50 protein-coding genes (2 of these 50 running past the window's edge) are annotated in these 57225 nt (G+C 61.3%); 27 read left to right on the top strand and 23 right to left on the bottom strand.

Annotated features, from left to right (window positions below; all coding sequences use genetic code 11):
- The 3 genes in view from urtD to VNC39_RS05605 are tightly spaced (at most 18 nt apart) and all read left to right on the top strand, a layout consistent with a single transcriptional unit that may run on beyond the window.
- A protein-coding gene (gene urtD / locus VNC39_RS05615) for an urea ABC transporter ATP-binding protein UrtD (protein ID WP_325397030.1) crosses the window boundary here: on the top strand, positions 1–580 show its 3' portion. The gene continues 176 nt to the left of window position 1, outside the view; only the last 580 of its 756 coding nucleotides appear in the window; its start codon lies off the left edge, out of view; its stop codon occupies positions 578–580.
- A gap of 2 nt (positions 581–582) precedes the next feature.
- The gene (urtE, locus tag VNC39_RS05610; RefSeq protein ID WP_325397028.1) at positions 583–1275 is read left to right on the top strand and encodes an urea ABC transporter ATP-binding subunit UrtE; all 693 of its coding nucleotides are present in this window, start codon (positions 583–585) and stop codon (positions 1273–1275) included.
- Positions 1276–1293: 18 nt separating this feature from the next.
- Positions 1294–2241 (top strand): acetamidase/formamidase family protein, encoded by a 948-nt coding sequence (locus VNC39_RS05605; RefSeq protein WP_325397026.1) that lies wholly within the window; start codon positions 1294–1296, stop codon positions 2239–2241.
- A gap of 89 nt (positions 2242–2330) precedes the next feature.
- On the opposite strand, the gene VNC39_RS05600 is transcribed toward VNC39_RS05605, so the two are convergent.
- The gene (locus tag VNC39_RS05600; RefSeq protein ID WP_325397024.1) at positions 2331–4631 is read right to left on the bottom strand and encodes an acetamidase/formamidase family protein; all 2301 of its coding nucleotides are present in this window, start codon (positions 4629–4631) and stop codon (positions 2331–2333) included.
- A gap of 189 nt (positions 4632–4820) precedes the next feature.
- Positions 4821–5273 (bottom strand): nickel-responsive transcriptional regulator NikR, encoded by a 453-nt coding sequence (gene nikR, locus VNC39_RS05595; RefSeq protein WP_325397022.1) that lies wholly within the window; start codon positions 5271–5273, stop codon positions 4821–4823.
- A gap of 114 nt (positions 5274–5387) precedes the next feature.
- Between nikR and VNC39_RS05590 the strand changes: the two genes are divergently transcribed.
- Complete coding sequence (locus VNC39_RS05590) at positions 5388–6446, top strand: HoxN/HupN/NixA family nickel/cobalt transporter (RefSeq protein WP_325397020.1); 1059 nt, start codon at positions 5388–5390, stop codon at positions 6444–6446.
- A gap of 413 nt (positions 6447–6859) precedes the next feature.
- On the opposite strand, the gene VNC39_RS05585 is transcribed toward VNC39_RS05590, so the two are convergent.
- Both VNC39_RS05585 and VNC39_RS05580 read right to left on the bottom strand, forming a co-directional pair.
- A complete protein-coding gene (locus tag VNC39_RS05585) occupies positions 6860–7168 on the bottom strand; it encodes a hypothetical protein (RefSeq protein ID WP_325397019.1) in 309 nt (102 codons plus the stop codon).
- 606 nt (positions 7169–7774) lie between these two features.
- Positions 7775–7909 carry a hypothetical protein gene (locus tag VNC39_RS05580; protein WP_325397016.1) on the bottom strand — a complete coding sequence of 45 codons (135 nt, stop codon included), beginning with the start codon at positions 7907–7909 and terminating at the stop codon, positions 7775–7777.
- A 235-nt stretch (positions 7910–8144) separates the two neighbouring features.
- On the opposite strand from VNC39_RS05580, the gene VNC39_RS05575 reads away from it, so the two are divergent.
- Complete coding sequence (locus VNC39_RS05575; RefSeq protein WP_325397013.1) at positions 8145–8567, top strand: OsmC family protein; 423 nt, start codon at positions 8145–8147, stop codon at positions 8565–8567.
- A 71-nt stretch (positions 8568–8638) separates the two neighbouring features.
- A complete protein-coding gene (locus VNC39_RS05570; protein WP_325397012.1) occupies positions 8639–8845 on the top strand; it encodes a DUF2007 domain-containing protein in 207 nt (68 codons plus the stop codon).
- Positions 8846–8952: 107 nt separating this feature from the next.
- Here the strand turns inward: VNC39_RS05570 and VNC39_RS05565 are convergent, their stop codons facing one another.
- The 7 genes from VNC39_RS05565 to VNC39_RS05535 form a co-directional block, all read right to left on the bottom strand.
- Positions 8953–9366 (bottom strand): DUF302 domain-containing protein, encoded by a 414-nt coding sequence (locus VNC39_RS05565; RefSeq protein WP_325397010.1) that lies wholly within the window; start codon positions 9364–9366, stop codon positions 8953–8955.
- A gap of 198 nt (positions 9367–9564) precedes the next feature.
- Positions 9565–10794: a c-type cytochrome gene (locus VNC39_RS05560; protein WP_325397008.1), complete on the bottom strand. Its 1230-nt coding sequence runs from the start codon at positions 10792–10794 to the stop codon at positions 9565–9567.
- A 2-nt stretch (positions 10795–10796) separates the two neighbouring features.
- Positions 10797–12962 carry a xanthine dehydrogenase family protein molybdopterin-binding subunit gene (locus VNC39_RS05555; RefSeq protein ID WP_325397006.1) on the bottom strand — a complete coding sequence of 722 codons (2166 nt, stop codon included), beginning with the start codon at positions 12960–12962 and terminating at the stop codon, positions 10797–10799.
- Between the two features lie 11 nt (positions 12963–12973).
- A complete protein-coding gene (locus VNC39_RS05550; RefSeq protein ID WP_325397004.1) occupies positions 12974–13426 on the bottom strand; it encodes a (2Fe-2S)-binding protein in 453 nt (150 codons plus the stop codon).
- Positions 13427–13627: 201 nt separating this feature from the next.
- A complete protein-coding gene (locus tag VNC39_RS05545; RefSeq protein ID WP_325397002.1) occupies positions 13628–14500 on the bottom strand; it encodes an alpha/beta hydrolase in 873 nt (290 codons plus the stop codon).
- A gap of 217 nt (positions 14501–14717) precedes the next feature.
- Positions 14718–15605 (bottom strand): 2OG-Fe(II) oxygenase, encoded by an 888-nt coding sequence (locus tag VNC39_RS05540; RefSeq protein WP_325397001.1) that lies wholly within the window; start codon positions 15603–15605, stop codon positions 14718–14720.
- 222 nt (positions 15606–15827) lie between these two features.
- Complete coding sequence (locus VNC39_RS05535; RefSeq protein WP_325396999.1) at positions 15828–16304, bottom strand: acyltransferase; 477 nt, start codon at positions 16302–16304, stop codon at positions 15828–15830.
- 801 nt (positions 16305–17105) lie between these two features.
- Here VNC39_RS05535 and VNC39_RS05530 point away from each other — a divergent pair.
- From VNC39_RS05530 to VNC39_RS05500, 7 genes are all read left to right on the top strand, one after another.
- Positions 17106–18635 (top strand): exopolysaccharide biosynthesis polyprenyl glycosylphosphotransferase, encoded by a 1530-nt coding sequence (locus VNC39_RS05530; protein ID WP_325396997.1) that lies wholly within the window; start codon positions 17106–17108, stop codon positions 18633–18635.
- Positions 18625–19458 (top strand): WecB/TagA/CpsF family glycosyltransferase, encoded by an 834-nt coding sequence (locus VNC39_RS05525; protein WP_325396995.1) that lies wholly within the window; start codon positions 18625–18627, stop codon positions 19456–19458. Before VNC39_RS05530 ends, VNC39_RS05525 begins: the two co-directional genes overlap by 11 nt.
- A gap of 162 nt (positions 19459–19620) precedes the next feature.
- Positions 19621–21807, top strand: coding sequence for a GumC family protein (locus tag VNC39_RS05520; protein ID WP_325396994.1), 2187 nt, complete (start codon positions 19621–19623; stop codon positions 21805–21807).
- Positions 21808–21811: 4 nt separating this feature from the next.
- Positions 21812–22966: a glycosyltransferase family 4 protein gene (locus VNC39_RS05515; protein WP_325396992.1), complete on the top strand. Its 1155-nt coding sequence runs from the start codon at positions 21812–21814 to the stop codon at positions 22964–22966.
- Positions 22963–24453 carry an oligosaccharide flippase family protein gene (locus VNC39_RS05510; RefSeq protein ID WP_325396990.1) on the top strand — a complete coding sequence of 497 codons (1491 nt, stop codon included), beginning with the start codon at positions 22963–22965 and terminating at the stop codon, positions 24451–24453. The genes VNC39_RS05515 and VNC39_RS05510 overlap by 4 nt, the downstream gene beginning before the upstream one ends.
- An 80-nt stretch (positions 24454–24533) precedes the next feature.
- Positions 24534–25775 carry an outer membrane beta-barrel protein gene (locus VNC39_RS05505; RefSeq protein ID WP_325396988.1) on the top strand — a complete coding sequence of 414 codons (1242 nt, stop codon included), beginning with the start codon at positions 24534–24536 and terminating at the stop codon, positions 25773–25775.
- Positions 25776–25819: 44 nt separating this feature from the next.
- Positions 25820–26434 (top strand): polysaccharide biosynthesis/export family protein, encoded by a 615-nt coding sequence (locus tag VNC39_RS05500; protein WP_325396987.1) that lies wholly within the window; start codon positions 25820–25822, stop codon positions 26432–26434.
- On the opposite strand, the gene VNC39_RS05495 is transcribed toward VNC39_RS05500, so the two are convergent.
- On the bottom strand, positions 26425–27696 hold the full coding sequence (locus VNC39_RS05495) for a polysaccharide polymerase (RefSeq protein WP_325396985.1): 1272 nt from the start codon (positions 27694–27696) through the stop codon (positions 26425–26427). The two genes, VNC39_RS05500 and VNC39_RS05495, sit on opposite strands and share 10 nt — an antisense overlap.
- 385 nt (positions 27697–28081) lie before the next feature.
- Here VNC39_RS05495 and VNC39_RS05490 point away from each other — a divergent pair, with 385 nt between their 5' ends.
- The 6 genes from VNC39_RS05490 (at position 28082) to VNC39_RS05465 (ending at position 35742) form a co-directional block, all read left to right on the top strand.
- Complete coding sequence (locus VNC39_RS05490) at positions 28082–29191, top strand: polysaccharide biosynthesis protein GumK (RefSeq protein WP_325396983.1); 1110 nt, start codon at positions 28082–28084, stop codon at positions 29189–29191.
- Between the two features lie 42 nt (positions 29192–29233).
- Entirely contained in the window at positions 29234–30364 is a 1131-nt protein-coding gene (locus VNC39_RS05485; protein WP_325396981.1) for a glycosyltransferase, read from the top strand.
- On the top strand, positions 30361–31566 hold the full coding sequence (locus tag VNC39_RS05480) for a glycosyltransferase (protein ID WP_325396979.1): 1206 nt from the start codon (positions 30361–30363) through the stop codon (positions 31564–31566). The genes VNC39_RS05485 and VNC39_RS05480 overlap by 4 nt, the downstream gene beginning before the upstream one ends.
- Positions 31563–32531 carry a glycosyltransferase family 2 protein gene (locus VNC39_RS05475; RefSeq protein ID WP_325396977.1) on the top strand — a complete coding sequence of 323 codons (969 nt, stop codon included), beginning with the start codon at positions 31563–31565 and terminating at the stop codon, positions 32529–32531. Before VNC39_RS05480 ends, VNC39_RS05475 begins: the two co-directional genes overlap by 4 nt.
- 28 nt (positions 32532–32559) lie before the next feature.
- Entirely contained in the window at positions 32560–33882 is a 1323-nt protein-coding gene (locus VNC39_RS05470) for a glycoside hydrolase family 5 protein (protein ID WP_325396975.1), read from the top strand.
- A 546-nt stretch (positions 33883–34428) separates the two neighbouring features.
- Positions 34429–35742, top strand: a complete 1314-nt coding sequence (locus VNC39_RS05465; RefSeq protein WP_325396973.1) for a PQQ-dependent sugar dehydrogenase — start codon at positions 34429–34431, stop codon at positions 35740–35742.
- An 86-nt stretch (positions 35743–35828) separates the two neighbouring features.
- Here VNC39_RS05465 and VNC39_RS05460 read toward each other — a convergent pair whose 3' ends face one another.
- From VNC39_RS05460 to VNC39_RS05440, 5 genes are read right to left on the bottom strand one after another with little or no spacing between them, the layout of a single operon-like run.
- A complete protein-coding gene (locus VNC39_RS05460; protein ID WP_325396971.1) occupies positions 35829–36560 on the bottom strand; it encodes a sulfite exporter TauE/SafE family protein in 732 nt (243 codons plus the stop codon).
- Between the two features lie 48 nt (positions 36561–36608).
- Entirely contained in the window at positions 36609–37499 is an 891-nt protein-coding gene (locus VNC39_RS05455) for a CobW family GTP-binding protein (RefSeq protein ID WP_325396969.1), read from the bottom strand.
- Complete coding sequence (locus VNC39_RS05450) at positions 37496–39130, bottom strand: amidohydrolase (RefSeq protein WP_325396967.1); 1635 nt, start codon at positions 39128–39130, stop codon at positions 37496–37498. The genes VNC39_RS05455 and VNC39_RS05450 overlap by 4 nt, the downstream gene beginning before the upstream one ends.
- A 21-nt stretch (positions 39131–39151) precedes the next feature.
- Positions 39152–40537, bottom strand: coding sequence for an NAD(P)/FAD-dependent oxidoreductase (locus VNC39_RS05445; protein WP_325396965.1), 1386 nt, complete (start codon positions 40535–40537; stop codon positions 39152–39154).
- 23 nt (positions 40538–40560) lie between these two features.
- Positions 40561–40947 carry a nuclear transport factor 2 family protein gene (locus tag VNC39_RS05440; RefSeq protein WP_325396963.1) on the bottom strand — a complete coding sequence of 129 codons (387 nt, stop codon included), beginning with the start codon at positions 40945–40947 and terminating at the stop codon, positions 40561–40563.
- Positions 40948–41235: 288 nt separating this feature from the next.
- Here VNC39_RS05440 and VNC39_RS05435 point away from each other — a divergent pair, with 288 nt between their 5' ends.
- Positions 41236–42660, top strand: coding sequence for a PLP-dependent aminotransferase family protein (locus tag VNC39_RS05435; RefSeq protein ID WP_325396961.1), 1425 nt, complete (start codon positions 41236–41238; stop codon positions 42658–42660).
- Positions 42661–42698: 38 nt separating this feature from the next.
- Here the strand turns inward: VNC39_RS05435 and VNC39_RS05430 are convergent, their stop codons facing one another.
- The 3 genes from VNC39_RS05430 to VNC39_RS05420 all read right to left on the bottom strand — a co-directional run bounded on the left by VNC39_RS05430 (position 42699) and on the right by VNC39_RS05420 (position 45366).
- A complete protein-coding gene (locus VNC39_RS05430; RefSeq protein WP_325396959.1) occupies positions 42699–44120 on the bottom strand; it encodes a sodium:solute symporter family protein in 1422 nt (473 codons plus the stop codon).
- A gap of 10 nt (positions 44121–44130) precedes the next feature.
- Positions 44131–44316: a DUF3311 domain-containing protein gene (locus tag VNC39_RS05425; RefSeq protein WP_325396957.1), complete on the bottom strand. Its 186-nt coding sequence runs from the start codon at positions 44314–44316 to the stop codon at positions 44131–44133.
- Between the two features lie 282 nt (positions 44317–44598).
- Positions 44599–45366: an aldolase gene (locus tag VNC39_RS05420; RefSeq protein ID WP_325396955.1), complete on the bottom strand. Its 768-nt coding sequence runs from the start codon at positions 45364–45366 to the stop codon at positions 44599–44601.
- A gap of 261 nt (positions 45367–45627) precedes the next feature.
- Between VNC39_RS05420 and VNC39_RS05415 the strand changes: the two genes are divergently transcribed.
- Positions 45628–46962 carry an MFS transporter gene (locus VNC39_RS05415; RefSeq protein WP_325396953.1) on the top strand — a complete coding sequence of 445 codons (1335 nt, stop codon included), beginning with the start codon at positions 45628–45630 and terminating at the stop codon, positions 46960–46962.
- A 13-nt stretch (positions 46963–46975) separates the two neighbouring features.
- A complete protein-coding gene (locus VNC39_RS05410; protein ID WP_325396951.1) occupies positions 46976–47887 on the top strand; it encodes a LysR substrate-binding domain-containing protein in 912 nt (303 codons plus the stop codon).
- Positions 47888–48000: 113 nt separating this feature from the next.
- On the opposite strand, the gene VNC39_RS05405 is transcribed toward VNC39_RS05410, so the two are convergent.
- From VNC39_RS05405 to VNC39_RS05395, 3 genes are all read right to left on the bottom strand, one after another.
- Positions 48001–48822, bottom strand: coding sequence for a class II aldolase/adducin family protein (locus VNC39_RS05405; RefSeq protein ID WP_325396949.1), 822 nt, complete (start codon positions 48820–48822; stop codon positions 48001–48003).
- A 164-nt stretch (positions 48823–48986) separates the two neighbouring features.
- Positions 48987–49940, bottom strand: coding sequence for an ornithine cyclodeaminase family protein (locus VNC39_RS05400; protein ID WP_325396948.1), 954 nt, complete (start codon positions 49938–49940; stop codon positions 48987–48989).
- A 116-nt stretch (positions 49941–50056) separates the two neighbouring features.
- On the bottom strand, positions 50057–50989 hold the full coding sequence (locus VNC39_RS05395) for a LysR family transcriptional regulator (RefSeq protein ID WP_325396946.1): 933 nt from the start codon (positions 50987–50989) through the stop codon (positions 50057–50059).
- A 202-nt stretch (positions 50990–51191) separates the two neighbouring features.
- Between VNC39_RS05395 and VNC39_RS05390 the strand changes: the two genes are divergently transcribed.
- The 5 genes from VNC39_RS05390 to VNC39_RS05370 all read left to right on the top strand — a co-directional run.
- The gene (locus VNC39_RS05390; protein WP_325396944.1) at positions 51192–52538 is read left to right on the top strand and encodes an MFS transporter; all 1347 of its coding nucleotides are present in this window, start codon (positions 51192–51194) and stop codon (positions 52536–52538) included.
- 38 nt (positions 52539–52576) lie between these two features.
- Entirely contained in the window at positions 52577–54124 is a 1548-nt protein-coding gene (locus VNC39_RS05385) for a M81 family metallopeptidase (RefSeq protein ID WP_325396942.1), read from the top strand.
- A complete protein-coding gene (locus VNC39_RS05380; RefSeq protein WP_325396940.1) occupies positions 54121–55278 on the top strand; it encodes a DSD1 family PLP-dependent enzyme in 1158 nt (385 codons plus the stop codon). The genes VNC39_RS05385 and VNC39_RS05380 overlap by 4 nt, the downstream gene beginning before the upstream one ends.
- Before the next feature lie 38 nt (positions 55279–55316).
- Positions 55317–56474: a galactonate dehydratase gene (gene dgoD, locus VNC39_RS05375; protein WP_325396938.1), complete on the top strand. Its 1158-nt coding sequence runs from the start codon at positions 55317–55319 to the stop codon at positions 56472–56474.
- A gap of 80 nt (positions 56475–56554) precedes the next feature.
- Positions 56555–57225, top strand: the start of a protein-coding gene (locus VNC39_RS05370) for an L-serine ammonia-lyase (RefSeq protein ID WP_325396936.1). The gene runs 700 nt beyond the window's last position; 671 of the gene's 1371 nt are visible here — the first part of the coding sequence; its start codon is at positions 56555–56557; the stop codon falls past the right edge of the window.

Below are 57225 nucleotides of genomic sequence, written 5' to 3'. Positions count from 1 at the left end.
GGCGCGTTCCGGCTCGGTGCTGCTGGATGAAAAGCTCGAGCTGACGCGGCTCAGCGAGGTGCAGCTGGCACTTGCCGGCATCGGCCGCAAATTCCAGAAGCCGAGCGTGTTCGAGGCGCTGACGGTGGCGGAAAATCTTGACCTCGCCTTCCGCCGCGCCGACAGGTCACTGCTGAACGAGGTGTTTTCGCGCAGCGATCGCGCCCGCAGCGATGCCGTGGACGGCATTCTGCAGATCATCGGGCTCGGCACGCAGCGCCACGCGCGCGCAGGCATTCTCTCCCATGGCCAGAAGCAATGGCTGGAGATCGGCATGGTGCTGGTGCGCCAGCCGAAAGTGGTGCTGCTCGACGAGCCGGTGGCGGGCATGAGTGACGAGGAGACCGAACAGACGGCGAAGCTCGTGCGCAGCCTGCGCAGCCCGGAACGCGCCATCATCGTTGTCGAGCACGACATGGACTTTGTCGAGCAGATCGCCGACCTCGTGACCGTGCTGGACCAGGGCGCCACGCTGTTCGAGGGCGACATGAAGGCGGCGCGGACGGATCCGCGCGTCCTCGACGTTTATATCGGACGCTGAACATGCAGCTTGCCATTGAAAATCTCGACCATCACTACGGCAGCGCCCAGAGCCTGCGCAGCATCTCCTTCGAGATCGGCGACGGGCAGTGCCTCACGCTGCTCGGCCGCAACGGCGCCGGCAAAACCACGATGCTGCGCTGCCTGACCGGGCTGCTGAAGCCGAGCGGCGGCCGCATCACGCTGGACGGCACCGACATCACGGCCTGGCCCTCCTTCCGGCGCTGCCGCGGCGGCATCGGCTATGTGCCGCAGGGGCGCGAGATTTTTTCCGATCTCTCGGTCGGCGAGAATCTGCTGATCAGCTACAAGGCGCATGGCGGCAAGGACTCCGCCGTGCTCGATGAGGTCTGCGAAATGTTTCCGGTGCTGCGCCAGATGTGGCGGCGGCGCGGCGGCGACCTTTCCGGCGGCCAGCAGCAGCAGCTCGCCATCGGCCGCGCGCTGATGGGCCGCCCGCGTTTGCTCGTGCTCGACGAGCCGACCGAAGGCATCCAGCCCAACATCGTGAAAGCCATCGAAGCGGTGATCGCTTCGCTGAAAGGCCGCATCTCGATCCTGCTCGTCGAGCAATATTTCGATTTCGCGCAGACCTTGGCGGACCGCTACGTCGTGCTCAACCGTGGGTCCGTCGTCGCCGCCGGAGCGGGCAAGGACATGGACAAAAACGAGCTCAGCCGCTTTCTCTCGATCTGACACAACAGGGAAGTTTTTATGCCAAAACACCACTACCTGCCGACCACGGTCGACACCGTCGCCTGGGGCTTTTTCGACGCCGCATTAGCGCCGGCGTTGACCATCGAGTCCGGCGATACGGTCACCGTCGACGCCTTGCCGGCGGGCGATGTGAAGGAGCTGCCTTCCGATGCGTCGCGCATCCGCCCGGACCACCGCCTGCTGCTCGACAAAGCCGTGCGCGGCAACGGCCCGCACCCGGTGAATGGCCCGATCTACGTGAACGGCGCCGAGCCCGGCGACGTGCTGCAGATTGACATTCTCGACATCAAGCCGAACCAGGATTGGGGGTTCGTCGCCATCCAGCCGCTGCTCGGCACCTTGCCGGACGAATTCACCGATTACGAGACGGTGATTGTCGACATCGACACCGCCCAGAACGTCGCGCATCTGCCCTGGGGCACCAGCCTGAAGCTGGAGCCGTTCTTCGGCATCCTGGCGGTGGCACCGCCGCCTGCCTGGGGGCGGCATACTTCGATCATACCGCGCGCCTTCGGCGGCAACATGGACAACAAGGCGCTCGTCGCCGGCACCACGCTCTATCTGCCGGTGTTCAACAAGGGCGCGCTGTTTTCGGCCGGCGACGGCCATGGCGTGCAGGGTGACGGCGAAGTCTGCATCACCGCGCTGGAAACCGGCCTGACCGGCACGTTCCGCTTGACCGTGCGCAAGGATCTGAAGCTTGCCGGGCCGTTCGCGGAGAGCCCGACACACCTGATCTCGATCGGCATCGATGAGGACCTCGACGATGCGGCGAAGCAGGCGGTGCGCGAGATGGTGCGCGAACTCTGTGCCCGTACCGATCTCACGCGCAACCAGGCCTATATGCTGTGCAGCCTGGCCGGTGACCTCAAGGTCACGCAGCTGGTGGACGTTAACAAAGGCGTTCACATGATGCTGCCGAAGACGGCTTATAAGGCAAAGTGAAGTGAGGGGCCGCTTTTTTGAAAAAAAAGCGGCGCAAAAAACTTTTGTTTGCGCTGGGCCTGTGGCGCTGAAACGGCACGGGCCCAGAGTTAAGTGCGGAACAACGCTTTCGGAATCGTGGCATGCACGCCGAGATTGCCGTCCACCACCTGGGTGATGCCGAAATCGACCCCGACCGAAAGCAGCGAGATCGCCGCATCCTCGCTTAAACCCCAGCCGGTCATCAGCAGCCGGCGCGCCTTGCGGAAAGCATCGCGCATCGCGGCATCCAGCGACGATTTTTTATACACCTCGCTCAACGCGGCTTCGCCCAGCTCCGCCAGGTAGTTCGGGTGGCTGAATCCCTGCACGATCCAGGCTTCTTCGGTTTCGATCAACGGATAGGTGAGGTCCTTGACCAAGCCGCGCGCCTGGCTGCGCCGGTGCAGTTTCAGTTTGAAGGTGCCGGTGAGCGAGCATTCGATGGCGGTGCCGGAAACTTCGCCGTCGCCTTGCGAGGCGTGCGGGTCGCCGACCGAGAGGAGCGCTCCCGCCACCGCGACCGGCAAATAGAGCCGGCTGCCGGCGCCGAGCCGCCAATTGTCGATATTGCCGCCGAAGGCCGAGGGCGGTGTGGAGTCCAGCAGCCCGCTATAATCGGGCGCCAGGGTGATGATCCCGAAATGCGGCCGTACCGGGATATGGAATCCATTTAACGGGTCGTCGGTTTTCTCGATGGTCCCATGGTCCACGGGCACGCCTGGATAATCGATGGTCGGATGCATCACCCCGTACGGGTCGCGCTGCGGCGTCCAGCGGAAATTATACAGGGCCTGGGCGTATAGGGCCTCGCCATGGCGGACCAGCTCGTACATGGTCACGACCTCGCGTGGCCGCGGCCCGGTGAGCAGGTCCTTGTAATGATAGCCCCACCAGACCGCGCCGTTGCTGCCGAAGCTGCGGCCGGCGAATTCCGGTGCTTGCGAGGGGCGGGGCACGATGTCGAGAATTTCGATTTCCAGCACGTCGCCGGGGACAGCATGTTCGACCGCGATCGGCCCGGTGCAGATATGCACGCCAAAACCTTCCCCGGCCCCGCGCCCATACACGGAGGCGTCCATCGGCCCGGCGCCACGGCGGTCGATGGTTTTGCGCTCCCGGGTCCAGGCCATCGCCTGTTCCGCCGCTTCATCGCCCGCGACCATGCGCGCCCAGTCGTCGGTGGCGTGCTGGGTCAGCGTCTCGATGGTGACGATATCGCCCGAGCGCACCGTGAGGATCGGCGGCAGGGATTTGCTGAAATATCCCCAATGCATGGTCCGCGCGTTCAAAGGGAGGTGGTGATGAACGGCGCCTTCGGGCTGATCCGCATTCGGCGCGCCTAGCGCCTCGTCCCCGTCGCTGCCGGGCGCCGGCGTGGCGGTCTGGCGGCGCAGTGAGGCGGAAATTTTCGGCCGTCCACGCGTGACATCATCGCCCCCAGTTTCAGCGGCGGCAGAATTCTGCTCACGGAACATGCCGGGCGTCATCCCGTATTGTTCGCGGAAAGCCCGGGAAAAATGCGCCGGGTCGGAAAATCCCCAACGGAAACCGATATCCGCGACCAGAAGCTTGCTCTGCTGCGGGTCGAGCAGATCCTGCGCGGTGCGCTGCAGCCGGCGGCGGCGCACATATTGGGCGAAGCTGAGATTCTCGCGCTGAAACAGTTTTTGCACGGCGCGCACCGACATGCCTTCGGATTCGGCGAGCCCGGCGAGGGTCAATTCGGCGTCGGGCAGTCGCGCCTCGATGGTCTGCATCAACCGCTGGAGCGCCGATTTGCGGCGGTCGATGCCGCCGGAGAGCGGCGGTGCCTCGGTGCCGGTGAACGCCGCGATCAGCAGTTCCGACAATGACAGCTCCAGCGGATGCAACCGCGTCGGGTCGAGCGCGCCGATCGTCTCGCCGATGGTTTGCAGAAACCCGGTCAGCACCTGACCCATCCCATGCGTCGCGGTGATGCGGCCGCCGTCGAATTCCATGCGCCGCAGCCGGTCGTCCAGCCGTTCGGCGGGGAGGAAGATCAGCAGCAGGCGGAACGGTTCGGTCAGGGTGACGGTGCCGGGCCTTGCCATGGTGCCGAGGCACAGATCCCGTGCCCGCATCATGGTGCCGTCCGGCGACTCTCCCGCGCCTTCAAGGAGAAAACTCAGCCACACCCCGCGGCTCGCGGCTTCCCAGCTCAGGCTTTGCGGATCGGCATTGATCTGCAGGAAGCGGCCGCCCTGGCGGCTCGTGAGCGCCAAAAAGTCGCCACGCGACGCAGCGCTAGACCCCGAGGAGATGATGCCGCAGCGGCGCAATTCCTCACGCCAGGCGGTGTTGCGCTGTTCCAGCGGATAGGCTTCCGTGTCGAAGCGGTTCAGATCCAAGGCCGCACCGCCTCCTCAAGCCCTTCGGCGATATCATGGGATGTCGGAAACCGACATAATCCGAATATCTTTAGATCCCCAAGGGTCATTGCGCCAGCCGGGGGCGGATGCGTGGCGCGTTTTTATGCGGAATGGCGCTCCGCGCGCGTCTGCCCGGCAATGCGCGAGATCGTCGGCGGCTTGATGACATCATGCACCGCCACGGCGGTGCGTGTGTTCGTGATGGCCATGCTTCTGCTCTTCTCCCGGCGCCGGAATGAGGTGCAGATGTGCGTGTCTAACACCGCGTTGCGCGGTGAGTTGGTCGGCATGGCGCCGCACGGCTTCCACCGATCCTCGCAGAATGGCGACTTCCAGGCAGTCATCCTGGCCGAAATGGACATGTGTGGTGGCGACGTTGAGTTCATGATGCTCATGCTGGGTGTCCACCAGCCGTTGCGGCAGGTCGCGGAGTCCATGGTTATAGACGTAAGCGAGCGTCGCCACGCAAGGGGCCGCGCCGTGGGATAGATGTTCATGCTTGGCCGTTTCGCGCAGCATGTCGCGGATCGCCTCGGAACGGCTGGCATAACCGCGCGCCGCCACCAGGGCGTCAACCTCCGCCAGAAGATCGTCGTCGATGGTAATGGTGATGCGTTCCATAGGCCGACACTGCGGCGGATTCCTGCCCATCGCAAGAGTATGATGAAAGCGTATTTACATCATACATTCCGGTTGATATGTGCAACAATATAGGCAGCGAGCGGGAGAGTTCGTATGCTGTTGGCGTTACGACAAAGCTGGGCCGGCGAAATCGGGCGCCGAGTTGCGGGACTTTACGTGTTTTTAGGGCTTGCCAATATCCTGCTTTGGGTGGCGGCCGTGGCGATGTTCCGCACTCATCCCCTGTTGTTGGGCACATCGCTGCTCGCTTACGGTTTCGGCCTGCGCCATGCCGTGGATGCGGACCATATCGCGGCCATCGATAATGTCACCCGCAAGCTGATGCAGCAGGGACAGCGGCCGGTCACGGTCGGCTTCTTTTTCTCGCTGGGCCATTCGACCATCGTCTTCGCTCTTTCAGCCGCCGTGGCGATCGCCGAAATCGCCGTCAAGGGAAAGTTCGACGCGCTGCAAAGCTGGGGTAGCATTGTCGGCACGCTCGTTTCCGCCTCTTTTCTGTTGGCAATCGCGGTGATGAACCTGCTCATTCTCGCCTCCATCATCGCCACCTTCCGGCGCGTGAAGGCGGGTGGGCCATATTGCGATGAGGACTTGAACATTCTGCTCGCCAAGCGCGGCTTCTTTGGACGTATTTTTCGCGGCCTGTTCAAACTTGTCGACCATAGCTGGCAGATGTATTTTGTCGGGTTCTTGTTCGGTCTGGGCTTCGATACCGCAACGGAGGTCGGGCTGCTTGGCATATCCGCCGCCGCGGCCTCGAAAGGTTTGCCGATCTGGTCGATCATGCTGTTCCCCGCTTTGTTCATGGCCGGCATGGCGCTCATCGACACCACTGATTCCATCCTGATGCTCGGCGCCTATGGCTGGGCCTTCATGAAGCCGATGCGCAAGCTGTTCTATAACATCACCATCACCTTGGTCTCCGTGCTGGTGGCGGTGGTTGTCGGGGCGCTGGAAACGCTGGGCCTGATCCAGGGTGAATATAATCTTTCCGGCTGGTTCTGGGACCCGATCGCGACCCTTAACAGTGACGCCGCCTTTGGCATTTTGGGATACGCGATCATCGGCATTTTCATCCTGGCCTGGTTCGTCTCTGTCTTTGTCTACAAATTCAATCGTTACGACGAGATCGAAGTCGTTCAGGCAGAGTGAGGCGATGTCTCGAAACAGGCGCGCCATTCCGCACGTATTTGTACGCCGCCGGGAAGGGCAACGGCGCTGTCGCGCCGTTCAAAGCCCGGCATATCCTCACCATCAGTTGATCGCACGATTGGTGAAAATGACTCCGCTCCGAAGCGAAGTATGCCCCGATCGCCGCTTGGGCTCGGGTGAACTCATCGTCGTGCCGAACTTCGCCAGGACCGCGGCCGGACCGCGCTCCTGTTCGAGGATCAAAGCGGCGAGCCGCTCGACCGCTGGCTCGGCGCGCCGATGGCGATGGGCCGCTTCCTGAAGCTCGCGCTCGGCCCGTCGGAATTTACGTTCGAGTCGCGCGGAGTTCTCTTGGACGTCAAACTTATGTCGAATGATTGCAGTCCGCCGCCGATCGCAGGCCGAATGCTGAATTAAGGGTGAAAAGTTTCCGTCGCCGGCTCGATACCGCAAATCACGATCGCGCTGCTATCATCGCCGGGGTTCAGGTCTTCGACAACGCACCGGTTGCGTCCGGCATGCATCATCGTTAGTACTTTTGTCATGCTGTCATGGTCAAGGTTCAACTTGAAGGCAAAGGGCACCATTCCTTTTGATGTGCTATCCTGTTGCGCCGTTGTCGCTGTTGAGTCGGATGTGGAGGTGGACTGGGCCAGGGCATATGAGCCACTTGCGAAAGCCAGGATAACGCTGACGATGAGAGGAAATCTCTTGCGAAGCATAGAACGGGTCTCCTGTCGAAATATGGGGAAGACGAAACAGGCAAAAAACATAGAACCCGGCAGCCAGAGATCAGTCTCACAAACGAGACTGTAGAATAATATACGCGATGAATTTTATTTTGATATCGGAGTGTATGAGAATTTTTATTTAGTCTATGCGGAATTTGGTGGTGCCGCAAGAACTTGTTGTGGATGATCAAGGTTTGAATGATTCGTGTAAGATTATTGATGTGCCAAGGAAGTCTGTATTCGATGAGTTTTGGTCGTCGCGTGTTTTCCGTATCTTCGCTCACTGTAAATATTTCGTGATGTCGTCTGCCGCGGACGTTTGTTCCTCATGTCGGCGGTCCAAAGGGCGTGGGTGCTTCATCGCAAAAAATTTCAGTATTCAGGAAGGTCGCGGAATATATGGGAGGTTTATGAAGTATGTTCGGGTTCAATCGAAAATTGGACCGATCTCGGAAACGTGAGGAAAATCGATCATTATTTCCGGCGCCACGCGTTTCGCGAGGCGGTCATCGTGCGTTCGGTGGCAGTCGCAAGCCTAAGCGCGCGGCACAGCCGCGTCTATCTCAGAAGCCAGGAGGCAGACGCACGAGGCCGCCATTATAAATGAGCAGCCGAGCTCGGGGCGATCGGATCGGCGCGCAGCGGCGTGGCGATTTGGGCCTGGCACGCGGCGAGCGGCACCAGCGCAACGGCCAAGGCCAGAACGGTCAGGCGCTTGATGGGAAGGGACATCGGAGATCACCCGTTTTTGAGGAAAATCCGGACTGGCCCAAGGCAGTTGCGGCCGAGGAGGATATTAAGCACATGAGACGATGGCTGGACACTGCGTTTTTGCCTGGAGGCAGTGCGGATGAGGCGGCTCCATAGAAGTTGATTTGCGCGAAAAACCGATTGTGAGGCGAAATGGTTTTGGCGGCACGCGCTCATGGCTCTGGAGCATGTCGGACGCAATTGCAGGAGAAGTCGCATGATTCGCAAAGCAAGAGCGGTTTGGAACGGCACCGGCCGTGCCGGCACCGGCCATCTCTTTACGGAGTCCGGCGTGCTCGCAGAGACGCCGTATTCTTACAAAACCCGTTTCGAGGCTGAGGCGGGCACGAATCCCGAGGAGCTCATCGCGGCCGCCCACGCCGGGTGTTTCACCATGGCGCTGGCGTTTCGCTTACAAGCCGCCGGCTATGTGGCCACCGAACTCAGCACCGAGGCTGCGGTTACGCTCGAGCCGGAGGGGCAGGGGTTTCGCGTCAGCCGCTCGGACCTCTCCCTGCGTGCCCAGGTGCCGAACCTCGACGAAGCGCTGTTTGCGCGACTGGCCGGCGACGCCGAGCGGAATTGTCCGGTCTCCAAGGTGCTCAACAGCATCATCACATTGGACGCGCGATTGATCTGAGCGCTTGGGGCGCCCTGCCGCTTCGGCGGAAAACATTTGGCGCGGCACTGCGTACATGCGAAGATCTCCGCATGTTGGTGATCGCTGCGACAAATGACCCGGTACGGCTGACCTTCCTCGTTTCCTTGTTGCGGCGCGGTGGCTTCCAGCCGGTGCTGTATGATGAGAACATGGCCGCTGTCGAAGGCAGCATCGGCGCGGTGATGCGCCGCATCGCGGTCCCGGAACACCAGGCGGATGCCGCGCGGCAATATCTGAGCGCGGCCGGCGAATTATAAGCCGTTGCGGGGGCACCAGTTCAGCTGTCCGCGTCGGTAGCGACGTTGTTCTGGATGTTGGCGGTTCTGGATGTTGGCGCGGAGACGCCTGGCATGGTTTGCCAAAGTCAGTCGTGCCCGGCCGTGGACGCCGCGTGCTGCGCGAGCGCGTCCAGGGTTTCCGTCATGCCGGTGACGGTCTGCTGAACGCCACCGGCAAGGCCATGCCGCGCCGCGATCCATGACGGATCGTTGTAGCTGAGATAGACCATGCCGTTCGCGTCCTGCCACACGAGCATTTTGAGCGGCAGATCAATTCCGGAATGCTGGGCCGCTTGCATCAAGGGCGTGCCCGCGGCGGGATTGCCGAACATGAACAGCGTTGTGGGGCGCAGAACCATGCCAACGCTCACGGCGCCGGCTGCGTGGTCGACACGCGCAAAAACCGTCACACCCTTCGCGTCCAGGCGCGCCGCCAAACACCGGACGGTGGCGTCGAAATCATGCGCGCTTTGCAGTGTGACGAGGCCGGTGTCGGGCATGGCTGCGAGCTCCATGTGGTATCATCAAGCGCGGTGTTGCGGCGCGAGTCAAAGAAAATCTGCTAGCGCAGCGGCCTTGTTTCGGACGGCGCGAACATGTTTATCGCCGGAGGCGCCGCGCTCGGGGCGGGTTTTTGCGCGAGCCATTGACGTGGATTTATCGAGGCCGCATCTGCCGGCAGACGGCGCCGCGCCGACTCACGGCGCGGCGGGATGCGTCTTCGCTGCGGCGATCTGCTGCGGCGTGATGTGCCCCCGGCGAAAGCCGAACTGGCTGATCGCGTAGTTGCCGAGGGCCGCCAGCTCGGCGTCGGTATAGTCCCCCGTGAAGGGATGCATGAACATCGTCCCCTCGCTGGTGTCGATGCTCGAGCCCTGGGTCAGGATCGCGACGATGTTGGTGCCGTTCGGGTCCCCAACCGATTGCGCACCGGCGAGCGCCGCCCAGGGCGATTGCCGTCCGGTGCCGTTGGGCAGATGGCACCCCTCGCAGGCCTGGGCGAAGAGCCGCGCACCGAGCCCATCCGGATCGATTTGCGGCGTGCCGTTCGCCACGATCGCCTCAGGTCCGTCAGGCTGCGCCGGGACGGTGCGCAGATAGGTGACGACCGCGTGGATGTCGTCTGGCGTCAGATAGCGCAGGCTATCCTCGACCACCTCGGCCATGGGGCCCGAGGCCGGGCCGTGACCGTCGGCATGGCCGGTCGAGAGATATTGCGCGAGCGCGGCATCGCTCCAGCCGCCGAACCCATGGGTCGGATCGCGGGTGATGTTGTAGGCAAGCCAGCCTTCCTCCGACGCGCCGGCGAATTGCCGGCTGGTATCGACGGCCATCATGAAGTTCCGCGGCGTATGGCACTCGGCACAATGGCCCAGCACCTGAACCAGATAGGCGCCCCGATTCCAGGCGGCTGACCGGCTATTGTCTGTCGTGAAGCGCCGGTCGGGATTGTTGACCAGATTCCAGAAAAACATTCCCCATCGTTGGTTGTATGGGAAGTTGATCTGGTTCGCCGGGATCGCCCCATGCACGGCCGGCAGGCTCATCAGGTAGGCCTTGATGGCCAGCGCATCATCCCGCGACATGCCCGTATAGGCCTGGTAGGGCATGGCTGGATACAGATGCTGTCCATCGCGGCCGATGCCCAGGCGCAACATGCGCACCCAGTCATCGTCCGAATAACCGGCGATGCCGGTCTCATCGGGCGTGATGTTGGGGGCGTAGAGCACACCGAAGGGAAGTTGAAAGGCGCGGCCGCCGGCGAAAGGCTGGCCGCCCGGCATGGTGTGGCAAGCCTCACAATCGGCGGCGCGCGTGAGGTACTGGCCGCGCGCGATCAAATCCAATGGCGCATCGGCCTCAGCGGTCAACGGGGCGATTCCGAGCAACAGAACGGTCGCGGCGAACAGGCGGTGCAAAATCGTCATGCTCACGCCACCAGCTGGCCGGCGCCGAAGGGCATACGGCGCAGCCGCTTGCCGGTCGCCGCGAAAATCGCATTGGCGAGCGCGGGCGCGGCCGCGGCCGTCCCGGTTTCACCGATGCCGCCGGGCGCCTCCTCGTTGCGGATTTGATAGACTTCGATCACCGGCGTTTCATTCATGCGCAAGGTGCGATAATCGTGAAAATTGCTTTGCCGCACGGCACCGTCCGCGAAGGTGATTTCATCATAGAGTGCGGTGCCGAGGCCGAGGATCAGCCCGCCCTGGATCTGCGCCTGCACCGTGTCGGGATTGATCGTTGAACCGCAATCCACCGCGACCACGGCGCGCTTGAGCACGATCTCGCCCTGCGGCGTGACCGAGACCTCCATGACCAGGGAGAGATAGGAGCCGAAGGCGAATTGCACTTCGATGCCGCGCCCGGTGCCGGCCGGCAGAGGCGTACCCCAGCCGGATTTTTCAGCAGCCAGGTTGAGCACGGCGAGCGCGCGCGGATTGTGCTGCAGCATGGAGCGGCGGAACTCGACCGGATCGCGCTTGGCGGCAGAGGCGATTTCGTCGACGAAACTCTCGACGACGAAGACATTATGGGTGGGTCCGACACCGCGCCACCAGCCGGTGCCGACACCTTGCGGTTCGTGCCGGACATAATCGACGAACTCCGCCGGCACGTCATAAGGCGTGTTTGCGGCGCACTCCACCGCATCGGGATCGAGCCCGTTGACGAACCCGGCCGGTGCCCAGCGTGCCATCACCGATGAGCCGGTGACGCGATGCGTCCAGCCGACCAGCTTGCCATGTTCATCCAGCCCGGCACTGACGCGGTCATAGTAATAGGGCCGGTAATAATCGTGGCGCGTGTCCTCTTCGCGCGTCCAGACCAGTTTGACCGGATAAGAAACCTGCTTGGCGAGGGCGGCGGCGATCTCGATGCTGTCAATATCGAGCCGCCGGCCGAACGCGCCGCCCATATAGAGATTGTTGACCGTCACTTTGTCCTGCGGTAGGCCGGTCGCCGTGGCGACCGCCTTTTGCGCGCGCACCGGCACCTGTGTGCCGACCCAGATTTCCGCCTGGTCGGGCTGGATATGAAGCGTGCAATTGAGCGGCTCCATGGGCGCATGCGATAGGAAGGGCAATTGATAGACCGCGTCGAGCTTGGTCGCGGCAGCGCTGATCGCGCCCGTGGCATTGCCGGTGTGCTTGGCGATCACGCCCTGATGCTGCGAGGCCTGGTCGAGCGCGTCGATCAGCGCCGCGGTGGTCACACTGCCATTCGGTCCTGGTGCCCAGGTGATGTTCAGCGCCGCAAGCCCCTGTTTTGCTGCCCACATATGGTCACCAAAGACCGCGACAGCCGATTTGTCCGGCGCCACCACAATGTCATGCACGCCGGCCACCTGGTGCGCCGCGGCAATGTCCATGGTGGCAACCGTCCCGCCGCGCACCGGGGTGATCGCGAGCGTGCCGATCCGCATGCCGGGCAGGATCGTGTCGATGCCGAACTGCGCCGTGCCGTTAACCTTGGCCGGCGTATCGAGCCGTGGCGCGCTGGTGCCGATCAACGTGAATTGCGAGGCAGGCTTCAGCGGAATATGCGCAGGCACCTTCTGCCCGGCCGCATCGCCCGCGACCTCGCCATAGGTGAGGGTGCGGCCGCTGCCGGCGTGGCTGATGACGCCGCGCGCCACCTGGCACGCCGCCGGATCGACATGCCAGCGTGCAGCGGCGGCGCCGACCAGCATGATGCGCGCGGCCGCGGCGGCTTGGCGGAGCCGAAGCCAGTCTGCGCGCGTCGAGGCCGAGCCGCCGGTCGCCTGGTCGCCGAGCAGGGGGTCCTTGTATTTTGCCAGATCGGGGGGGGCCGGCTGTATGGCGATCTGGTCGAGGCCGAGATAGAGTTCCTCGGCCATCAGCATGGCCGTGCTGGTATAAATGCCCTGGCCGGCCTCGGTATGGGGTGAAATGAAGATGATCTTGCCGGTGGGCGGCACCTCGATGAAAGCATTCGGCACGAAGGGCGCGGGCTCTGCACCATGCGGTGTTTCCGCCGCGCGCGCGGCACGCGGAAGGTGCAGGCTGAGCAGCAAGCCACCGCCTGCCAGCAATCCCGCTTTCAGCACCAGCCGCCGGGAAGGGGCTTCATAGCTCATCGCCGCCTCCCTCAACCTGCCGCGGCGGCATGGATCGCCGCGCGGATGCGCACATAGGTGCCACAGCGACAGAGATTGCCGGACATGGCCGCATCGATCTCGGCATCAGTCGGGGCCGGGATCTGGTTGAGCAGCGCGGTCGCCGACATGATCTGCCCTGATTGGCAGTAGCCGCATTGCGGGACCTCATGGTCGATCCAGGCCTGCTGCACCTTGTGGCCGTTCGGCGTGCTGCCGATCGCCTCGATGGTCGTCACCGGCTTGTCGCCGATCAGCCCCACCGGATAGAGGCAGGAACGCACCGGTTCACCGCCCACATGCACGGTGCAGGCGCCGCATTGCGCGATGCCGCACCCGAACTTGGTGCCGGTCATGCCCAGAATGTCCCGGAGGACCCAAAGCAACGGCATGTCGGTAGGCGCGTTCACCTGATGAGGTTGGCCATTCACGAGCAAGGTGATCATTCGAGGGCTCCTTGGTGGAAGCATAATTCAGCGGGGACGCAATGGAGCCCGCGCCGTGCTGCCAACAAAATTAGCAGTACCGTAAAATGGGATCAATAAACATGGGGGTAAAGCCGCGCGGACCATCTGGCCACGCACAGGGCGTCGTCAAGAAATCATCCACCCTGTGCATCGGCTCATATATCGGCAACGCGAATGAAGCTACGTGACCATGTTTGAATCGAGCCAGGCGAGTTGCCGGCTTGCCACCGCGTCGAAATGCGGCGGGGAGTAGAGGTCATAATGCCGGGCTCCGCTCTGGATATGCCACGCCTTGGGGCAGGTGAGCGAGTCGAACAGCAGCCTAGCCTGCTCCGGCGGGTTGACGATGTCATTCTCGGCGGCCATGACCATCACCGGCGCCCGCACCTGCGGGGCGGCTTTCACCGGACTGTAAAGTAATGTCTCCCGCACGGTGAGGAAGGGAATCTTGATATCGATTTCTGGATGGGTCACCCGAACCTGCTCGAAGAAAGCGATCGAATCCGGGTCCGTCAGCACCTTGTTGACGGAAACCATCACTTCCTTTCCGGTGGTTTGTTTGCGAACCTGCATCTTCTCGAGGGTCTGGATCAGATTGTCCCGCTCCTCGTTACTCATATCCCGCGTAATCATGCTCATGCCATCGCCGAACGGCATCTGGCTGATCACGCAGCTCACAAGCTCGTTCCGTGCGGCCACCTCGACCACATGCGCGCCGCCGAGCGAAGTGCCCCATAGCGCGATTGGTCCGTTTTCGTGAAAGGCGTGGCCCGCGACCCAGCGCACGGTAGCATCAATATCGTCGATCTGCATCGCCGGCACCAAGCGCCCTTTTTCACCGCCGCTCGCACCAAAGCCCCGGTAATCGAACGTCAAAGCCCGAAAGCCGTTCCGTGCAAAAAATTCCGCGAAGGCGGGGAGAAGCACCGTCTGGATGCCGCAGAAACCATGGCAGAGAATCACCGTGCCAGGTTTCCCGCCAGCACCGGGTGTGTAGAGGGTTGCGGCAAGCTCGCCACCCTCCGTTTGGATTGTTAGGTCGTCCTTAATCATTATCTGTCCCGCCGCCGTTACCACCGCACAAAAACCACGGCGCTCGCCTTGGTGGCAAGTGCTCGAGCGGTGGCCCAACGCTGAGTCGTTAATTGCACGCCTGCGCGTGCTTACCGGCTGGCCCGCGCTGGGTCACCACAGCCGTCGTTTTTCCTCGCCTTGGACGACAGAAATTTGATGAACAAAAGCTAGGACCGCGAAGAATCGCCGGATTCAGTCAGAGTTTCGATCCACGCCCCCGTGTGTGCCGCGTTCGAGCGGCTTTGTTAATCGCCTTGAGACCTTTGACGATCATGGGCGGGGCGAATCGACGCAGATATAACTCCGCCTTTTGGCGGCGGGAATAACCCGCATGCGGCACATAGGTTGTTGCCAACGTGTCATTTGCGTCCCTCGCCGCCAGGCCGTTGGTGTAAAAATAAGCGACCGTGGATCGGCGTTGGCGGCCCTCCCGTATCGGCTGAGGATGGCCGTGCGCAGCGCGCGCGGATTGTTCCATGATCACCGTCCTGCCGAAATGTGGGACCACGGTTGCGGCACAGCGCGGCGGCTCCAACTCCCATAATTCCAACGCCCCGCCATCTTCCGATGTCCACGTCTCGTTAAAATAAGTGATCAAAGCCAGCCGATTGACCAGACGTGTTCGCGGATGCGTTGCAAAATCCATGTGGATCTCAAAGCTTCCGCCGGCATCAACCTCATGCATGCCGCCGCCGTACAAGGCGGGGTCGGGAATCAGGTCATCGATGCCTGTGATCCGGGATAACAGCCTGACGAACGGTCCGGAATACACCACATTGAAATAGTCTTGTACTGTAGGGGGCAGATGGCCACCCGGCGGGGTGCCGCGCTTGCGCTGAAGGCCGCTGTGATATTCACGCCAATCAGACGGCGCGGCCGTGTCGAACTCCTTTGCCATCGCCTGGAGCATTGGCGAAGGAAAAAGATGATCCATCACAAGGTGTGGAAACGGGGATGCGCGCTGAAAAGCCGCGGCCAGCGCATGAGAATCCTTCTCAGAGATCGTATCAAAATCCGGCCATTGCGCTCCTGCGCGCGGGGTGCATTGTATCAGCATTAAAATCTCTTCTTCGAATATACTCACTTTTGAATGTGAATTGATCGTGTTGCTTACTTCAGGTTAGAGGTCTGCGGGCAAAATTCAACCGTGTACACATGACAATTTAAACAAAAAAATCATTAAAAATAGGTGCTTACATATCGGAAAAAGTGTCTGGTCGGATACGGATTTTTGAAATCTGTTAGGATGACCGTCAGTCATGTTTCGGACATTGCTGAGAAATCCTACAAAGATATCAAGATAGATCTAAGGGTCGAGGTCTTTGATGCGCTTTGCGGGAACGCCAACATACAGCCCGTTTGGCCTTGTGTTTCGAGTGATGATGGCGCCTGCGCCGATAATACAGCCGCGCGCGATTTCGACGCCCGGCAACACCAAACTCGAAGCGCCAAGCCAGCATCCATCGCCGATTGTAATCGGTGCCTTAGCGCCTGGCCCCGCTCTTTGATGAGATGGGCCGACTTCATGAAAGCTTGTAATCAGCTTAACGCCCATAGCGAGGTGAACATTATTACCGATTTTTACAAAATCGGAGCCGTCGATTAAACACTGGACGCTGATGAAACAGTTGTCTCCGATTTCACATTTTTTCGAGCCGAAAAAAATCTGACCAAATAATGTGACGGCACGTCCAACTTTGATCCCGCACAACCGCAAAATAGCGATTCGGATTCGTCCGGGGATAAAGGGCAGCGCCTGAATCGCATTGATCGTTCGATTCAAAGGCCTGCTCGACGACTAGCTGCGGACTTGTGCATCTTTTGGATCTCCGAATTTTGGAGGTGACAACTTTAATGTTCGTCGAATGACTTAACAGAGCGGGCCTTGCCTAACGCGCTTCGGGCAGGCGCCCCCCACGACAAATTTCCCCTTAAAGGCCGCCGTGTCACGACCCTAGGGATTTTAATGTCGCTTATTTCATTATTTTGAATGCCATAAGCGACATAGCTCATAATTTTTCAAAATTATGAAATAAAGTTTAGCGCCTCCGCGTTGCCCGGGAGACGATAGGCCGTCTTTCACAAAGGACAGTACTTCTAAAGAACCAAGTGTCACAATATCTAAAATATCGGCACTCGAAGAGCCAAAGTCATTCATTGTTATTTTTGTCGTGGAATTTAACAGTCTGGCGTCTCATTTGCGGATCGGAATCCCGGAGAAGTCGCGCAACCTATTATAAATTAGAGAAAATTGCCGGTGTGGATCGCGGGGGGTTTGATTTTGATGCTAACGACGAATTCACCTTCGCAGTGCAATATAATGATTGACCCATTCCCCCCCCACGATGCTACTTAACGTGCACCGACATAGCGTTTCTTCAACTCGACGCACCCCGTAAGCGTATTTTCAAATATATGGGTTTTGAGATCTCTCGCCGGGAGGCGAGTTGTCTTGCCCGGAGGACTTCAGAAAGCCCCGCTCTGCGGAACGGGTGAGCATAAGTCATGCAATTTTCGAGGGCGCCGTCGGCACCGACGTTAGATCGGCATGAGCGATGTCATATGATAGACGCGGAGAGGCGAAATGAGTGGCCAGATCTATCGACGGAAAAAACCTGGGCTTGGAATGGCGAGCGCAACACGGGCGTCATCTTATCCGCAATTATCATGGCTGCCCGCCTCTGGTGGTGCGGCAAGCGTTGCCGCGCCGCATGACCAGCGTGATCATCCTCTGTTCCTATACGCGATCAGATTGATCGACGGCGCGACGGTCGTCTTGACCTCATGCGCCATGGCGTGGGCTGGAAGCTTTTTTGCGACGCGCCAGCAAACGGTTGCCATTTCCGTTGCGGACCTCGTAGCAGTTCTTGTGTTTTTCTTGATGTTACCAAACCCTAGACTGCCGATTCTACCGTTTTGGGAAATGAGTCTCCAGCAGCTGCGCTTTCTAATGCCTCCTTTGATATTGGCAGGCTTTGTACAGGCCGGTGTGTACTGGTGGCTGGGGTGGAAGGACATTGCTTTGTTGAGGGCGTCCTGCGCTTGGACAATCAGCGTCACGGCCGGATTGATCGTAACGCGTGGCTTGAGCACCTTTGCCAAAGCGCATCCCGTCATCGAGACGCGGCTGAAGCGGAAAATCGCGGTCATCGGCAGTGATGCGCATGCCTTCCGCACCGCCGAACGGTTGAGCAAGGAATCACAAAATGGCATTTCAGTATTAGGTGTTTTCGACGATGGTCCGCGTCATCCGGGACAAGCTCAGGTTCAAGGGACGATCGCTTCATTGATCAGCCTAAGTCGGGAAATCAAGCTACATGGCATCATCATCGCGCTGCCCCCTGGGGCTGAGAACGAAACACAGATTGCCGATCTGAGCTGGCGGCTACGCGGCGTTTTCGCCGACGTGTTTGCGAAGCCTTACATGCTCCATGGCCCTGATGTCGCACTCCCGGTACAAACCATCGGCGCGATGCCTTTCCTGGTGCTGCAGCGCCGTCCTTTGGACGAGTGGCAGAGGCTGATCAAAAAGGTGCTTGACGTTACGGTAAGTTTAATTTGTGTCATCTTACTGCTCTTGCCATTGGCCGTCGTTGCGATTGCAATCAAGATGGATTCGCCGGGGCCGGTCCTGTTCCGGCAACCGCGTCTGGGCTTCAACAATCGTCAGTTCATGGTTTTCAAGTTTCGTTCGATGTATACGAACGCGTCGGATATTTTGTCGGTGAAGCAAACCTCTCGTGATGACCCACGCGTCACACGCGTGGGAAAGTGGCTCCGTAAACTCAGCATTGACGAGATGCCGCAACTCCTGAACGTACTCCGTGGCGAGATGTCCCTCGTGGGGCCGAGGCCGCACGCACTGCAGACGCGCGTGGAAGGGGCTCTTCTGAATGATGTCACGGCGGAATATATCATGCGATTTCATGTTAAGCCGGGTATCACTGGCTGGGCACAGGTAAATGGCGCACGGGGTGAACTTGTGACGACGGATGATCTTCGCAAGCGTGTCGCCTACGATCTTGAATATATCCAGAATTGGTCCGCATGGTTTGATTTGAAGATCATGGCGTTGACATTGGTCCGCGAAATCGTGAGTCGCAATGCCTTCTGAAGCGGCGCAGCGCATGCCGTCGCATGGCGGAGGCTCGATCTCGATGGCGCAGACATCTGAGTCTGATATGATCGACATTATGGGGCTTCGGCTGCACAATCTGCACCGTAGCACTATTGCCGAACGCGTCATTACAGCGGCGGGTTCAAAGCAGAAGATGCTGGTCGTCAATGCCAATGCAAATCTTGTTGTTTTGTCGCAGACATTAGGATGGATGTCGGCGCTATTTTCGAAAGCTGATATTGCGTTCTGCGATGGAGCTGGGGTGCAGTTGGCGATACGTCTTTTGAAGGGACGAGCCGCGCACCGGACGACGCCGCCGGAATGGATTGGAGCGGTTCTGGAGGCGCTTGGGCCGAATGCCTCGATCTTCTGGCTTGGCGGCAGCAAAGAAGCCGTCGTGCAAGCGGCGCGGAATTATGAGGCGCGGTATGGGGTGCGAACGGCCGGCGTGCAGGACGGCTTCTTTGACATGGCAAAAGATTCCGTTGAGAATCTGGCCTTGGTCGCGCGGATTAACAGCGCTGCCCCGTCGATCCTTCTGGTGAATATGGGGATGCCTCGGCAAGAGAGATGGCTTTGGGATAATTGGGATCGCCTGCAGACAGGCGTTGCGATTACCGGTGGTGCGCTGGTGGATCATGCCGCCGGGCATGTGCACCGGCCGCCGCGCTGGGTTGCCAATCTGGGCATCGAGTGGCTCGTACGGTTGGTGCGAGAGCCCAAGCGACTCTGGCGTCGCTACTTGCTTGGACTGCCGGTATTTGGCCTCTTTGTCTTGCGCTACGCCGTAAGCGGAAACAACCGCAAACGTGTTCGATAATCCCGGTTAGAATTACAAATTTTTGAGCAAATAGGAATCTCAATAGCCTGTGTGCACGTGCTTATATGTCGGTCAGGAGCCGATCCGGAATTGGGGTTGGCTATGTGGTAACATCGGATTGGACTCGTAAAGAAAATTGGCCCTGAGATCGTGAACGAAAGAATGCCCGACATTGCGTATAGGCCCTCTGCCGATCCCTTTTCCAGGGGTGATACGGTTAGGCGGATATTGCGTGTCTGGCGGGCTAATATTGGCCTGTTTTTCGCCTGCGCGATTACCGTTTTGGTCGTTGGCGGCGGTGCCGTGGAATTGTTGAAGCCGACCTATACGGCGACCGCCACGGTGGCGATTCCGCCCCAGCTTGCCGACCCTCTGGCGCCGATCGGGCAGGGAACCGCCAGTCAGGCCGATGACGATGAGTTGCCGACAACGGAAGCGTCGATGATGCAATCTCGAGACGTTGCCGCCGCCGTGCTCGCGCAATTTCCGCCGCCGGCGTCAAAGCCGGGATTCAGCATCAGAAGGGCGCTCTGCCGTGCCGGAATTTCCTTCCTCTGCCCGGTAATCACACCGGCGGATGAAACAGCGAAGCAACAGGCTGAGATCGACGGTTTCCTGGTGTCGCTGGCGGTTGTTCCAAAGCTTCAATCGCAAGTGATTAACGTTAGTGTCACGGCGAATACGGGCGAGCGAGCGGCGATGTTGGCGGATGCGGTGGTGCAGAATTATCAGCGGATCGATCTGGCGCGGCAGACGGCGAATTTAAACGGCGTAGCGACCTGGCTCGATACGCGGACGGCAGACCTGCGGCGGCGCTGGCTTGATGCCGTGAATACGGCGGACGCGTTCAGTGTCAGCCATGATCTCACCAATGCGGGCGGCGAGACGACGCCAGATCCGCTCGTGGATCGCCAGATTTCCGACATGGCGGCGAGCCTAGGGGCGGCCCAAGCGCGGCTTGCAGCGGCTCAGGCGCAGGCGGATGCGCTGCACGACGCGGCGCAGCATGGCGACGAGACGGCCGTGGTTAGTTTGTCCGAGCAGCCGATTCTCGTGGCCGCCGCGAGCAACCTCATGCAGCTGGAAACGACGCGTAACCAGCTTGCGACGGAGTTCGGCGGCAATTACCCAAAGATCAAGGCGTTAGACTCACAGATCGCGGCAGCGCGGGCAACGTTGAACAGTCAGATTGGGGCGGCCTTACATTCCATCGGTGCCAACCTTGTTTCGGCGCGCGCCGAGGTGCGGCAGCTGACGGAGAACCTCAACACGCTGCGCGCGCAGGCTGCAGCCCAGAGTTCGCCGCAGGCGGAATATCGCAGCCTCACGCAGGAGGCGGCGAGTGCGCGAGCGGTGTATGAGACGTTTTTGGAACATTCGAATGACGTGGTTGATCGTGCTGCACTTTTAGAGCCGCCCGTTGTTTTTGTGTCCCACGCCAATATCCCTGCGCGTCCCACTTTTCCGAATAAGCCGAAGCTCTTTCTTGCCGTCTTTGTGGTGGCCCTGGTGGCCGGTGCGGCGGCGACGTTTATCAAAGACTATTTTTCGGTAGGTTTCGAGAAGCCTGAGGATTTGGCCGGCAGCGTGCAGTTGCCTCTGTTGGCCGTAGTCCCTTATGTTGCGGCACAAAGGAACCATCCGGTTGCCCGACACGTCATCGACGATCCGTTCTCGCGAACGAGTGAAGCGGTGCGTGGACTTGCCATGAAGCTTTCTCTGCTCGCGGCGAGTGAAGGTGGATCGCGCTCCGTGCTGGTGGCCTCCGCGAATCCATTGGAAGGAAAAAGCACGCTCGCCGTCTGGCTCGCGATGACGATGCGCCAGGCCGGAAAATCCGTATTGGTGATCGATGGTGATCATCGCCGCGGCGCATTGATGCAAAATTCATCGACGGCGTCTAAACTTGGCATGACCGACCTGCTTTCTGGCCGCGTGACGGCATCTGAGGTCATTCAGACCGATTTAGAAACCAAGATTGATTTTATCTCGGCCGGAAAGGCCATGTCAGGTCCCGTCGGCGTCGAGGAGATCGCGCGCTTACGGAGTGCGATCGGCGCCCTGAAGAAGTCATACAACCTGATCATTATTGATAGTCCGCCTCTTCTGGCAATGACTGATGGCTTGGTACACGGCAGCATCGCGGATCAGGCCATTTTTGTCTGCCGCTGGCAGCTTGCATCTCGAAAAGCCGTGTCAGCGTCCCTGAATCGTTTGCAAACCTTCGGTGCACGTGTTTCGGGCGTCGTCGTATCAATGGTGGACCAAAACTCTCCACAGGCTTTCGGCGATGACTATAATCGGCGCGAGATGAAATTGATCAGCCGCCTTTACGGTTCTCAGGGTTAAATCTTTGAAAATTATCCATGTTGTTCGGCAGTTCAGCCCATCCGTCGGCGGGTTAGAGACATCCGTCCTCAACCTTGCGCGCGCCCAGCGGGGGCGGCTTGGAATCGATGCCCGCGTCGTGACCATGAATCGTGTTTTTGGGCGCCCTGAGATCCTTCCATCCGAGGACGTCGTAGCAGGTATTCCGATTCACCGCCTCCCATGGCGGGGGTCGTCACGTTACCCGCTTGTACCTTCGGTGCTGTGGCATTTGCAGTCAGCCGATGTGGTGCATGTGCATGCCATTGATTTTTTCTTTGATTACCTGGCGCTCACGCGCCCCCTCCACCGGGGGGCAATGATTGCCTCGACCCATGGTGGGTTCTTTCATACGGCGCAGCACGCCGTGGCCAAGAAGCTTTGGTTCAATACCGTCACGCGTGCGTCGATCCAGGCTTATCATCGCATCGTCGCGTGCAGCCACAGTGATGCGGAGTTGTTCCGGTCTCGTGCTGGACACCGGCTGGCGGTGATCGAGAATGGCATTGACCAGGCAAGATTTACGTGTGCTTCGGCACAGGTTCAGACTCGTACGATCATCTGTTTTGGCCGCTTTGCGCAACATAAGAGGATCGGCCAGCTTTTTCCCATCCTGGCGCGGCTGTGCGCGCTCGACCCGGCATGGCGATTGATCGTCGCCGGGCGAGATGCCGACCAGACGACCGAACAGCTAAGAGCGATGGCCGATGACGCGGGCGTCCAACATGCGGTGCGCTTCGTCCTCAACCCGAGCGACGCACAACTGCGATTGCTGATCGGAGAGGCGAGTTTTTCTGCATGTCTTTCCAGCTATGAGGGCTTCGGGCTCGCCGCCGTGGAGGCGATGTCAGCTGGATTGTTGCCGATCTTAAGCGACATTGCGCCATTCCGTCGACTCGTTGACGACACCAAAATCGGCCTTATCGTCGACCCTGGCGATCCGGCCGGCGCCGCCGCGCTCGTGCAGGAGAACGTGCTGGATGATGCGGCAAGTTACACGCGACGCCGAGCGCAGACGATGGACGCGGTACGCCGGTACGATTGGGAGGAGGTCGCCGCCCGATATGCAGACATATATGCCGAAGCGGTCGGGCCTACGCATGGTGTGCCGGTCACCGCGACGCTGAGATCTGGCGTATGAGCGGGAAAACATTCTCCGCCAATCTTACGTACAACGTCGTCGGTGCGCTTTTACCGATCGCCACTTCGCTCGGGACCGTCCCATTTTATATCCATCAGATTGGTCTGGCGCGGTATGGTGTCGTCACGATTACCTGGGTTTTGCTGGGCTATTTTGGGTTCCTGGATTTCGGCCTCTCGCGCGCCTCGGCGAACGCCCTCGCAAAGCTCGGCCATGGATCGTCGCGCGATCGCTCCCCGGTATTGGTGACGGCGTTCTGTTGCAATCTTAGCCTTGGGCTGGCCGGTGGGCTCCTGCTTTACGCTGTCGGCCACGTGGTGCTTCTGCATATCGTGAAGATCCCCGACAGCCTGATGGTAGAGACGCGCCACGCCTATCCCTGGATGGCGGCAATGTTGCCGCTGGGTATGCTCTCAGGTGTCTCCACGGGCGCTTTGGAGTCACGCGAAAAATTCCTGATGTCGAACGTGCTGAGCAGCTTTGGCACCATAGGCGGCCAAATCATTCCGCTGATTTGCGCCTATGTGATCGGCCCTAGCCTTGACGTGGTCATCCCGGCAACGTTGCTGGTGCGTTTGGTGACAGTGGCGCTCGCCTACGCCATCGTGATAAAAATTGAATGGCCCATTAGCCTATTTGATGTAAGCCTGGACTGGGTGCGCAAGCTGTTCGGCTATGGCTCGTGGGTCACGGTTTCCAGTCTGCTTAACCCGCTTTTTGACACGTCAAACCAGTTGATTATTGGCGCGATGCTCGGTGCGGCGTCGGTGGCCATTTACTCGGTGCCGATGAACCTCGCCCAACGCTCGCAGATATTTGCGACGTCGCTATCCCGTACGTTATTCCCGCGCAATTCGCGCAGTTCGCATGATGACGCCGTCGACGTCACACGCCGGGCGACGATCACGCTTCTTTATGGCTTCGGGATGGTCTGCGGTCCAGGAATCCTGCTTTGTGGGCCGTTCCTCAGGCTTTGGATCGGCCGTCATTTCGCGGTGTCCTCCGAACCGGTCGCACAAATTTTGATGTTTGGGGCCTGGACAAATGGTGTCGCATTTCTTCCTTACGGGTTCTTACAGGCGCGTGGCAAGCCGCATGTTACGGCCATAGTCGGTGTTGCGGAGATCGTGCCATTTTTTCTGGTGTTATGGTTTCTGACAACGCGGCTGGGTTTGCCCGGCGCGGCACTTGCCTGGACGTTGCGGGTGACCGCAAACTGCATCGTACTCCACCTGCTGAGCGGCTGCATTCCAGACCGACCTTGGCGGGTACTGCCTGCCGTTTTACTCATGGCCGGTTCTTTGCTCATCGTCAGGGTGGTTCCGATGTCGACGGTCGCGACCTTGATTCTGGCGGTTTGCCTCTCGCTGGCCTTTGCTATCTTGGCGATGATTCTCGACCCGATCGCGCGTGGTCTGGTATTGCAGACGACGCGGCGCTTCGGTGTTTTACGTACCACAGCTCTGTCACAGCACGACTCGGTCTAAGCATGTTCGGGATTTTGGCGCCGAGGCGGGCCGACATATGGCTGTTCGCGGCCGTTGTGATCTGTGGAGCGAGCTGTGCCGTGAAGGATGCTCATGCACAGTTGATCCAGCAATATTTTCCCGCGGACATACCAGGCTATTCCCCGAATTTCAGTGCTTCCGTGGTAGACCGCATGGAGGCTCAGGATCAGGCCGAAGGTGTCGAAGTCGGCGATTTTGTGATCCGCCCGGAGCTATCCGAGACCGCTGGCTATGATTCCAACACGTTGGGCACGCCAAATTCCGGCAGCACCGAGATTGACACCAATGCCGGCATCCGCGCCAATTCAGATTGGGGGCGGGATGCGCTCGGTGCCTCCTTGAGCGTCGACAATCGCCGTTTTTTGGATTTGCCATCCGCGAGTTACACGAACTGGACGGCCGCTACGGGTGGTGCTCTGACGCTGGGCAACGATACGGCGACAATTTCATTTGCACATCGCGCTTTGAATCTGGCCGCGACTGATCTCGGTGTCTTGGGCGTGGTGACCCCCGTACCTTATTCCATCGATGATCTCAGGATTTCCTACATCAAGCTCTTCGGCCGCTTCAGCGTCACGCCCTCCCTTGAATTTCAGAATTTCACCTTCGGGCAGTCTACCGGCAGGGTTGCGATTGATTATAACTCGCTCGACCACAAAACCGAGAGTGGGATGATCACGACCAGATATGAATTTTCCCCGGGCGACGCTGCTGTCGTGATCTTGCGGACGTCCCAGGCACAATTCCAGACGGCCCCGAGCGACAATTATACGGATTTCGGGGGCTTTGCCGGCCTCGATTTTCGTGGCAACCGCGTCATCCAGTTTCGCGCCCTGGTCGGTCTTGAAAGCCGTAGCTTTCAGGGGAACGCGGCGCAGACCGTTACCACGCCCACATTCGAACTCGACGGCGTTTGGACGCCGACCGAATTGGACACGGTCACGGCCACCGCGACGCGCGAGCAGGATGACCCGACCTCGCCTTTCGCAAGCAACCAGATCGTCACCAACCTGCGGGTGGAACTCGACCATGAGCTCAAAACCAACCTGTTCCTTACGGGATATGTGGGCGGCGGCCAGAGCGTCTCACGGTCCAATATTTCCGGCTTCGGTGAGAATACCCAGACGCAGTTGAATTTAGGTGCCAGTGCGCTCTGGAACATCAACCGTCATTTAAGAGGTACGCTTGGTTATGGATACAGCAGAGGCGTGGATAGCGGCGCGCCCATCGGTACTTTCGAAGCCGGAGACAATCGCTTTACCAGCCATACGTTTCTTTTGGGAATCAGCATTTTCGAATAGGAAAGCTCTTGATCAACAATCTGCCCTAAAGTCAGGAATCCAGAATGCGCTTTGCAAAAACCGATAAAAATTCCGCGTTCGGCGCTGTTCCGCGTGCGGCCCGGCGCGTGCTCGTTCTCCCGGTGATGCTCGCCCTTGTGGGCTGCGTGTCCGGCCAAAACCTGGCGATGCTGACATCTCCACCAGATGAGGGCTACCAACTTGGACCTGGTGACCAGATACGGGTCATCACGTATGACGAGACGCAGCTCAGCAATACGTTTACGGTCGGCGAGGACGGTAAAATCGCGTTTCCCTTGATTGGGACTGTGATGGCCTCCGGCCATACGGCCAATCAGGTCGCGTCTGAAATCACCGCATCACTCGAAAACAGCAAGCTCGTCAATCAACCGAGCGTATCGGTCGAGGTCGTCCAGTACCGTCCGATTTCGGTGCTTGGCGAGGTCAACCATCCCGGTCAGTACCCCTACCAGCCGGGAATGACCACGCTCGATGCCGTAGCCTTGGCCGGTGGTTTTACCTATCGTGCGGTAACCGGCTATGCCTCGGATTGGCGGACGGCAGGCCGCGGTTCAGCCTATGCCATGAAGGGCAAAGTCGGTCCGGGGTCCAGACTGGAACCCGGTGACGTGATCACGATTTATGAGCGCTATTTTTGAAATTGCTGTGGCGTGTCTCGTCCCAAAGCGCGTGGCGTGACATTCGCGGCGCCATATAGGAACCAACATATGGCGGCAGTTTTGATCGTGAACATATTCGCGCCGATACAAAGCGAGGCCGCCATATAGACAGCGATCATCGCCTTCATCGACATTGCTTCCGTCGTCTTGGGTCTGTGAAACGCGAAGATTCCGAGCAGAAACAGCGTGAGGGGAAGCCCGAGATTGTTGATCACGTAGGCATAGCCCGTATCGGACGTATAAACCTGCGAGGCCTGCAGGCCGAACCATTGCGGTAAGCCCCAATAGTCCAGCAATCGGCCGGAGAATAGCAGTCTTCCGGAGAAATCGTCGATGACGATCGCAGGCACGATTCCGGGCAGCTCGTGCAATGAACCCACGACCAGAAGACCGAGCATGGCAAGCAGTGGCAGGCAGAACACCGCGAAGCCCGAGCGCCAGAATGGCGATATGCGGAACACCAACATCAGACTCCAGCAGGCGAAGGCAAAGCGTGAATCGCCCAATACCGCACAAGCCCCTGCAAGGACGACCAGAATCCCGCGCATTTGCCAGGACCCTATCCGCGTGCTGAGGCACCATGCAAACGCAATGACTGAAAAATTGCCCATTGAAACGGGTTCAAGAAATACCGACGAGAAGCGTGCCGGTCCAAGCAGGGATGGAAGAAAGGTTCTGGTCTCTTGGCCGCCACGGCTGCCGCTGATGAAGGCGGTGGTGTGAGAGTAATTGATCGTCGACGTGCTGATCACACCCTTGTCGACATAATAGGACCACACGTCGAACATCGCCCCGAACTGCGTGGGAAAAAGTGCTTCGAACAGACCGATCGGAACGACGATTGCCATGGCAATCCACAATACGCGGCTTCCCTCTTGGGCCGTCGCGAGCGTGCCGAGTTCATAGAAAATATACATGATGGCGATATCATGAAGGATTTTTAGATCTAAACTGGGGTTGATGAAACGCAGCCCGATGAGGAAAGCCGCCATGACGCCGCTGACCCGAACGGCCTGATCGGAGATCAGACGGCGGATGACACAGAGGCCTGCCGTAAGGATCGTCATCTCGCAAACGATGACAACGGCGTTCGACATGTGAATATGGCCAAGCGTGCTGATAAAGCAGAGCACCATGTTGAAACATAGCGCCGTAAACACGAGGTATGATCCGCTTTGGGGCGCGGCGACGACAGATCGCGCGGGGATAAGTCGCGTGTTCTGTGCGATCGCCTGTTCCATAGGTCTCATGCTCCGGTTACAATAAGGTCTTTCGGGATGGCTGCCGACGCGTGTCCGGCCGGTGACGGATCGATGCCGCGTTTCGGTACAGACAATCCCCATTTGACCCTTACGTATATAAGAATGATGCGTGAGTCATCTTGCAATTTCAGGAAAGTGAGCAGGCATCCATATCGAGATATTAATAATGGAATGAATGGATTGCGCTTGCGGGGTGTATTACGGTCCCATAGACTAACGAACGGAGATCGGCATCATCACCCTCAATGCGTGGGATATGATGAATGTTGTTGTGGAGTTTTGGCAGCTATGTGTTGTCAGATGCCCAGGGAATTTCATGAGGGTGAATCGTTTATGGCATCAAGACGATTGAGATGTAACCCAGATGTCTAACGCTTTGTTCATCTCCGTTCATGATTTCCGAAGCCTTCGGAAAGCCAGTGTGCATTTCATTGCCGCAGAAATGGCCAAGCGAGGCGTGACACGATTTTTTTCGATTGGCCTTTCCCGCCTCTCGCAGCATCGCGGAGATACGCGGTCCAGCCTTCGCGATCGCGCCAATCGCGTCGAGGTCGTGGCAGGTGGTGTGGAATGTTATTTGTGGAAAACGGCCTGGCATCCCTTTGCCATGCGGCGCCAAATGCTCGCCCCTCTCGAATCGGCGCTGTTCAGCGCCTATCGCCGCATGATTCCGCGTGTTCCGCGCCAGTGGATCCGCGAGGCTGAAATCGTGTTTGTTGAGTCGGGGATGGCGGCGGTTTTTGTCGCCGATATACGGCAAATGAATCCCAAGGCGCGAATCGTCTATCTCGCGTCAGATGATCTGGATGTCGTGGGATGCGCAGCCACGATCAAGCGCGACTTTATCCGTAATTTCGACATGATAGACACGGTGCGGCTCCCGTCGCGCTATTTGCTGCCCGGCATGCCGCACGGCGCAACCTCGATCCTCGTGCCGCATGGGATCGATCGGTCGATTGCCGAGCCACGATATCCGAGCCCTTATAATGGCCGGCGCGGCTGTGTCTCAGTCGGCTCGATGCTGTTCGATACGGCCTTCTTTCGTGTGGCGTCGGGTGCGTTTCCGAATATCGACTTCCACATTATCGGGGCGGGGAAGGCGGCCGCAGGGTTACAAGCGCCGAACATCATCATCCATCCGGAGATGGCGTTTGCGGACACACTGCCCTATCTCCAGCATGCGGCTTTTGGCGTCGCACCCTATCTTGATGTCAATACGCCGATTTATCTCATCGATACGTCGCTGAAACTTCGGCAATTCGGCCTGTTTGGCATTCCTGCTGTTTGCCCAAACTTCGCCCTGGGCGACACACCAGGAAGGTTCGGCTATGTACCGGGAGATAGCGAATCGATCACGTCAGCGATACAGCGCGCGCTCGACAATCGACAGGAGATCACCGTGGATGTGATGCCTTGGAGCGGGGTCGTTGATCGCATTCTCAGCCCGCGGGAGTTTGCAGATGTTAAGCTCTGAGGCGAACGCCGCAATATCCCGTGAAATCACCGGTGTATGCACATGAGCGAGACGGTCCCGACGAGCGTCTCGATCGCGATGACGACGTATAACGGCGCGAAATATTTGCAGGAGCAACTCGACAGTTTGGCTGGACAAACTCTTCCGCCCGCCGAGCTGGTGATTGGAGATGATGGATCTACTGACGGCACATTGGAAATCCTGGAGCGCTTTGCGCGCCATGCGCCGTTTCCGGTTCACATCCATAGAAATCCAGAGCGTCTTGGCTATCGCGTCAATTTCCTGAATGTCGCCCGGCGCTGCACCAGCCAGTTGATCTCTTTTTGCGATCAGGACGATGTCTGGTCTCCCGAGAATCTCAGCCGGGTCGTGCCGTGCTTTGCAGATTCCGATGTGCTGTTGACGTTCCATAATTCCTGCATTGTGGATGCGCAGCGCCGGCCGATCTCGCCGTTCTATGTCGAGCCCATTCCGCGCATTTCGCCCCGGCTGACCCTGTCGCCTTGGATGTATTCCTATGGATTCACCCAGACGTTTCGTGCGGATCTTTTGCCGGCTGCCGATCTGTGGGGGCCAATGGAGGATCACCTTCACCCCGGCGAGGCCATGGCGCATGATTTGTTTTTCTTCCTTATCGCCTCCGGGCTTGGCAGCATCTGCTATCTTGACGATGAGCTGACTGAATACCGGCTGCATGCCGGCAACACATTCGGGTCTGGCAAGAGAACAATGCCCAGCTTTTTAGATCGATGGCGCTATCGACTCGAAGACAGGTCCAATACCTATCGCCATTTGGCGCGTGTAGCGCCGATTGATGCGCAGTTGTTTTCCCGTTTATCGACGCTGGAGACGCTTTCGCCGCACCTGCGTTGGCGATCTGCCGAAGCCGCGGCAGCCTGGAGCAAGCTTGGTCCGCTTTACGCCGATCGCGCGCTGCTCTGCTCTGCGGGATTGCCCGACAGGGTAGCCGCTTTTATGCGGCTATATCGCCGCGGCGCTTATGGTGAATCAGGTTTTTGGACGTTTGGCGCAAAAGCGATGACAAAGGATCTGGCATTGGGATTGCTGTTGGCCCCCGTGATCGCGCGTTTCGGCCGTCCTTCCTCCGGAGGCGACCGTGCGTGCCGGCGTGGACGGACGTATTTGCGCACGCTCAGCACTGGGCAAGCATGATGGAGATCAAGCGCGTCGCTGCAAGAGAGCAGGAGGCCATCAATGATCGGCGTGTTGTGGCGATTTGTCGCACGCAGATACTTCCTTTATCGGAAACTTTTGTACGTGATCAGGCACTCGCTTTGCGCCGTTGGCAGCCGGTTCTTGTGGGCGAGCGTCAGATCGACGGATTGTCGCTGGATGGCTTGGAAGTAGCAACACGATATCGCGGTGCGCCGCGATTTTTTCAGCGTCTCGAAGGTGCGGTTTGGCGCCAATTCAATCGTGCCGCACCTGGCTTCGTCACGCTTATACAGCAGCAACGGCCCAATCTGATCCATGCACATTTTGGTTTCGATGGCGTGGAGGCCTGGCCGGTTGCGGAGCGGCTTGGCGTGCCTCTATTGGTGACGCTGCACGGGTCGGACATCACGACCCATATGCGATGGTTTGCGGAAGGCCGCGCAGGGCGCCGGTGGAAAGCCTATCCGAGCCGTCTTGCCCGACTCGCCGCGCAGCCGAGCGTTAGCTTTGTCGCGATCTCGGAGAATATACGCGAGGCCGCGATTGCCGCCGGCTTACCGCGGGAGCGGATTTTTGTACAACCGATCGGGATCGACACGCGACGCTTCCTCCGCAAGGGCGTTCCGGTCGGTCAACGGCCACCGACGATCCTGTTCCTAGGACGTCTCGTGGAAAAGAAAGGCGCTTCTTACCTGCTTGACGCATTTGAGGCGCTGCGTCGGCAACTGCCAGAGGCCAGGCTGGTGATCGCAGGTGATGGGCCGGAACGTTCGGCGCTTTCCGTACGCGCGGAAGCTATCGGTGGCGTGCGTTTTGTGGGTGCTTTTTCCCGGGAGCAGGCGCAGGCGTTGCTGGTGGAGGCGCGCGTTCTGTGCTTGCCGAGCATCACGGCCGAAAGCGGTGATGCGGAAGGTCTCCCTTTGGTCATCTTAGAAGCGCAGGCCAGCGGCGTCCCCGTTGTGACCTCGGCCAGGGGCGGGGCTACAGAAGGGATCATCGATGGCGAGACAGGGTACGCCTTCGCCGAACGCGATGTAGAAACCATGGTCGATCGGCTTGCCAGATTATTGACAGATGATGCTTTGGCAGAAAGGTTTTCTGCGGCAGGTCCTGTATTCGTGGCACAATCGCACGAATTGCGCCGGCATACGGCGGCGCTGGAAACGCTCTATGACCGGGTCGCGGGCTTTCGCGCATGATGGGTGAAGCCAGCGTCTCCGTCATTATTGCCGCCTATAACGCCGAAGCCTTTATCAGCCGTGCGATCGCATCCGCGTTGACGCAAACGCTGCCACCGCGTGAAATTCTGATCGTCGATGATTGTTCGACCGATGGCACGCGCGCCGTTCTGGACGCGGCCGTGCGGGAACATCCCACGATCAAAGTCATCGCGATGGCGCGCAATGGTGGGCCCTCCGCGGCGCGCAATGCCGGGATTGCGCAAGCCCGGGGAGATTGGCTCGCCGTACTGGACGCCGATGATGCTTTTGCGCCGACGCGTCTTGCCACATTGACGGCGTTCGCGGAGTCAACCGGGGCCGATTTCGTGGCGGATGACCTGGCTTATTATGATGCCGTGGCGGATAGTGCTGGCGCTAGCGCGATAGGCGATACCATCGTTCTGCCAGACAGGCCGCTGAGCCTGCGAGACTATCTTTCCCATAATCTCGCCGATGGCAGAAGTTTTGATTGGGGGCTGTTAAAGCCGATCTTCCGGCGTGACGCCTTGATCCAGCGCGATATCGCCTATGATCCCGACGTAAGGCATGGGGAGGATTTTCGTCTCGTGGTGGAGCTGCTGCTCAGCGGTGCGCAATTCCGCATTCTGCCGCAGCCGCTTTATTTATACACGCAGCGGCAAGGCGCGGTGAGTGGACGTCCATCGGGGATGACGCGTACGACAATTGCCTATCGCAAGCTCAAGGAGGCGGCGCTGACACTGGCCCGCGATCCGCGTATTGCATCCGACCCGGAGATGATCGGACTGTTGCAGCAGCGGGCAAGCGGGTTGGCGCGACTGGACGACGCTCATTTCATCTCGACATCGCTGCGTGCCGGCGCCTTCGGTGAAATTGCCGCGCGAACCACAAGAGATCCCGCTTTCCTGCCCTTTATGCTGCGTCAGATCGGCCGCGCGATGCGTCGCCGCTTTCCGGCACTCTGACGGCCGCCTCACAATATTAAGGTCCCTCATGCGCAGAGTTTCGATAGCCTTATTGTTCATTTTTGCGGGCATGGCAGCTGCCCACGCGGCATCCGAACCGCAGATCCTGTGGGGTGTCAGCGACAGCGGGCTTGAGTTTGGAAGAGGCGTCATCGCTGAGCGCAATTATTCGGTTCCAGATCCGCGTTATTACCTCGCGCACGGCGTGGGCTTGATACGCATCCCCTTCCAGATCGGCCGCATCCAGCCAACAGCCCGCGGCCCGCTCGCGCCGGACATCGTGAGCGATCTTGAAAAGATCATCGACGAGGACCACGCGGCCGGGGCGATCACCGTTCTCGATCCGCACGGCTATGGGTTTTATAACATTGACGGCAAGCCGCACGATATCCTTACCGATCCCGCAGCGGCTGCGGATTACGTCGATTTGATGCGCCGCATTGCCGTGACGTTCGGGCATGACGACGTTGCGATCGGCCTGATGAACGAGCCGCATGCGGGCGATGACGCCGATTACGGAAAAATCTGGAATCAGGCCATCGCTGCCATCCGCCAGGCGGGGTTTCGCGGCGTGATTCTCGTGCCGCACGCGCATTGGAGTTCGGCGGCCGATATCACGCCGCGGACGCCGTTTTCGGGGAACATCGTAGATCCCGACCATAACTGGGTATTGGAGTTGCATTCCTATCTGGACCCGGACGACACCGGTACGTACCGCAAGCCTGTGGGGTCTTCCACGATCGGCGCTGAGCGTCTTGCCAGGGCCATTGCCTGGTCACGGCAGAGCGGTGTCCGTTTGTTCCTGGGGGAGACGGGCGCGCCACCGGATGAAGCTGGATTGGCCGCATTCCGGACGATGCTTGCCGAAATCTCGTCGGCGCCGGACGCTTTCTGGGGCGTCGCCGTATGGGGGGCGGGGGCCTGGTGGAAACCCGATTATCCGATGCGTCTTGATCCCATCGCCGGTGTCGCTCGCCCGCAATTCGTGGCACTCGAAAACGTGATGACCCCGGAGATCCTGTATTTCGCCAAGGCTTCCGGTGGACCGGATATACCGGTTTCAATCGACATAGACGGCAAAAAAATCGGCCCGGCTGTGATGATTACGGCTGCGCGGAGTGGACCGCCGCAGGCGGTTCCGGTCCGGTTGCCGCTGTCACCAGGCCTTCACGTCGTCCATGTTCAACCCGCCGCGACGGCGGGGGGGAACACACTTTATCTCGTTGACTCCACCTGGAAGGGGGCTTCTGACAGCGGCGATTCGTTTGGAGTTGTACGGCGTGCGGGCTACAGCTTTCGGGTTGAGGTGCCGGCTTCCCAGCCCAAGGATCTTCACCATTCTGGCCAATGAACGCTAAGGCTCAACGCAACCCTAACGGCCCTGTTATTTTCCACCCTCGTCGGTACGTGCGAGAATAATGCCGCCGAGCGCGGCTACAGCTAAGCCGAGGCCGGTGAGTGGCTGATTCGGGCTGTAATCGAAGACAAAAAACTGCATGACATTATAAAAACTCCGAGGATCCGCAGCTAAAAAGGCAACGCCCATCCCGACGAGGCTCAGAATACAGCCTACATGGCCCTGAGATTTTCTAAGTATCATAGATGGGAGTGGCCCTTCACCATCCTGATCTATGAACGGGACGCCGGCAGCCCCTAACATAGCTGGGATCGCTGCGAAGGTCGGCCCATCGGCCGGTTGCTCCCGATAAAACGGGCGACCTGTGCAACGCTCTCATGGTTATCTCCAGTCGTGAGCTTTGGTATCTAGTGCCCTGAGGTGAGACCTTCAATGCATAGGGTCAAGGGCTGCCCGATGCGCTCAGGGCCGTCGGTTCGCCCCCGGTTTCAAAGCGGCCGGGGTTCGGCTAGCTTGACTGCAAATAGGGAGAATAACAGGTTGAACGTTTCAGAGACTTTTTCAGATCTTTTTGCGCGCGTCGTCGCGGTGATTGGTGGTGCTGCGATGCTCGCGCGGCGGCAGGCGGGCGGCGCGCCGGCGCCGGCCTGGGGCAGCACCCCAGCGATCCCGGCGGCGAAGTCTCAGGGCAGCATCCCGACGCTGAAAATGCCGACAGCCCAAGGATGGTCCGCGGGGCAGGCGCCGACCTGCGCGCCGGGGCTCAAAGTCAATACATTCGCCGCGGGTCTCGCGCATCCGCGCTGGATGCTCGTGCTGCCCAATGGCGACGTGCTCGTTGCCGAGGCGATGTTCGTTGCCAGAACCCCGAGGTCGATTTTCGACTATGCCATGGTGGCCACGATGAAACGCGCCGCAGCCATGGGCGTTAGTGCGAACCGCATCACCCTGCTGCGGGATGCGGATGGTGACGGCGTGGCCGAAATCCGCGAGGTATTCCTGGAAGGGCTGAACCAGCCCTTCGGCATGGCGCTGCTGGGCGACACCTTTTATGTCGGCAATACCGATGGCGTGGTCGCCTTCCCCTATACCCCGGGTGCGACGCGCATCACCGCGCCGGGGCGCAAGCTCGTGGATTTCAAGCCCGGCGGCCATTGGACGCGCAGTCTGCTGCCGAGCCCGGACGGTACAAAACTCTTTATCGGCGTCGGCTCGCTCAGCAATATCGGCGACGAAGGCATGGATGCGGAGGTGGGCAGGGCGGCCATCCACGAGCTCGATTTAATCACCGGCAAGAGCCGCATCTTCGCGGCCGGGCTGCGTAACCCTGTGGGTCTGGCATGGGAACCGCAAACCGGCGCGCTCTGGACGGTCGTCAACGAGCGCGACGGGTTGGGCGATGAGACGCCGCCGGATTATCTGACCTCGGTGCGCGATGGCGGCTTTTATGGCTGGCCGTATTGCTATTGGGGGCGGACGGTGGATGACCGGGTGAAACAGGACCCGGCTCTGGTCGCAACGGCCATTACGCCGGATTACGCGCTGGGCGGCCATACCGCCTCGCTCGGCCTGTGCTGGTTGCCGGCAGGCACGCTGCCCGGCTTTCCGGATGGCATGGCCATCGGCCAGCATGGTTCCTGGAACCGCAGTACGCTGAGCGGTTATAAGGTCGTCTTCGTGCCCTTCGTGAACGGCGTGCCAGCCGGGCCGCCGCGCGATATCCTGTCGGGGTTCCTGGCACCGGATGAGCGCGTATCATACGGCCGCCCGGTCGGCGTGACGATCGGCCTCGACGGCGCGGTGCTGGTGGCAGACGATGTGGGCGACGTGATCTGGCGGGTGACGGGAGCGTGACCACGATACGGGCACAAATCCCATGAATTGTGCCCGCTAACATCCCCTAACAAACAGTGTTAGGGGATGCATGAAAGTGCAAAAACCTAGCCCGCGAGCTGGCTGAGCCCTTTGATCAGCGTCGCCGCCGAACCCGCCAGGGCCAGCAGCACGACCAGTTTGCGCGCCAACGCCAGCGGCACGATGCGCGCCACGTAACGGCCGCTCCAGAACCCGCCTGCCAGCATGGCGATCACCACCAGCAAGGCGGATAATGGCAGATGTGGCGCCCCCTTGGTGATGAAAGAGGCGAAATTCAGCGCCGCCAGATAGATCTGCATGGACGCGTAGAAGCTCGTCTGTTCCCAGGAAATGCTGAGCGCATAAAGCGTGATCGCCGGGCCGCCGACCCCGGCGGTGGCGTTCATGAAGCCGCTGATCAGCCCCGCCGCGCCCGCGCCGGGATGTCCGCGGAATAGCACGAGGTTCTTCATCGCCATCACCAGCAGCAGCGCGCCGAGCACCAGCGCACCGCTGATGGTCAGCAGCCAGGAGGGCGGGATATGTCTGGCGACCGGCCCGCCCAGCAAAGCCGCCAGCAGGGAGGTCGGGATCAGCAGTGCCAACCGCCCCAGCTCTGCCTGGCGCCAGGTGAAGCCGATCATGATCGCGGTGAGGGTGAAGGTGAGGATATTGGCCAGAAGAACGCCCTGGAACGGCCCCAGCACCAGAATCAGCAATGGCGAGGCAACCATGGCGAAGCCGAGTCCAGTCAAACGCTGTGTCACCGCTCCGGCGAAGACGGCGCCGCCGACGAGGCAGATCTGAAGCAGCGTCATGGGCGGCGCGTCGCGTCAATCGTTGGCATGATCAGCAGGTTCGGCGCTTCAGGCGAGCGCGGCGGCGAATTGCCGGGCCAGCTCTGCATCCAACGGCATCTCGCCAGTGCCCAGCAGCACCAGGGCATCCGGCGCGGCACCGTCATAAGGCCCGAGGCTCCAGCGCCGGCCGACAAGCTGTAGAACCAGCCGGCGCCCATCCGCCAGCGTCAGCAGCCCCTTGCCGCGCCAGATGCTGGCAGGCAGCGCCGCCAGCGCGGCGCGTAGCCGGGCTTCATCCAGCGGGCCTGGCGGCGCCCAGCTCCATTGCCCGATGTCATGCGCCGGCGCATCCGCGATCAGCGCGCTGGCCTTGCGCTCGTGCAGCGGCGTCATCAGCCCTTGCGGCAGCATGCCATTCGCGATCTCGATCACGCTTACACCGGGGCGGATGGCATTCAGCGTGGCGTAGGCGGCGTTCCGGGCGGTTTCGTGCGCGATGTCGCACTTGCTCAGGCAGATCACATCCGCGCGCGCGATCTGGCGCTCCAGCGTGTCCCGCAGCCAGCGATCCGCATATTGCGCGGGCAACTCCAGTGCATCGGCCAGCACCAGCACCGCATCCAGCCGCGCCCCCTTGTTCAGCTTCACCAGCTGGGCGATACGCCACGGGTCCGAAACGCCGCTGGCCTCAACTATGATCCGTTCCGGGGCCGGCTGCATTGCCAGGATGCGCGACAAGGTGGCGCTGAAATCCGGGCCGATGGAGCAGCAGACGCAGCCATTGGCCAGCGCGAACACCTCGCCCTCGCGCGCCAGCAGCGCCTCGTCGATATTCAGCGGTCCGAAATCATTCACCAGCACCGCGATCCGTTCGGCGGCGTGACGCAACAGGCGGTTGACCATCGTGGTTTTTCCAGCCCCCAGAAAGCCGCCAATGATGATGACCGGAATGCTCATGCGGGAAAGAACGCCCCGCCGCGGATCGTGCCCAGCACCGGAACATCCTTCAGCCCGGCTGGATCCATCGCCAGCGGATCCAGCCCCAGCACCGCGAAATCCGCGAATTTGCCAACTTCGATGCTGCCGACAAGATGATCCAGCTTCAGCGTATAAGCCGCCCCGGTGGTGATGGCGTAGAGCGCTTGTTCGACGCTGATGCGCTCATCCGGCCCCAGCACGCGCCCCGTCGACGTCTCGCGCATCACCGCGCACCACGCGGTGAAAAGTGGATCCAGCGGCGTGATGGGCGCATCCGAATGGATCGCGAGCGGGATATTGTTGCGCAATACCGTGCCGCACGCGTCCATGCGCTGGGCGCGCGAAAGCCCCATCGTCTCGGCGATATGCGCCTCGCCCCAGTAATAGATATGGTTGGCGAAAATGTTGCAGCAGAGACCGAGAGCGGCGATGCGGCGATAGAGCGCCTGGTCCGGCATCTGGCAATGCTGCAGCGTGTGGCGGTGGTCCGGGCGCGGATGCGCGGCGATGGCGCGGGCCAGCATCTCCACCGTCAGCTCCGTCGCCTCGTCGCCGTTGGTGTGCATGTGGAGTGTTGCGCCGGCGCGGTGATACGCCTCGATGATGCCGCCCAGCTCGTTCGGAGCGATATACCAGAGCCCGTTGGGTGCGCCGTTATGATAGCCGGGCCAGCGCAGTCGCGCGGTGAAGCCCTGGATGGAACCATCCACATGCAGCTTCACCGTGCCGATGAAGAGCCGGTCCGTCGCCTCTGCCTTGAGCGCCCCCAGCCGGGCGAGGCCCTCTTCGATGCCGTAGAAGCGAGCCGCCAAAGCCGGGGCGATGCGGATGGGAAAATCCTCGGCCGCCGTGGCCGCCTTGTAAACCGCCATGGTGTCGTCTGCCATATCGCTGACCAGGTCGGTCGCGGTGGTGACCCCCACGCGCAACGCCAACTGGCCGAAGCGACGCAGCCCCCTCACATCCAGCTTGCGCGACAGCCCGCTTGCGACAACACGGTCCCGCACCAGCCCAAGCAGCTCGAAGCCCAGCAGCTCGCCGGTCGGCTCACCGTCCGCGTCGCGCAGCAGCCCGTCCAGATCGGTGTCGCGGTCGATCCCGATCATCCGTAGCGCCACGGAATTGACGTTCATGATATGGCCGGAGGCATGGGTGATGACAACGGGCAGGCTGTCGGACACCGCATCCAGATCCGCCGCCTTCATCCGCCGGCCGGGCAGATAGATCGGGTCGAACCCCCAAGCGGAAATGCTGGTGGCATCGGCCGCGTGCGGGGCGGCACGCAGATGCGCAACCACCGCCGCGATACTCTTCAGGCCGGGCGAAACCGCGCCATCCGGCCCGCGCCGGTCGAAATAGCCGATATAGGGATCGTCCCAGATCCCGCCTTCGAAGAGATGGCAATGGCCCTCGACGAAGCCGGGCAGCAGCACGGACTCGGTGAAGCGTTCATCGAGCCTGTAGGCGCCCAGCGCCTGCATCTCCTCCAGCCCGCCGACGGCGAGGATCTTGCCACCCAGCACCGCGACATGGGTGGCGAAAGGTTGGCCGGGATTCATCGTGATGATCCGCTTCGCCCGGAAAACCTGCACGTCGCCTTGCATCGTCATCTCCTCTACCTCGGGGGTAATTCAGGCCGCGTCCGGTTTTTCGTCGTGGCTCTGATAGAGCTGGTAGAGCATGCGCTGGCCGAGTCTGCGGAAGGGTGCGAACATATGGCCCGGCAGCTCGCCCTGATAGATCGGCAGCGGATGCGCGCGATTCTTGCCCGCCACCAGTTCCGCCAGCCGCCAGCCGGCCTGGGCGGAATAGCTCACCCCGTTGCCGCCATAGCCCAAGCCGTAAAAAAGCGGCTCGGCCGGATTGGGCTGCACGATGCGCGGCATCATGTCATGGCTGACATCCACCCAGCCCCACCAGGAATAATCGATCTCAATCCCGGCCAAAGCCGGGAATTTCCGCGCCAGACCGTCATTCAGCACGGCGAGATGTTTCGGATTGGCGGCGTCCGCGCCGGTGATGGCGCTGCGGCTGCCAATCTGCAGCCGGTTGTCCGGCAGCAGCCGGTAATAATAGCGCAGCACCCGCGTGTCGGTGATCACCTGCCGGGTGCGGAACCCCGTGGCCTCGATCTCGTCCGCGGTCAGCGGGCGGCTGACCATGTTGTTCGAGAGAATCGGCATGATTTTGCTGCGCAGGCTTTTATGCAGCCCTTGACTGGTGTAGCCGCCGGTGGCGATGACGACGGCGCGGGCGCGCACAACGCCGCCCGGCGTGCTGACGTGGAAGATGCCCGTCTCCCGCCTGATGCTGAGTACCGGACTGGCGGGATGCACCTTCGCCCCCGCGGCGCGGGCCGCGCGCAGATAGCCGAAGGCGAGCTTGGCCGGGTTGACGCCTACACCCAAGGGCTCATGCAGAGCCCCCACGGCCTCCGATTCGCGCACCCATTCGCCATCCAGCGTGGTGCGCTCCAGGATCCGCGTCGGATAGCCGAAGATCTTGTTGCATATCTCGGATTCGGCGCGCAGCCGAGCCAGGGTGCGCTGGCGGTGGGCGATATAGAGATGCCCGCCATGTTCGGCATCGCACTCGATATCCTGCAGCAAGTCGGTGAAGCGGTCGAATCCTTCGCGGATTTCCGCATGCAGCTTCAGCGCCGTCTCCTGCCCGAAGCGCGCGATCCATTGCGAGCGCGTCAGCCGGCCGGAGGCATTCTGCCCCTGTCCACCATTGCGCGTGCTGCAGCCCCAGGCGGCGCGGTTGGCCTCCAGCACCGCGGCCTTGATGCCGTGCTCGCGGGCCAGGAACAAAGCGCAGGTCAGGCCGGTGAAGCCGGAGCCGACAATGACGACATCCTCATCGCGGTTGGACGTGACGGGGCCGTCATCGTCCGGCGGCTCACCGGCGGCGGCCAGCCAATAGGTTGGCGCATAGCCCCGGCCGATGCCGGGATGCATGTCGTGCAGCGGGTCATAGAGCGGATCATAGTGATCCAGCGCAGGGGTGGCGGACATCGGCTTGCTTCCTGGGCGGCGCGTTACGCGACAGGCTGCAGCGGGCGGTCCTTGCGGAAGGCGCTCTTGGAGACGATGAGCGCACCCTCGAAGCCGAACAAATCTAGGCCTTCCACCTCGATGCGCCCGCCCTGCGGCGCGGTGGCGGTGAACAGCCATTCGGTCACTGCGCGGTCGCCGAACACGGCGTGGCGGCGCACATGCCATTGCACGTCCGGCATGCTGGTCCAGGTGCCGACAAAGGCGGCGCGCACATCGTCCTGGCCGGTGATGCGCTTGCCCAGCGCCTCTGGCCCGGTCGCGGCATCGAACACGATGTCCGGTGCGAAGCAGGCCATCACGCCGTCCGCGTCATGCCGGTTGAAGGCAGCAAACAGGGTTTCCAGCAGCGAAACGCGATCTTTTTCCATGGTGCTTCATTGTCCAGATGATGAAGAGGTCCGCCATTGCGGTGGAGCCAAATTACGCCGGTGCCCGGGCCAAGAAAGATCCAGATGCGGCAAAGCATTGTACCAGTTGCACGATCCGGGCCCGCAACCGTGCCGATGTTGTTGAAGCGCTCCCCACTTCGCCTGTAACCTTCCCGGATGCAGAACGCCGCAAGCCGACCGAGGACGAAGCGTAGCGCACCGGGCCCGCGTGGCCAGAAGGGCGAGCGCGCCTGGAACCAGCTTTTCAAACTGGCGCCTGACTCCGGTGTGTCGCTGCAAATCCAGATACGACGTGCCTTCGTCGCCGCGATCCTGGACAAGCGCCTGCCGCCGGGCACCGGGTTGCCCTCTAGCCGGGTGCTCTCTGCGCATCTCAACGTGGCCCGCAACACGGTGAACGCCGCCTACCGTCAACTGGCCGATGACGGCTTCATCACCGCCCTGCCGCGCAGCGGCTATCACGTGGCCCAAACTCCGGCGGAAACCGCTTCCCCGGCCGCCCCGCCGCCCCCGCAGGAGGACAGTGCCCCGCGCTGGGCCGCGCGCATCGGCTCGCGTTATTCCACCATGCGCAACATCTCCAAGCCGGTGGACTGGCACCGCTACCCCTACCAGTTCATCTATGGCCAACCTGATCCAGCGCTTTTCCCGACCGCCGATTGGCGGGCCTGCAGCCGCGCCGCCCTGGCGGTGTTGGCGATCCGGGACTGGGCGGCGGACATGATCGATGGCGATGATTCCGCGCTGATCGAGCAATTACAGCACAGGGTGCTGCCGCGGCGCGGCATCTTCACCACAGCCGAGCAGATCATGATCACCGTCGGTACCCAGCACGCGCTCTATATGCTGGCGGAGTTGCTGGTCTCCGCTCATAGCGTGGTCGGCATCGAGGAGCCAGGCTATCCCGATGCGCGCAACATCTTCGCGCGGCGCGGCGCTGCGCTGCGGCCGCTGCCACTGGGGCCCGAGGGGATCGAGATTTCCGCGCTCACCGGCTGCGATCTCGCCTATCTCACCCCCAGCCATCAATGCCCGAGCGCGGTGACGATGAGCCTGCCACGCCGGCATGAATTGCTCGAGCGCGGGGCACGGCAGGATTTTCTGATCATCGAGGATGATTATGATTCGGAGATGACCTTTGCGAACTCCGCACTGCCCGCTTTGAAGAGCCTCGACCGGTCCGGACGCGTTATTTATCTCGGCAGCCTGTCAAAAACCCTGGCGCCGGGCCTGCGGATCGGGTTCATGGTTGCGGCGCCCGAGCTGATCGCCGAGGCCCGGGTGCTGCGCCGGCTGATGCTGCGCCATCCGCCGGCCAACAACCAGCGCGCCGCCGCCTTGTTCATTTCGCTCGGCCATTACGACACGTTGCTGCGGCGGATCAAGAAAAGCCTGTCAGAACGCGCCAATGCGCTGGGCAGGGCTTTGCAAACCCATACGCCGGCGCTGCGCTTCACACCGCTGCAGGGCGGTTCCTCCGTCTGGGTGCAGGGGCCGGAGCGGCTCGATTCCGCCCTGCTTGCGAAACTGGCGCAGCAGGAAGGCATTCTGATCGAGCCGGGCGAACTGTTCTTCCACCAGCCGCCCGCGCCCTGTCCCTATTTCCGCCTCGGCTTCGCCGCGACCCCCATCGAGAAAATCCCGGAGGGAATCAGACGGCTCGCCTTGCTGATCGAGGCAGCCAGGATCTAAGGTCTTTAGCTCTTCACCAAAGACTCTAGATCCATCTTTTAGGGCGCCCGCATCGCCGTCGAAATCCGTGCATAGACCACGGGCATTGGCGAATTGACGCTGCGCTTGACCAGGCTGCCAAGCCCGACGATCACCGCATTGATCAGCAGGCAGACGAAGCCGATATTCCAGCCGTCGAGATTGACGTGCATCACATCCATGCCCACCGCCAATATATCCGCCACCATGATCCCGGCGATGATCGCATAGGGATTGATGCGGCGCATGAAGAGGATCGCCATCAGGCCAGGGAAGAACTGGGTGATTCCGAAATAGGCGGTGTTGATCAGGGTCAGCATCAGGGAAGGTGTAACCAGCGTGAAGATGATCGACAGCGCCAGATAGGCGACGATGGCGATCTGCGCGCCGCTGCGCTGCTTGCTCTCCGGCAGATGGCTGAGAAGGTTGCGGGTGATCAGCGGTCCCATCGCCAGGCTGATGCCTGCCAGCACCACCAGGCCCGAGAGCGCGGCTCCGGCTGCCACCATGCCGAGCAGCCAGTGCGGCAGCAACGCCACGGCCGCCGCCATGAAGGCTTGGTTGGGCGAGGCGAGATGGAAACTCTGCCCCAGGCTGTAATAGGCCGCCACCACCAGGAACGGATACATCAGCATATAAAGCGGCATGAAGATCTGCGCTTTGCGGATGGTTTGCTCGCTGCGCGCGGTGAAAATGTTGGGAATGGCAAACGGCATCAGATAGAAACCCAGCGCCTGGAAGAACATCGTGCTCATCGAGAAGCGCTGCTGCGCGGCGTTCATCTGATTATGCACATGCAGGCCGGCATCATGGAAAATATGGCTGACCCCGCCGGCAGCGGCGGCGGCGATGCCAGTGACGACCAGGGCCAGCACCAGCAGCACGTCCTTGATGATCGAAACCATCGCCGGGGCGCGGATGCCCGAGGCGGCGATATAGGCAAAAGCCAGCACCGCCGCGATGAGCGACAGCGCCAGAGGATTGAGATCCCAGCCCAGCCCGTGCAGCGCCACGATCAGCCCGGTGAATTGCAGCTGCCCCCACGGCACCATGAACAGGATGGCGGTGATGGTTACCGTCAGCTCCAGCGCGCGGTTGTTGAAATGGCCCTTGAACAGATCCGGCAGGGTCATCGCGTTGTAAAGCTGCCCGGCGCGCCAGATCAGCGGATTGATGAAGTAGCCCACCGGGTAAGCCAGCAGGATATAGCCGAGGAACCAGATGCCGTAGGTCGGCCCCTTGGCGTAGATGCCGCCGGGAAAGCCGATCATCGTGCCGATGCTGTAGATCTCGCCGACGCCGAGGAAGAACAGCAGGAACCCGCCAAATTGCCGGGAAGCCACCAGATATTCCTTGAGGTCGTGCATGTTATGGCCGCGCATGGCGGCGAAGGCGACGATTAACGAAAAGACGATGATCGCGAGAAAGACGAAACTTGCCATGATGTGCTCCTCACGCTGTCTCGGGACGGTGGCGGTCGAAGCACAGCCAACAGATCGCAAGGCACACCGAGGTCAGGATGAACCAGGCGAAAATCCATAGATAGAGGAATGGAATGTTCCAAAGCGTCCAGGTAACGCCGTTGGTGAACGGAATCAACCCAATGACGCCGACGAATGGCAAAACTAAACCAATCAATATTCTTAACATAAGACAGGTCCCAAAAACGAGGCAAGTTCATGGGCCGTATGACTGACATTTATTGGAAACGGGGACCTCCCTGCGGGGAAAGGGCCGTCTCATTTTGGCGTATATAGGCAGAAACTACGGATAGACGGAATGGAATGATAGATCCAGATTCTGTCATTGATGGCACCAGCGGCCCCGGCGGCTTCCAGGCAACGCTGCTCGGCATAGCGGCGGCCTGGAACACCGGGGCCGTCCGCTTGATCTCAGGCCGGAACTTTGCGCCGGAGCTGCCTAATCGGCGTAATCCGGCTCACGCCGATCAAGCAGCCGCTTGAGCGCCGCGAAGTGATAATCGCAGGGATTTTTCTCTCCGGACAGCTGAAGGTGATTGATCTGGTGGCGGGTTTTTTCCGCCAACTGGGGCGATAGCCGGCGCATTGGCTTCCCCGTCGACATTGCCAAGATTTGCGTTTGGCAGGCGCGTTCCAGGAAATAGAGGCTGTTGAAAGCTTCCGCCACAGATTTTCCACAGACAATCACACCATGGTTTGCCAGCATGAGGACGGAGTGCTTGCCCATGATCTCGGCCATTCTCTCCCCTTCGGCAACGTCGAGCGCCAAGCCGTCATAGGCATAGTCGTATGCAATATCGCCATAGAAGCCGAGTGCGGTCTGACCGACCATTTCCACCGTCATGTCTTCAAGCTGTGTCAGCGCGGTCGCGAACGGCATGTGGGTGTGCAGCACACAGGCAAAGCCGTGGCGATGGATCGGGCCGTGAATGCAGACCGCCGTTCGATCAGCGATGCCGGCACCGGAAACCACCTGGCCTTCGAAATCAACCTCCAAAAGATCGCTGGCACGCACCTCCGACCAGTGCAGGCCATAGGGATTCAACAGAAAGCTATTTTGATTGTCCGGCGTTGCCAGGGAGAAATGGTTGTCGATTCCTTCGTGAAAGCCATTGGCAACGGCAAGCCGCAGCGCCGCCGCCAGATCGATGCGTGCCTCGCGCTCGCGATTGCTGCGCATTGGGGATTTGTCGGGCGCTTCGGGCATCCGGTGTTTCCTTCTAACGGGTTGGGATCCAGCAGGCAGCATAGTGGCGGATGGCTCGGCTGGCCAGTGCACCCGGGAAGGCGGCATCGCCAGTTTCGGAGCGCGGTAAAAAACGGCTCTGCGCGCCGTCTTTATCCGCCACATGACCAATGGGGTGTGAAATTTTCTCACAGGTTTGATATTTTTCGTGCATTGCGAAGTTGCGCCCATGTTCCTTTTATGGCGGAATTATTTCATGTAGATCTGGGCGAAGGTGAACACATGACCGTCAGCGTGCTCAAGCCGGCAATTTCCGACCCGCTGATGAAGCGCATCGCCTGGCGCCTGGCGCCCCTGATGATCCTCATCTACATCGCCAATCAGCTCGACCGTGCCAATGTCGGCTATGCAGCGCTGACCATGAATGCCGAGCTGCATATGAGCACGGCGCAATACGGCCTTGCCACCAGCCTGTTTTTCCTGGGCTATATCCTCTTCGAGGTGCCGAGCAATCTCTGCATGCATCGTTATGGCGCGCGGCTATGGATGACGCGCATCCTGATCAGCTGGGGCGCGCTCTCCTCGCTCACCAGTTTTGTGCCGAGCTCGCATTGGCTGTTTGTCGCCCGGTTCTTCCTGGGGGCGTTCGAAGCGGGGCTGTTCCCCGGCATGGTGTTCTATCTGACGCTCTGGATGCCGGCGCGCAACCGCGTCTGGATGATGTCGCTGTTCGTCACTGCCATCCCGCTGACCGGCACGCTCGGCGCCCCGGTCTCCACCTGGCTGATGGCGCATGCCGATGTGTTCGGCGTCATGGGTTGGCGCGCGATGCTGCTGCTGGAAGGCGTTCCCGCCATTCTGCTCGGTGCCGTGGTATATCTCTGGCTGCCGGACGGGCCTCAGGCGGCGCGCTGGCTCTCGGGTGACGACAAGCGGGAAATCGCCGCGGCACTGGGGAGCGAGCAGGCGCAGGCCGCTGCCGCCACACCTTCGGACAGCGCGTGGAAAGCGCTCTTCAACGGCAAGGTCTGGGCGCTCGGCGTGGTCTATTTCGGCACCAATGCCGGCGTGATCGGCCTGTTGTATTTCCTGCCGCAAGTGGTGAAATCCTTCCAGGTGGCGTTCCACGTCAAATACACGCTCACGCAGATCGGGCTGATCACGGCCATTCCGTTCGGGACCTCGGCGATCGCCATGCTGGTCTGGGGCCGCCTTGTCAGTCGCCACAATATGAACGCCTGGCACGTTGCCGGGCCGTTGCTGGTCAGCGCCGCCGCGCTCGCCTGTGCCTTGTACCTGAAATCGCCTTACGAGACGATCGTCGCTCTCGCCATCGGCACCTCCGCCTGCTTCTGCAGCATCACCACCTTCTGGCAGTTGCCGAGCCGCATCCTCACCGACCGTGCCGCTGCCGCGGGCATCGGGCTGATCACCAGCATCGGCGTGTCCTCGGGGTTCCTATTGCCCTACTTCATCGGCTGGATCAAAGATGCCACGGGCAGCTTCGCGCTGGCTTTCATCGGCATCGCCGTCGCCATGGTGTTCGCCTCGGCGGTGGTGGTTCTGCTCGAAGCGCGCCTGCATACCATCGGCGAGGTTCAACTCGCCGCCGAATAAGCGGAGGTTGGCCATGCGCCGTGGGGTTCCGAGCCTGAGTACGCTGCAAGCCTTCGAGGCCGCCGCGCGCCATGAGAGCTTTTCCAAAGCGGCACTCGAACTTGCGCAAACCCACGGCGCGATCTGCAAAAAGGTCAACGAGCTGGAGGCGCAGCTTGGCATCGCTTTGTTCGAGCGGGTGCGCCAGCGTTTGGTTCTCTCCGCTGCCGGCGCGGAATATGCGCGGCGCATACGCGTGCATCTCGACCAGATCCGCCGCGACACGCAGGAGTTGGTGAACCAGCGCAATGAGGTGCAGATCCATCTCGCTGTCGGCGTCACGTTCGCCGCGCAATGGCTGATCCCCCGGCTGCCGGATTTCTATGCCGATAATCCGGATTTGCGCCTGCATATCATGGGCCGCGACCAGCCGACCTTCTTTGACAATTTCAGCTTTGATGCGGCGATCTATTTCAGCCAGTCGCCTTGGCCGGCAATGCCGGGACGCAAGCTTCCGAGCGACGGCGACCTCGTGGCGGTGGCAGCGCCGGCGCTGGCCGGCAGCGGCCTGAGCGTGGCGGAGATCGCGGCATTGCCGTGGATATATACGCGCGACCTGCCGCGCGCCTGGCTGTCATGGTCGGAAACGGCGACGGCCCGCCCCGTGGAACACGCGGCGGAAAGCCGGCATTTCGACATGTTCATCATGGCCATCAACGCCACGCTCTCCGGGCTCGGCGTCGCTTTGCTGCCGCGCATCCTGATCGAACGCGAACTGCGCGCCGGCACGCTGGTGCAGGTACATCCCCGCACCGTCATCAATCCCGAGACGCTCTATTACGCCTTTCCCGAGCAGAAGCGCGGCTGGGAGCCGTTGCGCCGCTTCGAGCGCTGGCTGTTCGCGGCGATGGGCCAAGACGCGGGGGGCGTCGCGGCGGCCAGTTAGAGGAAGCTGCAAAAAAGCTTTTTTAATCTGGGCCGTGCTGGTTGCAACGCCACGGGCCCAGACTAACAGAAGGTTTGGCGGCCGCTCTTTTCAAAAAGCGGCCGCTTCCTTTCCTACGAGAGACCGAGCGCGCTGTGCACAGCGCGCAGGTCCGGCGCGGTCTGCAGCAACTGCTGATACAGGCCCTGGAAGCCGAGCCAGAGGACGTAATCCGAACCGAGCTGTTCAAACGTGGACAGGGCATCCGCCTCGGAGAGTTCCTCCATCGCCCCGGCGGCTTCGGCCAGGAGCTGCACCTGGCAGCAGCGCTCCATGACGATGAAGCGGAAGGCGGCGGAATCGACCGTGGAGCCGACCGTCAGCAGGCCGTGATTGACCAGGATGGCGGAGCGCGCGTCGCCCATGACGGCGGCGATGCGGCGCCCTTCATTCTGCGCCAGCACGACGATATCGCCCTTGAACAGCACATGGTCGCGATAGAACAGGCAGGCTTCCTGGTTGATCGGCGCCAGCAGGCGCGGCCGCGCGGAAAAGGCGCGGCCATGGGTGGTGTGCGTATGCGCCGCGGCCACCACGTTCGGGTTGGCGCCGTGAATGCCGCAATGGATCGCCGCCGCTGCCGCGTTGACCGGGCCGGTGCCGTGATAGACATGGGCCTCTTCGTCGATGCAGATCAGATCGTCGGGATGGATCGTGGAGAAATGCTGCGCATAGGGGTTCACCCAGAACCGGTCATGGAATTCCGGGTCGCGCACGGTGATATGGCCGGCGATCCCCTCAGCCATGCCGAACCGGGCGAAGATGCGGAACGCGGCGGCGAGCTTGAGCTTGCGGTGGCGCCGCTCCTCCTCGAATGTTGCGAAAACCGGCGGTTCCGGTAGCGGGCCGCCGATCGGTTTCGGGATCCGGCGGTCGTCGGCCTGTAGATTGCCCATGGCGCACTCCTCGTAAATCAGACGTTAGAAAACCTGTACTCTACCCTCGCTCCCTACTGTGCAGTCCAGCGATAAATCCTCACAGTCTTGATCCGACCTCTCACAGCAGCGCGAGGAGGCGCTTCTTTTTATTCACAAAAAGAAGCGCTTCGTCATGCTCCGCGTCAGCGGCCGAAATCAAAAACCTGGCCGAGGCCGTTGGCTTTCGCCAAAGCGACAAGGGAGCGGCTCACGGTGGCGTCGATAATCGCCGAGCCGACGGAATCGAACACGCGAAACCGCGCGCCCTGGGCGGCCGGTGCCGGGAGCGGCGAGTCGCCCGCCAGCAGCGCGCCCAGTTCCGCCACGATCCGATGCGTGTCGTCCGTGGGAAGGTAGGCCGATTCACCGACCTTGAGCACATCCTCGCGCTGGTCGGCGATGATCTGCGCGGCTTCCAGGACGGAGGCGGCCAATTCGCGCTTGCCCGGGCTATCGGCCCCCATGGCGAGGATCAGCGCGCCATCCGCGATGTCGCCGGCTTCCAGATACGGCGTCCGTGCCGGTGTGGCGGTGACGATGACATTGGCCTGCCGCGCCGCCTCGCCGGGCGTGTCGTAAATCCGGGCCGGTATGCCCACCTGCCGCGCCAAAGCTTCGGCCCGCGTCCGCACGCGGCTCCATAGATGCGTGCTGGCGATCTCCAGGCGTTGCGGCAAGGCGGCCAAAACCTGGGCGGCCAGCGGCCCGGCGCCCAGCACCGCGAGATGCACCGGTCCCGGCGACGCCAGACGTTCCGCGGCAACGGCCGCCAAAGCGGCGGTTCGCATCGCGGTGATGTCGGCGGAATCGAGGATCGCCGAAACCTGTCCCGCATCGGTGTCGTAAAGCACCACGACGCCGCTGGCATGGCCGCCCGTGGGCCGGATATTGGCCTTCACCGAAAGCACGCCAGGATCGAAAATCGCCCCCGCCTTGAGATGCAGCAGCGCCGTGGGCATGGCGATCTGGCCGGAGACCGGCAACGCCGTCTGCCCCTTCGCGCGGCGCAGCAGCCCGTCGCGGACGGCATCGAACAAAGCGGGCCACGCAACAACCTGCCGAATGTCTGAACGGGTGAGCAGCAAAGTTCCAGCCAATGACTTATCTCCTGACGTGGCCAATTTCAGCACGATCCCGGCTGACAAACGGGTGCCTTCCCAGTGGAAAGCATGAAGCGGCGCTGTCGCCCCAATGGGTTTTCCTGGCGCGCAGGTCAAGATGAAGGGCGGGTGCCGCGCGGCGTTCTCCAGGGCACGGGCTGCAGCGCGGCCTGCAGATGCTCGATGAAGCGCGTTGTCCGCGCCGAGCGGCCATGGCGCGCATGAACCAGCGCCACGACATTGGCCGGGGGAACGCGCCAGCCGGGCAGGACCTCCACCAGTTTATGCGCCGCGAGATCCTCCGCCACATCCCATTCCGAGCGCATCACGATGCCCATGCCGGCGCGCGCCCAGGCGCGCGCGACGCCGCCGTCATTGGTGGTGAGGGCAGGACGTATTCGCACGCTAACGGCATTCCCATCACGCTCCGGTGCCAGTCGCCAATGGGTGATGTTTTCATCATTTTCCTTCAGCACGATGCAGGAATGGCAAGCGAGGTCGTTCGGTGTCGCCGGCATGCCGTGGCGGGCAACATAATCGGGCGCGGCGCAAAGAAGCCGCGCATTCGGTGCGAGCGTCCGCCCGACCAGTGCGGAATCGCGGAGTTCGCCGATATAAATGAGCACGTCCCAGATTTCCTCCCGGAATTGGAAGGGACGGTCGGAGAGCATCAGGTCGATCTGGACATCCGGAAACGCGGTGCGAAACGCCGCCGCAACCGGCGCGACGTAGCGGCGGCCGAAACCGAGCGGCGCCAGAATTCGCAAATGGCCGGAAACGACCCCCCGCCTTGCGGCCAGCATGTCAGCGATCTGGCCGATATCGTTGAGCACGTTCTGGGCATGCTGCGCCAGCAGCCGCCCTTCATCCGTCAAGGCCAGCCGCCGGCCGGACCGGTCCACCAGCCGCACCCCGAGGCGCTCCTCCAGCAACCGTAAACGTTGCGTCACGGCTGACGGGGTGACGTTCAACGCTCGGGCGACGGCCGCAAGCGAAACAAAGTCCGACAGCGTCACGAAGAATCTTAAATCGTCGGTCGAGATCATTAAGCTTCAACTTATAGATGGCTTTAGTCGTTGGTAAATTCTCAATCATGAGGCCCTGTTTATAAGTTTGCGCATGGCGTCGGCACCAGAGTGGCCGGTGTCGAAATTTAAGCAAAAAATGGAGAATATATGGTCCAGAAATGGGGCGTCCCGCCGATGCCGTGCCGAATTTTAACGCAGACTGTCCGGTTGCGGGTTCTCCATGGCCGATGAGATCGCATGGGGCGGCCGCGCCCTAGGCGCGACCGCGGCCGGCGCCGAGGCCAAACCGACCAGGCGCCGCTTTCTGGTCATGGGCATGCTGTTCATCACGGTGGTGATCAACTACCTTGATCGCAGCAATCTCTCGATCGCCTCGCCGCATATCTCGGCGCAATTCCATCTCACCCCAACGCAGATGGGGCTCATTTTCTCGGCCTTTGGATGGATCTACGGGCCGATGTGCATCCCCGGCGGCTGGCTGGTGGACCGCATCAACCCACGGATTTTCTACCCGGCGACCATCCTGTTATGGTCCCTCGCCACCTATGGCTTCGGTGTCTCCACGGGCTTTGCGACGCTGATCGCCGTCCGGCTGCTGGTTGGCCTGTTTGAAGTTCCGAGCTTCCTGATCAACAACCGCATCGCCACCACCTGGTTCGGCGAAAACGAACGGGCGACTTGTGTCGGCGCCTATACGGCGGCCGAATATGTGGGCCTGGCTTTCCTGCTGCCCATCCTGGCCTGGCTGCTGACCACGTTCGGCTGGCCATCGGTGTTTTTCGTGACCGGCACGATCGGCGTGATCTGGTCCGTGCTCTTCTTCCTGCTGTACCGCGAACCGCGCGACATGAAGGGCGCCAACCAGGCTGAGATCGATCTGATCGCTTCGAGCGGCGGCATCCCCGACCTCAGCGACCGGATTCAAGAGCGCCGCGGCGCGCGTGAGGCCAACTCGCTCTGGGCCAATTTCGGTGTCGTTTTTGGCCGGCGAAAGCTCTGGGGCCTCTATGTCGGCGAGTTCTGCTGGGCGACGACGAACACCTTCTTCCTCACCTGGTTTCCGACCTATCTCGTGCAGTACCGGCATTTCAGCTTCATCAAGGCCGGCTTCTACGGTTCGGTGCCGTTTCTCGCGGCGTTTTGCGGGGTGATCTGCTCCGGGCTGCTGTCGGATTTCTGCGTGCGCCGCGGGGTAAGCCTCAGCGTCGCGCGCAAGACACCGATCATCGGCGGCATGTTGCTCGCTTCCATCATCATCGGTGCGAATTTCGTCGACAGCGCGCCGCTGGTGATCATGTTCATGGCGATCGCGTTCTTCGCGAATGGGCTGGCCTCCATCCACTGGTCCCTGGTCTCCGCTGTCGCGCCCGAGCGGTTGATCGGCCTGACCAGCGGCACCTTCAATTTCGTGGGCTCGCTCGCCTTCATCACCACGCCGATCGTGATCGGCCACTTGCTGACGAGCGGCAGCATCAGCGGGCCTTTGACCTTCGTTTCGGTCACCGCCGCCGTCGGTGCCGCTGCCTATATCTTCTTGCTCGGCCGGGTCGAGCGTGTGACCGAATGAACGGCGCCGCGTCCCAGCTTCCTGAAACGAAAGAGACGATGACCATGCCTAAAATCGCGATTCTTGGCTTTGCTATTGAAAGTAACCGGTTTGCGCCGGTCTCCGCGCGCGCGGATTTTGTCTCCCGCTGCTATCTGGCGGGCGAGGCGCTGCTCGCCGAATCCCGAAGCCCGGCCCCGGCCATGACGCCGGAAATCCCGGCTTTCGTGCGGGCCATGGATGATTCTGGTGCGTGGACGCCCGCGCCGATCCTCTTCGCCAATGCCGAATCCGGCGGGCCGGTGGATCACGCTTTTTTCGTGGACACCTGCGCCGCCTTTCGCGCGGGGCTGCAAGCCGCCATGCCGCTCGATGCCGTGTATATCTGCGAACATGGCGCGGCGATCACCACGGAAGACCGCGACCCGGACGGCGCGGTGTTCGCCCTGGTCCGGGACGTTGTCGGGCCGAACATCCCGATCGTCGCGACGGTCGATCTGCATGCGAACATCTCGGACCGCATGGTCGATGCCGTCGATGTGCTGATCTCCTACCGGCGCAATCCGCATACCGACATGGCAGAGCGCGGCGCTGAAGCGGCCGCCACTCTGCGGGAATTGCTCGGCGGCATGAAACCGTCCGTCGCGCATATCCGCATGCCGATCTGCTCACCGCCGACCCAGCTCCTGACGGCGCGCGGCCAGGGGCCCTATGCGGATATGATCGAAGCGGGTGAGGCGATCGCGCATCCGGGCATCGTCAATATTTCCATCCTCGGCGGTTTTGCCTATGGCGACACGCCGAAAAACGGCCTGACCGTGATCGTGACGACACGCGATGATACCGCTCTCGCGCGGCAAACCGCCGAGCAGCTTGCCGCACTCGGCTGGCGTGAGCGTGCCCGCTTCACCCCGGAACTGACCGCCCCTGCAGAGGCCGTGGCGCTGGCCAAGGCCACCGGCGATGAGGCAAACCGCCCCGCCATTCTGCTTGCCGATGTCGCCGATAATCCGGGCGGCGGGGCGCGCGGGAACACGCCCTTCCTGCTCCGCCAGCTTCTGGAGGCCGATGTGCAGGGCGTGCTGTTCGGCGTGTTCACCGATCCGGAACTCGCCGCGGAGGCGCATGCGCGGGGTGTCGGCGCGCGGTTCGACGCTGTGTTCAACCGCGCCGAGACGACCATTTTCTCGGACAAATTCCAAGCGCAGGCGACCGTCGCAAAACTCCATGACGGCAAGGGCGTTGGCCGGCGCGGGCAGCTCGCGGGGTGCAGCTTCGATCTCGGGCCCTGCGCCGCGCTGGAGGTTGGCGGCGTCACGGTTATCGTGATCACCCATCGCCATCAATGCCACGAGCCGATGATGTTGGAGATGTTCGGCTATGACATCCGGGACGCGCGGACCGTGGTGGTGAAATCGCGCGGCCATTTCCGCGCCGCCTTCGACGAGTTTTTCCCGCCTGAGCGGATCATCTCGGTCGATGAGCCCGGCCTCACTTCGCCGATCCTCTCGCGTTTCGACTTCACCCATCTGCCCCGCCCCGCCATTCCGCTCGACGCGCTCGAGCACTGGGTGCCGGTCGCGCGCATGGTGCGGGGCGGCCAATGAGCGCGGCCGCGACGCTGCCCACCCTGGAGACACAGGAAACGCCGGCGCTGCTCCTCGATGTCACGCGGCTGGACCGCAACATCGCGCGGCTACGGGCGCATCTCTCCACGCTCGGCCCCAGACTTCGCCCGCATCTCAAGACCGCGAAATGCCTGGAGGTCGCACGCCGGGTGATGGATGGGCCGGAAGGGCCGATCACGGTCTCGACGCTGAAGGAAGCCGAACAATTCGCTGCCGGGGGCGTGCGGGATATCCTGTACGCGGCCGGCATCGCGCCGGGGAAACTCGACCGCGTGACCGCATTGCGCCGCCGCGGCGTCAATCTCTCGATCGTGGTCGATAGTGTGCAGGCGGCGGAGGCCGTGGTGCGCCATGCGCGTGAAACGGCCGATCGCCTGCCGACCCTGATCGAGATCGACTCAGATGGCCACCGCGCCGGAATCCGCCGCACCCATGCCGCTCTCATGGTCGAGATAGGCCGGATCCTCCACGAAGGCAGCGCCGAGCTGCGCGGCGTCATGACGCATGCCGGCGAATCCTACCATTGCCAGGGGGATGAGGCGATCATGGCCATGGCCGAGCAGGAACGTGCCGAGGCCGTGGGCTGCGCCGACCTGCTCCGCGCCGCCGGCCTGCCGGCGCCGGTGGTGAGCATCGGCTCCACCCCGACGGCGCAACTCAGTCAGCGCCTGGAAGGGGTGACCGAGGTTCGTGCCGGCGTGTTCATGTTCTTCGACCTGTTCATGGCCGGCCTCGGCGTCTGCACCACGGACGACATCGCGGTGAGCGTGCTCGCCACCGTGACCGGCAGCAACGCGGAGAAGGGCTGGCTCATCGTCGATGCCGGATGGATGGCCATGTCGAGCGACCGCAATACGCGAGGCCAGGCGGTCGACCAGTTCTTCGGTCTGGTTTGCGATATCGACGGCACGCCCTATCCTGATCTCGTCATGATCAAGGCGAATCAGGAGCACGGCGTCATCGCGGCACGGCCGGGCAGCGCTGCTGTGCCGCCGGATCTGCCGATCGGCGCGAAATTGCGCATCTTGCCCAACCATGCCTGCGCGACCAGCAGTCAGCATGACCGTTACAACGTCGTGAAAGCCAACACGCGGCAAATCGACGCGGTTTGGCCACGTTTCAACTTCTGGTAATCGCCCCCTCAACGGCAAATTTTGGAAGAGTAAAAACCATGAAGATCACGAAGGTCGAGCCTTTGCTCATCGACCGCTTTTGTTTTGCCCGGATCGAGACGGATAACGGGATCGTCGGCATTGGCGAGTCCGGCGCCTGGGGGCAGCTCGAAGCCTCGGCTGCCGCCATTGCGAAATACGCCGATTATCTGGTCGGGCGTGATCCGCGGCCGATCGAACATCATTGGAACGTGATGCTCCGGGCGACACATTTCTCCGGGGCCGCGATCAATGGCGCGGTCTCGGCCATTGACATCGCGCTCTGGGATATTAAGGGCAAGTTTCACGGCGTGCCGGTCTATGAGCTGCTGGGTGGGCAGGTGCGCAACAAGGCGCGGGTGTATGCGCATCTGAAGGGCCGCACGATCGAGCAACTCGTCGAGGAAGCCAAACGCCTGAAGGAGGCCGGCTTCAACGCGCTCGGGCACTTCAACCCGCTGCTCAACGAGGATGAAAGCATCCCCTATTTCAAGACGCACGCCTCGAAGGTCGAGCAGGCGATCGAGAATGTGCGTCTCGTGCGCGAGGCCGTGGGACCGGAGGTCGATCTCTGCGTGGAAATCCACCGGCGTTTGACGCCGCCGGAAGCCATTGCGCTGGCCCGCGGGATCGAACGCTATACGCCGCTGTTCTACGAAGACCCGATCCGTCCGGACAGCTTCGATGCCATGGGCCGCGTCGCCGACCAGATTTCCATTCCCATTGCCACCGGCGAGCGTTTCATCAGCCTGCACCAGTTCCAGAACCTGCTCTCCAAGCGCGGCGCGGAATATCTGCGGCCGGATGTCTGCATGTGCGGCGGCATCACCGCGACGAAGAAGGTCGCCGCACTCGCGGAAGCGAATGACACGATGATCGTCCCGCACAACCCGCTCTCGCCCGTGAGCACGGCGGCCTGTCTGCAGATCGCCGCCTGCATTCCGAACTTCGCAATTCAGGAATATCCCTCAGGCACGCCGGGCATCGACAAAAACGGCAATTTGCTCGGCGACGAGATGGTGCTGGGCCTGTCGCAGCATGAAGCCGGCTTCATCGCCATTCCCTCGGCCCCCGGCATCGGCGTGACCCTGGCCAAGGATGCCGAAAAGCGCTTCCCCTACAAGCCCAAGCCCGTGCAGATGCGCGCGCATGTGGACGGCTCGTTCGTCGACCAGTAGCCTGGGGCTGACCGGCGGCAGGCACAGGCAGAGGCTTCCTTTATGCGCTCGTGGTGCGTTGGATTTGGAGCGGGAATTTCGTGATTAGCGTTTTCGAACTCTTCAAAATCGGCATTGGCCCATCTTCGTCGCACACGATGGGGCCGATGCGCGCGGCGCGGAACTTCGTTGAAACGCTGCGCCGGAACGGCCAGCTCGACATCACGGCGCGGGTGAAGACGGAATTGCTCGGCTCGCTCGCCTGGACTGGCAAGGGGCATGGCAGCGACAGGGCGGTGATCCTCGGCCTGGCCGGCGAGACGCCTGAAGAGGTCGACCCGGCGCAGGCCGAGGCACTGAGTCTCGCCGCCTCCACGGCGCACCGGCTACGCCTCGGCGGCACGCACGAGGTGGCGTGCGATCCCGCCCTGGACGTTGTTTTCGACTATGAAGCCCCCACGCCGCGCCACCCCAACACGCTCTGTTTCAGCGCTTATGCGGGCGACGGCCGCCTGTTGCTGGCGCAGCGCTGGTGCTCGGTGGGCGGCGGTTTCGTGCTGCCGGAGGACGCCGCCGACGCGCCGGACGAAGAGCAGCGCGGGGTGCCTTATCCGTTTAACACCGGCGCGGAGCTGCTGCGGCTTGGGAGTGAGACGGGCCTGTCGATTGCGCAGATGGTCCGTGCCAACGAATGCGCGTTGCGCCCGGAAGAGGAGCTGACGCGTTATCTCGACCGGATCATCGAAGTGATGATGGATACGGTCGAGCGCGG

Origin of the sequence: Acidocella sp. (assembly GCF_035535915.1) — a bacterium.
Taxonomy (GTDB): Bacteria; Pseudomonadota; Alphaproteobacteria; order Acetobacterales; family Acetobacteraceae; genus Acidocella.
Note: the sequence above shows the minus strand (reverse complement) of the source record. Positions and strands in the feature narration are given on the sequence as shown.

What these genes read in the sequence shown, in the direction of transcription:
- VNC39_RS05475 (WP_325396977.1), top strand. Translation starts at nt 31,563, where the DNA reads ATGATGGGTGAAGCCAGCGTCTCCGTCATTATTGCCGCCTATAACGCC.
- VNC39_RS05385 (WP_325396942.1), top strand. Translation starts at nt 52,577, where the DNA reads ATGACCATGCCTAAAATCGCGATTCTTGGCTTTGCTATTGAAAGTAAC.
- VNC39_RS05510 (WP_325396990.1), top strand. Translation starts at nt 22,963, where the DNA reads ATGAGCGGGAAAACATTCTCCGCCAATCTTACGTACAACGTCGTCGGT.
- VNC39_RS05530 (WP_325396997.1), top strand. Translation starts at nt 17,106, where the DNA reads ATGAGTGGCCAGATCTATCGACGGAAAAAACCTGGGCTTGGAATGGCG.
- VNC39_RS05560 (WP_325397008.1), bottom strand. Translation starts at nt 10,794, where the DNA reads ATGACGATTTTGCACCGCCTGTTCGCCGCGACCGTTCTGTTGCTCGGA.
- VNC39_RS05395 (WP_325396946.1), bottom strand. Translation starts at nt 50,989, where the DNA reads ATGATCTCGACCGACGATTTAAGATTCTTCGTGACGCTGTCGGACTTT.
- VNC39_RS05500 (WP_325396987.1), top strand. Translation starts at nt 25,820, where the DNA reads ATGCGCTTTGCAAAAACCGATAAAAATTCCGCGTTCGGCGCTGTTCCG.
- VNC39_RS05415 (WP_325396953.1), top strand. Translation starts at nt 45,628, where the DNA reads ATGACCGTCAGCGTGCTCAAGCCGGCAATTTCCGACCCGCTGATGAAG.
- VNC39_RS05590 (WP_325397020.1), top strand. Translation starts at nt 5,388, where the DNA reads ATGCTGTTGGCGTTACGACAAAGCTGGGCCGGCGAAATCGGGCGCCGA.
- VNC39_RS05490 (WP_325396983.1), top strand. Translation starts at nt 28,082, where the DNA reads ATGTCTAACGCTTTGTTCATCTCCGTTCATGATTTCCGAAGCCTTCGG.
- VNC39_RS05420 (WP_325396955.1), bottom strand. Translation starts at nt 45,366, where the DNA reads ATGCCCGAAGCGCCCGACAAATCCCCAATGCGCAGCAATCGCGAGCGC.
- VNC39_RS05525 (WP_325396995.1), top strand. Translation starts at nt 18,625, where the DNA reads ATGCCTTCTGAAGCGGCGCAGCGCATGCCGTCGCATGGCGGAGGCTCG.
- VNC39_RS05570 (WP_325397012.1), top strand. Translation starts at nt 8,639, where the DNA reads ATGTTGGTGATCGCTGCGACAAATGACCCGGTACGGCTGACCTTCCTC.
- urtE (WP_325397028.1), top strand. Translation starts at nt 583, where the DNA reads ATGCAGCTTGCCATTGAAAATCTCGACCATCACTACGGCAGCGCCCAG.
- VNC39_RS05550 (WP_325397004.1), bottom strand. Translation starts at nt 13,426, where the DNA reads ATGATCACCTTGCTCGTGAATGGCCAACCTCATCAGGTGAACGCGCCT.
- VNC39_RS05470 (WP_325396975.1), top strand. Translation starts at nt 32,560, where the DNA reads ATGCGCAGAGTTTCGATAGCCTTATTGTTCATTTTTGCGGGCATGGCA.
- nikR (WP_325397022.1), bottom strand. Translation starts at nt 5,273, where the DNA reads ATGGAACGCATCACCATTACCATCGACGACGATCTTCTGGCGGAGGTT.
- VNC39_RS05495 (WP_325396985.1), bottom strand. Translation starts at nt 27,696, where the DNA reads ATGGAACAGGCGATCGCACAGAACACGCGACTTATCCCCGCGCGATCT.
- VNC39_RS05460 (WP_325396971.1), bottom strand. Translation starts at nt 36,560, where the DNA reads ATGACGCTGCTTCAGATCTGCCTCGTCGGCGGCGCCGTCTTCGCCGGA.
- VNC39_RS05455 (WP_325396969.1), bottom strand. Translation starts at nt 37,499, where the DNA reads ATGAGCATTCCGGTCATCATCATTGGCGGCTTTCTGGGGGCTGGAAAA.
- VNC39_RS05520 (WP_325396994.1), top strand. Translation starts at nt 19,621, where the DNA reads ATGCCCGACATTGCGTATAGGCCCTCTGCCGATCCCTTTTCCAGGGGT.
- VNC39_RS05485 (WP_325396981.1), top strand. Translation starts at nt 29,234, where the DNA reads ATGAGCGAGACGGTCCCGACGAGCGTCTCGATCGCGATGACGACGTAT.
- VNC39_RS05585 (WP_325397019.1), bottom strand. Translation starts at nt 7,168, where the DNA reads ATGCTTCGCAAGAGATTTCCTCTCATCGTCAGCGTTATCCTGGCTTTC.
- VNC39_RS05565 (WP_325397010.1), bottom strand. Translation starts at nt 9,366, where the DNA reads ATGCCCGACACCGGCCTCGTCACACTGCAAAGCGCGCATGATTTCGAC.
- VNC39_RS05605 (WP_325397026.1), top strand. Translation starts at nt 1,294, where the DNA reads ATGCCAAAACACCACTACCTGCCGACCACGGTCGACACCGTCGCCTGG.
- VNC39_RS05380 (WP_325396940.1), top strand. Translation starts at nt 54,121, where the DNA reads ATGAGCGCGGCCGCGACGCTGCCCACCCTGGAGACACAGGAAACGCCG.
- VNC39_RS05555 (WP_325397006.1), bottom strand. Translation starts at nt 12,962, where the DNA reads ATGAGCTATGAAGCCCCTTCCCGGCGGCTGGTGCTGAAAGCGGGATTG.
- VNC39_RS05410 (WP_325396951.1), top strand. Translation starts at nt 46,976, where the DNA reads ATGCGCCGTGGGGTTCCGAGCCTGAGTACGCTGCAAGCCTTCGAGGCC.
- VNC39_RS05545 (WP_325397002.1), bottom strand. Translation starts at nt 14,500, where the DNA reads ATGATTAAGGACGACCTAACAATCCAAACGGAGGGTGGCGAGCTTGCC.
- VNC39_RS05440 (WP_325396963.1), bottom strand. Translation starts at nt 40,947, where the DNA reads ATGGAAAAAGATCGCGTTTCGCTGCTGGAAACCCTGTTTGCTGCCTTC.
- VNC39_RS05445 (WP_325396965.1), bottom strand. Translation starts at nt 40,537, where the DNA reads ATGTCCGCCACCCCTGCGCTGGATCACTATGATCCGCTCTATGACCCG.
- VNC39_RS05575 (WP_325397013.1), top strand. Translation starts at nt 8,145, where the DNA reads ATGATTCGCAAAGCAAGAGCGGTTTGGAACGGCACCGGCCGTGCCGGC.
- VNC39_RS05450 (WP_325396967.1), bottom strand. Translation starts at nt 39,130, where the DNA reads ATGACGATGCAAGGCGACGTGCAGGTTTTCCGGGCGAAGCGGATCATC.
- VNC39_RS05480 (WP_325396979.1), top strand. Translation starts at nt 30,361, where the DNA reads ATGATGGAGATCAAGCGCGTCGCTGCAAGAGAGCAGGAGGCCATCAAT.
- VNC39_RS05405 (WP_325396949.1), bottom strand. Translation starts at nt 48,822, where the DNA reads ATGGGCAATCTACAGGCCGACGACCGCCGGATCCCGAAACCGATCGGC.
- VNC39_RS05390 (WP_325396944.1), top strand. Translation starts at nt 51,192, where the DNA reads ATGGCCGATGAGATCGCATGGGGCGGCCGCGCCCTAGGCGCGACCGCG.
- VNC39_RS05430 (WP_325396959.1), bottom strand. Translation starts at nt 44,120, where the DNA reads ATGGCAAGTTTCGTCTTTCTCGCGATCATCGTCTTTTCGTTAATCGTC.
- dgoD (WP_325396938.1), top strand. Translation starts at nt 55,317, where the DNA reads ATGAAGATCACGAAGGTCGAGCCTTTGCTCATCGACCGCTTTTGTTTT.
- VNC39_RS05580 (WP_325397016.1), bottom strand. Translation starts at nt 7,909, where the DNA reads ATGTCCCTTCCCATCAAGCGCCTGACCGTTCTGGCCTTGGCCGTTGCG.